The sequence below is a fragment of the Catellatospora sichuanensis genome (assembly GCF_007483665.1).
GTDB classification, from domain to species: Bacteria; Actinomycetota; Actinomycetes; order Mycobacteriales; family Micromonosporaceae; genus Catellatospora; species Catellatospora sichuanensis.
In genome coordinates, this window is record NZ_VIQO01000010.1 from 170,693 (window position 1) to 226,643 (window position 55,951).

Below are 55,951 nucleotides of genomic sequence, written 5' to 3' on the forward strand. Positions count from 1 at the left end.
ACACCTGCCGCATGCGCCCGCGCCACGGCTTTGATCAGCACGGACGAGTCGGCCGAGGGGGCCGACTCCGAGATCGAAATGATCTTCACGCCGCGCTTCACGGCCTCGTCGATGCCGATGGCGATGGCGTCGCCGCCGCCGTGACCCTTGGCCGTGGAGATCCGGATCGGCAGCACCTTCGCCTTCGGCGCCATGCCCAGCACGCCGTCCTTGTTGCCGGAACCGTGGCCGTGGGCCGCGACCAGGCCGGCCATGCCGCTGCCGTGGCCCTCGTCGTCGCCCCAGCCGTCGCCGTCGCCGCCGACGATCGTGTCGAAGCCCTTGAGCATGTTGCCGGTGAGGTCGGGGTGCTTGCCCTCCACGCCGCTGTCGATGACGGCGACGGTCACCCCTTCGCCCTGGCTGATCGCGTGCGCCTCGGCCACGCGGAGGAAGGGCAGATACCACTGGTCGTTGCGGTACCGGTCGGCGTGGGCGGGCGTGCCCACGCCGACCGTGGTGACGGCGGCGAGCAGGCTCACCGCCGCCAGACGTGCGGCCAACCTCATCGGGCGAGCCCGATCGCCGGTCCCGGGTCCACCGGGCCCGGCGCGTCCGGCGAGTCCAGCACCGGCGCGCCGCCGGAGTCCACGGCCCACATGGTGTCCGGATCGAAGTCGGGATCGTCCTCGTCACGTCGCCTGCCGGCGCCGGGCGCACCGCCCATGGGCGCGCCGAAGCCGTTGGTGCCGCGGCCGCTGACGGTGCCCGCCGCGCCGCGGCCGCCCACACCGCCGCCACCGGGGCCGCCGATCATGCCGCCGACCGGGTTGGTCCGCGCGCCCGCGGCACCGGCGCGAGCGCCCATGCCGCCGCCGCCGGGAGCGCCGCCGATGACGCCGCCCGCCGGCATCGCGCGGGGCGCGCCGGTGTTGGGCCCGAGGCCGCCGATGACCGGGTTGCCCGGGCCGGGCTTGCCGCCCATGCCGGGCAGGCCGGGGACCGGCGGCGGAGCGCCGATCACGCTGAGCGGCGGCGTGCCACCGAGCGGCGGCGTGCCGCCAGGGGTCACCGGGCCGGGCATGCCGGGCATCGTGGGCGTGGGCGCGGTGGGCGGGGGTGCCAGACCGGTCAGGTCGGGTCCGGTGGCCACCGGCACCGGGGTCAGCGTGGCACCCGTCACAGTCGGCATCGGAGCGACGGCCCCGCCGTAGGGCATCACCGGCGGGATCACCGGCGGCACCACGCCGCCGTAGTTGGTCTCGCCCTCGTCGCGGTGCCCGACCGGCGGAAGGTAGGGCCGCGGCGGCGCCATGCTGACCCGGACCAGGGACAGGTCCGCGGACAGCCCGCGCATCACGGTCCGGGCCTCGCTGAGCTTGCCCTGCAGGTACTTCTCCGGCGTCTGTCCACTCGGGAGCGCGACCGGCTCGCCCATGCGCACCGCGCGGTCGATGCGGTTGTAGTCGTCGCGGATCGGCTGGAGCTTGCGCTCTGCCTCGTAGAACGCGGCCGGGATGTCGCGGGAGTACTGGTGGTTCTGGGTGGACACGCGGGCCACGTCCTCGACGGCGGTGATCAGCTCGTCGAGTTTGGCCAGGTATGCCTTGGCGGCGTCGCTGGACTCCGGCGGCCACGCCTGCGCCAGCTTCTCCCGGTAGGTCTGCAGGCGGCTCTTGTGCAGGGAAGCGAGCTCGCCGGCGCGCTTCCAGCCGGACGCCTGGGTGTAGTGGGGATCCAGCTGGCGGCCCGCCGTCAGCTCCCACATCTGCTGCATCGACTTGTCGTACCAGTTGGTGCCGGCCGGTGCCCGGTCCTCGGGTGGGAGCGCCATCAGTAGTCCCCTCCGGTGTCGGTCGCGGTGCCGCCCGTCGGCGTGACCTGCGGGATCGTGGTCGTCGGCTGGGTCGTGCCAGGCGTCTGCGCGGTGGACGTCTGCGTCGTGCCGGGCGGCTGCGTGGTGCCGGGCACCTGCGCGGTCGTGGGCACCGACACGGTGAGGTTGCGGTTCACGTCCTGCGCCTTGGCCGCGCCGAGCGCGTCGGCCTCGCCGTACTTCTTGCTGATCTCGCGGGCCGCGGCGACGAACGCCAGCACCGCCTGGTCGTGCTTGAGCAGCGCATCGGAAGTCTGCACCAGCAGCTCGCGTTGCCAGCCCAGGCTCGAGCACAGCTCGATGAAGTCGGCGTGCGGGTCGGCGACCTTGACCGACATGTCCTTGAAAACCTCGTCCGCGTGCGGACGGTAGTCCTTGGTGTGCTCCGTCTCCAGCGCCTCGGCGAAGTCGACCAGGCTCTGCAGGTCCACGGCGAGGGAACCCTCGTCGTAACCCGTCATCGCGTTCGACTTGGTGTACCCGCTCTCGCGACCGTAGTCGCGCAGCCAGGCAGGCCCTTTGTCCTCTTCGGGCAGACCCATCTCGCACGCCCTCCCCAGGGGTTCCTCGTCCGCGATCGGCGGTGCCGCGGTCAACGACCAACGCGGTCCAGCATTGGCAGACTACCGAAATGGGGCAAGGATGCACACCGGGCTTCGGGCCGGGCTTGCCCGCAGGTCAGCGGGGAAGTCCCGAGCGCCGCCAAGCGCCCGGTCCGGCCGCGGTCACCGGCGGCAGACCGCTGCGCCACCACGCGGACACCTCCGCCGGGGGCGCGGGCGCCGCCGCGGGCCGTGCCGACAGCACCGCCACCAGGGCCGCGACCTCCTCGGCCGTCGGCGTGCCGCGTTCGATCCGGATCACCGGCTGCTCCGTCATGTCAACCCTCCCCGTTCGGCCTGGCCAGGCCGAACTCCCGATACACCCGTGACCAGAAGCCGTCGCGGACCCACAACCGTGCCTTCTCGAAGGGGCGCAGCGAGATGCCCAGCTCCTTCTCCGCCTCCACCAGCAGCTCCTTGTCGATGACCGTGGGCAGCAGCGGACCCGGCAGCAGCTCGCCGATGTTGTCACGGCCCCGGGTCAGGATCCACTTCTGGGCCACGTACTCGCCGATCTCGACGATCTCCAGGCGGTCCGGCGGCTGCGGGTGGGCGCGCCGCGCCGGGGGCACCGGGCGCGGCTCGGGAGGAGCCGAGACCTGCGCGGCGGGCAGCGCGATCGCGGGCCGCCCGGAGAACACCTCGGCGGGCGTGGGGGTGCGGATCCGCCCGGTCGCCGCGAAGTACGGCCGGACGAACTCCGCGTCCAGCGTGTACACCGTGTCGCTCTCCCACACCAGCCGCTCGGCCTGGTTGGTGCCGTACGGCGGCTCGACGCCCCACAGGTGCACCCGCACGCCGTAGCTCTGCGCCGCCTCGACCGCCGACAGCATGTCCTCGTCCCCGGCGACCAGCACCGCGTCGGTGACCGAGCGGTGCCGGGCCAGCGTCTCCAGGTCGCTGCGGATCTGCGCGTCCACGCCCTTCTGCTGGCCGCGCAGGTTCAGGTTGCCCAGCCGCAGCTTGACCTGTGCCATCTGCGCGATGACCCGCTGGTCGATGGTGGGCACCCGGTCGCGCGCCGCGTCGAACCAGTACAGCCGCAGCAGGTCGGCACCGAGGCAGCTCGCGGCCTGCCCCATGAGCGCGCGGATCATACGCTCGGCGTCCACTTTGAACTCCGAGCGGTTCGAGGTGCCGAGCAGCAGCTCACCGGAGGCCGCGTACAGGTAGCCCACATCCACCAGCACCGTGTACCGGCGTGGCAGCAGGTGACGATCGGCAGGCTCCTGCACGGTCATCCCGACATGGTTACACAGCGACCCGTCGACGTGAACGTTCTGCCACATGGCCGTCACTCATTGGTTAATAGACGCCGTCACAGCGGGATGTTCCCGTGCTTCTTGGGCGGCAGCGTCTCCCGCTTGGCGGCCAGCGTGCGCAGCCCCCGCACGATGTGCGCACGGGTCGCCGACGGCCGGATCACCGCGTCCACGTAACCGCGCTCGGCGGCCACGTACGGGTTGGCCAGGGCGTCCTCGTACTCGTTGATGAGTTCGGCGCGGCGGGTCACCGGGTCGTCGGCCGCGGCCAGCTCCGCTCGGTAGAGGATGTTGACCGCGCCCTGCGCGCCCATCACCGCGATCTGCGCCGTCGGCCACGCGAAGTTGAGGTCCGCGCCGAGGTGCTTGGAACCCATGACGTCGTACGCGCCGCCGTACGCCTTGCGGGTGATCACGGTGATCTTCGGGACGGTGGCCTCGGCGTACGCGTAGATGAGCTTGGCGCCGCGGCGGATGATGCCGTCCCACTCCTGGCTCGTGCCGGGCAGGAAGCCGGGCACGTCCACGAAGGTCAGCACGGGGATGTTGAACGCGTCACAGGTGCGCACGAAGCGCGCGGCCTTCTCCGACGCGGCGATGTCCAGGCAGCCCGCGAAGTGCATGGGCTGGTTGGCGACCACGCCGACCGGGCGGCCCTCGACCCGGCCGAAGCCGGTGAGGATGTTCTGCGCGTACAGCGGCTGCACCTCGAGGAACTCGCCGTCGTCGAGGATCGACTCCAGCACCGAGTGCATGTCGTAGGGCTGGTTGGCCGAGTCCGGGATCAGCGTGTCCAGCTCGGTGTCGGCGTCGCTCGTGGCGAGGTCCGCCGCGACCGGCCAGACCGGCGGGGCGTCCAGGTTGTTGCTCGGCAGGTACGCCAGCAGCGCCTTCACGTAGTCGACCGCGTCCTGCTCGTCACTGGCCAGGTAGTGCGCGTTGCCGCTCTTGGTGTTGTGGGTGCGCGCGCCGCCCAGCTCCTCCATGGCCACGTCCTCGCCGGTGACCGTCTTGATGACGTCCGGCCCCGTGATGAACATGTGCGAGGTCTGATCGACCATCACGGTGAAGTCGGTGACCGCGGGGGAGTACACCGCACCGCCCGCGCACGGCCCCATCACCAGCGAGATCTGCGGGATCACGCCGGAGGCTCGCACGTTGCGGAAGAAGATCTCCCCGTACAGCCCGAGCGAGACCACGCCCTCCTGGATCCGCGCGCCACCGGAGTCGTTGATCCCGACCACCGGGCACCCCGTCTTCATCGCCAGATCCATCACCTTGACGATCTTCTGGCCGAACACCTCGCCCAGCGACCCGCCGAACACGGTGAAGTCCTGCGCGAACACGCACACCGGCCGCCCGTCCACGGTCCCGTACCCGGTGACGACGCCATCGCCGTACGGCCGGTTGCGCTCCTGCCCGAACGCCGTCGACCGGTGCCGCGCCAGCTCGTCGAGCTCCACGAACGACCCCTCGTCGAGCAGCATCGCGATCCGCTCCCGAGCAGTCTTCTTGCCCCGCGCATGCTGCTTCTCCACCGCCCGCGCCGACCCGGCGTGCACGGCCTCCTCGACCCGCCGCTCGAAGTCCGCGAGCTTGCCCGCCGTCGTCCTGCCATCGACCCGGCCACTATCCGGCACCGTAGTAGTCACGCCCCGGACTCTATAACCCACCTGAACCCCCGTTCAGTCATCTACACCACACCGCCCCTTGCCGCGACGATCTTGCGCGGGCTGTGGGTACGACACACTCGTATCGGACGAATGGGTAGCAGTTCGCGCAAGATCGTCGTGATCATGCGTCGTTCGGGTCGTTCGGGTCGTTCGTTTCGTCCGGTTCGGGCGAATCGTTGAGATTGTTGTGACGATGTTCGGGGTGCTGCTGCTGGTAGGCGGCTTTACGGTGCTTGCCGTGGTGCGGCCGTGGCAGTCGGACGACCGCGACCGCGAGGAGGTCGACCCGCCCGCCAAGGGCGGGTTTCCGCCGGCCCGTCCGCGTCCCGGACCGCGGCGGGCCGCGACAGGGACCAGGGCCGCGGCGGTGACCAGGGCCGCGGCGGTGACCGGGGCGGCGGCGGTGACCGGGGCCGCGGTGGCGGGCGGTGTGCCGACGCCGAGCGGGGCCGTGGCGGTGGGCGGTACGGCCGCGCGCCGGCCCAAGCCGGTGCGCGGGGTCGGGGCCGCAGTGCCCGGCGCCGTGGCGGGCGGCTCCGTTCCGGGGGACGTGACCACCATGATCCCGCGGATCGCTCCGGCGCCGACCGCACCGGCCGGTACGCGGACCAGGGTCCTCGAGACACCGGTGGGGGTCGCGCCTTCGGCTCTGCGGGATCCGGTCGGGGGCTCGCCCTCGGCTCTGCCGGATCCGGCCGGGCCGTCGGGTCGCGGCGAGCGGGTGCCGGCCGGCAGGCCCAGCCCCGTGGTGCCGCTGAAGCCGCGTCCTGCCGCTCGGCGGGCCGAGCCCGGATCCGACCGGGTGCCGGTGCGCCATCACCGGGTGGAGAGCATCCAGCGCGGGCGGCGGGTGTCGACCGAGCCGGGGGACACCGAGATCGTGCTCCCGGAATGGCTCGGCCCGATGACCGTCCCCGACGACGCCACGCCGGTGCGCGCCCGCCACGCAGGCTGACCGGCGGCGGATACGCTCCTGCGGTGGACATGAGCAGGCTGCCGCTGGACCCGGCCCCCCTCGCGGCGCTGCCGCGCTGGCGCGTCGAGATGAGGGCGGAGACCGGCTCCACCAACGCCGACGCCGCCGTGGCTGCGCGGGAGGGCGCGGCGGAGGGCCTGGTCGTCACCGCCGAGTCACAGACGGCCGGGCGGGGCCGGCTCGGCCGCACCTGGGTGTCCCCGCCGCGCGCCGGGCTGGCCGTGTCCGTGCTGCTTCGCCCCGCGTCGGACGTCTCGGGCTGGGGCTGGCTTCCGCTGCTCGCCGGGGTCGCGCTGGCCGAGGCGGTGCGTGCGGTGACGGGCCTGGAGCCCGCCCTGAAGTGGCCCAACGACCTGCTGATCGGTGGGCGTAAGTGTGCGGGGCTGCTGGCCGAGGTGCCGGTGCCCGGCGCGGTGGTGATCGGCATCGGGCTGAACGTGAGTTTGGGGGCCGACGAACTGCCGGACACCCCGACCGGCCTGCCCGCGACCTCGCTGCTGCTGGCCGGCGCGGCCGAGGCCGACCGGACCGCACTGCTGGCGGCGCTGCTGGAGCGGCTGGGCGCGCACTATGACGTGTGGCAGGCGGCGGGCGGTGACCCGGACAAAAGCGGCTTGCGCGACGCGTACCTGCGGATGTGCGCGACCCTCGGACGGCAGGTGTCGGTGATCCTGCCCGGTGGCGCCACGGCCATGACCGGTGCGGCGGTGACGGTCGACTCCGACGGCCGTCTCGTCGTGCGGACCGCGACGGGCGATCACCCGGTCGCCGCCGGCGACGTCGTCCACCTGCGCTGACCCTCCGAAGTCGAGGTCTGGCAACGATTCGGGCCGAGCGCTCCGCCGCCCGGTGCGGGTCAACGGTTCGTGGTCAATCCTGCCGACCCTGCATCCGGAAACGGGATCTCGAACGTGAAGTTGTTGATGCGAGTATTCGCATCGACCTCACGGGAGGAAATCATGACCAACGGAAGACGCCGGGCGCTGCTCGGTATCGCCACGATGATGGCGGTGGGTGTCGGCACGCTCGCGACGCCGGCCGTGGCGAGCGCCGCCGAGGCGACGTCCGCGTCCGTGTCCATCGGCAGCCTCGTCCTGGAACCGACGGATCGCGGCTACGCGGGCACGCTCGCCACGACCGTGACGAACACCGGCACGGAGCCGGCCTGGCTGAGCATCTCCATCGTCGAGCCGGTCGCCAACTCCTGGCAGAAGATCGAGATCGACGATGTCTGCTTCTGGAACTGGAACGCGGACGGCCGCCGCACCATCACCTGCGGCATCGGGAGCCAACTCGCGCCGGGCGAGGAGCGCCGGGTCGACTCGACGTTCCGGGTGCTGAGCAAGACGCGCAAGTACGCGATGGAGGCGCTCGGCGGTGAGATCGGCGTCCTCCACAACGACGGGACCTCCGGTCCCACGACGCCGTTCTCCGCGCTGTTCCGCAGCACGACCGGCTCGGTGGCCGATCCGCGGCCGTTCGTGCAGGACACCCGGTCGAACATCACGCTGAAGGTCGGCAAGGCCCTGAAGCTGAAGAAGGACACCGACGGCCGGTTCCGCGGCCGCCTGCCGGTCACCGTGACCTGGCGCGGCAACGCCCCCCACCAGTACGTGCCGGTCGACCTGGTCGGCCTGCCGGACGGCGTATGGGCCGACGGCACGGACCCGGACGGCGGCATGCCGTGCTTCACCGGGTGCGCCGCTCCGGGTGGCGAGTTCATGCAGGGCGAGACCCGCACGTTCGACCTCATCGTGTCCGCCGCTGAGGACGCGGTCGTCGGCGACTACGGCACGATCACGGCGACGTCCGGCGTCAGCTGGGGTCCCGACTGGGAAACCACGCCCGACGTCGACCCCGCGGACAACACCCGCACCCTTACCTTCAAGATCGTCGCTTGACAGGCGGTTGACAGGCGGTTGACCAGGACGGGCACTCGGACCTCAGGCCGGGTGCCCGTCTCCTTGCCGCCCTGCGGCCGACCTCGGTGGACGGCGCGGAGCAGACCGGTTGCGGCGGAGGGCTGGTCGTCATCGCCGCGTCCGACCCGCACGTCCGGCCCGCTCGTCCGACCCGCTCGTCCGACCCGCACGTCCGGCCCGCTCGCGGCCGCTCGCCCGGCGAACAGACCGATTGCCGACGGAGCACCGATGGCGGATGGCCGGGCGTCGCCTCGTGGAACTACCCTGCTCGCGGACAATCGTGCGTTTGATCGCAGGCTGTAACGAGGAGGCACGGATGGCGTTCCCCGAGGACGTGTTGACCGCAGACGAGCGCGTGGTGCTCGACCTGCACCCCCATTGGAAGGCCATGATCCGGCCGGTGACGGTCCTGGTCCTGGCGGTGGCGGCGGTGATCACCGCCCTGCTCTTCGACCTCGACGCGATCCTGGTCTACATCGTGGCGGGCCTGGCCGTGGTGGCCGTGGCCTGGCTGACGTTCTGGCCCTGGCTGGTCTGGCGCACCACGCACTACGTGCTGACGAACGAGCGCGTGCTGCTGCAGACCGGTGTCTTCTCGCGGGACCGGCGGGACATCCCGCTGTCGCGGGTGAACGACCACGCGATGAGCCAGAAGTTCATCGAGCGGCTGCTCGGCTGCGGCACGCTGACCATCGAGTCGGCGGGCGAGCGCGGCCAGTCGGTGCTCAACGACATCCCGCACGTCGAGAAGGTGCAGACGACGCTGTACGAGCTGGTCGAGGCCGACCGGGACTCGCACTCCTTCAACGACAACGAGCGGCGGCCGGTCACCCCGGCGCAGCAGGCCAAGGTCGAAGAGACGCAGTGAGTCGGGCTACCGCTCTGGGCGCGGCTTCGCCCGCGTGAGCTCCTCGGCGAGCTCCGTGTCGGTGAACTCCGCGTCCAGGGCGGCCAGCTGCTCGGCGGCCCGGTGCTCGGCGGCGAACTCCGCCTCGAGCGGGGCGGTGAGCCGGGCGAAGTCGTCGGGGCGCACCTGCGCGGGCACCGGCACACCGGCCAGCGCGCTCGCGGCGGCCTCGGCGTCGACCAGCTCCTCGACACTGTCGACGTGCACGTGCGCCGGGCCGAAGTCGGCGTCGACGCCGCCGGCCGCGACGGCCACCTGGTTCGCGGGGGCGAACACGAAGGTGCGGTACGTGTAGAAGCGGAACAGCGTGCCGAGCACGAGGCCCAGGAACTTGGCCGCGTTGAGCGCCAGCAGGCCCTGCAGGCCCAGGGCGTACTTGGTGGCGCCCATGATGGCCAGTTCGATGGCGAGGCCCGCGATGTTGAACACCACGAACAGCATGAACTCGCGGCCCATGGCCTGGCTCATCCGGTCGCGGTAGGTCCAGTGCCGGTTCATCAGGTAGGACGTGACCATCGCCACGATGGTCGCCACGACGTTGGCCTTGAGCTCCCCCTTCGGGAAGATCGTCAGCACCAGAGCGTTCAGCACCACGAAGTTGACCACGGTGTTCACGCCGCCCACGATGGCGAACTTCAGGGCCTCGGGCCCCATCTTGCGCAGGCGTTCGGGCAGCAGGCGATCGAGCATCGTCAGGTCAAGGCGCACTGGGCCACCTTACGCGAGTCGGTGCGGACGGCTCGGTATCGCAACTCCGAATGCAAGCGAGCTCACCCCACCCGGGCGGGTGCGGGCGCCGCCGCAGCCGGCGCCCCGTTGAAGACGAAGCGGCGGTATGCCCAGAACCGGAAGACGCTGGCGATGCCGGTGCCGAACAGCATCTTGGCGACGTTGTCGGCGAGCCAGGTGTGGAAGACCCCGGGCCACATACCGCCCAGCACGTCGTGGCTCAGCCACACCACGGCGAGCGTGATGCCCAGGCCGACCAGATTGAAGAAGAAGTAGAGCAGGTATTCCCTGGTCAGGCTGGAGCGCTCGCGGTCACGCCAGGTCCAGTAGCGGTTGCCGAAGAACGCGCCGGTGGCGGCGACCACGGTCGAGATCGCCGCGGCGGCCAGCGGGCCGGTGGGCGACCGCAGCAGGTTGAACACGGCGAAGTCGACGATGTACGCGGCACCGCCGACGGCGCCGAACTTGCCCAGCTCGTGGATCAGGTGCCGGAACTGCGCGACGAGCCGCAGCGGCAGTGCTGAGGCGGGCGGCGCGGTCGGCGTCTCGGGGGTCACCCCGCGAGCCTACCGTGTCGCCGCGCCCGGACCCGCCGTGCGAACCGGCCCGGTGATCACCGCGAGCACGCCGACCTCCATCGGATCTCCGCCCATGCGCAGCTCGGCGATGCTGCCGGCGGGAGCCTTGCCGGACGCCCAGAGCACGTCCAGCCCGGGGGTGCGCCAGGGGCACAGGCCGGGCACGGTCCGGCAGGCCAGGGCCGCGGCACCGGCGTTGCGGCCGCCGCCGAGGTTGCCCGGCGCGCCCGCCGGGGAGCCGTCGATGAGCAGCTCGTCGCCGGTCAGCGCGAGGTCGCCGTCCCAGAGGGCGAGGCCCACCCGGACCGGTCCCGCGCCGCCCAGTCCGACCGTGGTGGCCGCGTCGCCGCGCCCGGTACGGGGGCCGAGGTAGACCGCGGCCTCGCCGCGGGGGGTGTCTCCGTGCTCGTACACCACCGCCAGCGTCCAGCCCGCGAACTGCTTCTTCCCGCGCGGCAGCCGCTCGGCCGGGGCGGCCAGCCACCAGTCCCCGCCGCCGCCCTTGCGGAGCAGCCTGGTCACGTCGGCGAAGCCCTGAGTGAGCGACGCACCCGACTCGGCGTGCCCGAACCGCACCTCCACCGGCTGCCAGGCCCCCTTCGGGCCGTGCAGCACGACCAGCGCGGGCAGCTCCGCCGCGGACGCGGCGACCACCAGCCCGGCCCAGCGCACCTTGGCGCGGTCCGGCAGCTCCAGCCGGGCTCCGCTGGCCGCCTTCTCCCCGGCGAGTTCCGTGATCGGCCCCTTCGGCCCGGCCGGCCCCTGCTCGTCCAGCAGGCCGTCGGGTGCGGCCGGTTCGCCGAACGCGGGCAGCAGTGGAGACATGTCCAGCACGTTGTTGTCCGTGCCGAGCAGGCACAGCGGGCGCGGGCGGCAGGACAGCAGGGTGCTGCCCGCCAGCGCGACGTCGACCCGGCCGCGGGCGGCGTGCCCGAGGCGCAGGCCGGACGGCGCGACGGGCACCCGGAACACGGTCGCGCTACGTCGCTGCCCGTACGTTGCGGCGACGCCGACCTCCTGGAAGCCGCTGACCGAGGCGTCGGCCAGCACGGGCAGCCGGGCCACCGACCGGGCGCCCTTCTTCCACCGCGGCCGGTCACAGGACGCGCCCGTGGCGGTCGCCTCGCACTGCCAGCCGTCCCCGGCCCCGGTCCCGGCCAGCCGCAGGCCCGCGGGCAGCGTCACGTCGATCCGCACCGCCCCGGGCGGCGCGGCGGCCCCGGCCGCCGGGGGCTCGCCAGGCTCAGCTTCCGCCGCCGAGAGCCCGGGCAGCCGATACGCGGCGGGCAGGAACCGGGCAGCGGCCGCCGGGGTCGCCATCGGGTCTTCGCCCTGCCGGTCGGCCGGTGCGTCGGTGGCGGCGTCCGGCACGGCAGCGCGGTCGTCGGCGGAGGCGCGCACCGGGATGGGCAGCGTTCCCGCGCGGCCCGCCGCCAGGTCGACCTCGGTGAACTCCGGAGCGGACACCTGGGCGTCCGGCTCGGCCGGGGGTGCCACGGGTGCGGGTGCCACGGGGGCCGGTGCCCCCACGGGTGGGGGTTTGGGCACGGTGACGGGCGCGGGCCGGGCCGGGGGCAGCGCGATCGCCGGGGCCTGCGTGGTGCGGCCGGGCGCCGACGGCGATGGCCGGGTCGTGGTCGCGGCAGGCGACGGCAGCGGGGGTACGAACACCGGCGGCGCGGCCGGCACCGGCACCGGGACCGGTGCGGCCCGCGACGGGGCGGCCGGTGGCGTGGGGGTGGCCGTCATCGCGACGAACACGGTGATCCCGGCGAGCGCCGCGATACCCACGCCGGTCCCGGCGACGATGCTCGCGCCGCCGTACCGGCTGATCAGGCGACCGGGCGCGGCCAGCAGCCACCGCCCACCGGCGATGACGAGCCCGGCCGCGGCGGCCAGCCGCCCGCCCAGCGTCTCCCAGACCTCCGGCCGCCACAGCACGAGCGCGCCCCAGGCGGTGGCCAGCCAGCCGCCGAGCGCGAGCTTGCCCGCGCCCGCCAGGTACGCGGGCGCGGCGGCCCCCAGTAACAGGGGGGCGATGACGCTGCGCAGGCCGGCGTTCTCCTCGGTCAGCTCGCGGTGCAGGCGGCGGCACTCGGCGCAGGTGGACAGGTGCTCGTCGACCTTGCCGCGGTCGCGTTTGGCCAGCGCGGCCCGCACGTATCCGGCCAGGTGCGAGCCGGTCCAGTGGCAGCGGGGGTTGCCGGTGAGCGCGATGTGTTCCTGCAGGTACATCTGGCGCAGCCGCTCCCGCGCTCGGTAGGCCAGCGCGGCGACGCCGTTCGGGGTGAGCCCGAGCAGCGGCGCGACCTGGGACGGGCTCTCGCCCTCCACCTCGGTGTGCCAGAGCACCGCCCGCCAGCGTTCGGGCAGCCGGTTGAAGGCGCGGGCCGCGTACGACGTCTCCAGCCGGGAGATGGTCGGGTCGTCGACGGGCTCCGCGGTCTCGTAGCGGGTGAGGTCGTCGGTGAGCTCGACGCGGCGCTCGCGCCGGGCCCGGTCGTAGCGGGTGTGCCGCATGGTGGTGAGCAGGTACGCCCGGAAGGCGGTGTCCGGCCCGCCGCCGTTGCGCAGCACCGTCAGCACCTTGGCGAAGGTGTCGGCGATCAGGTCGTCGGCGTCGGCGTGGTCGGTGCTGAGCACCCGCGCCAGCCGCCGTGCCGATTCGAGATGGCGTTCGTAGAGCAGCCCGAACGCGTCGGTGTCGCCGCCGCGGACGAGAGAGATGAGTTGTGGATCGCTCTGCGGGTCGGTGGACTGATCCTGGGCAGGGTAAAACGCACTGGTCACGGCCGCCTCCGGGGGGAATGTCACGGTTTCGCCGGCTGCTAGGGACGTTAGACCAATCACCCGATTTGCGGAATATGCGGAGCTCATGATGAAGTCGCGATAGCTGCGTTCGCCCGAGCCCGGAACGGGTAAGGGGAAGGAAGTGACCGGGCTCGCACGCGTCAGGGCCGTCGCGCGACGCGGACGCTGCTTGATCAAAAACGGGATTTGCGGAATCGTGCGCGATCGGCCGAAGAATCGTGCGCGATGAAGCACCCGGGCCGACGCTTGTGCACTTATTCACAAGGCGGGAAGGGTCTCAGGCAACAAACCGGGCTTACGCTGAGGCCACATCCCGGACGACTCGCGGCCACCTGGCCGTGGTCAGTCGTATCCGTCGGTCAAAGACGACCACGAGGAGAACTCCATGACCGCGCCGGCAGTCATCGCAGGGCTTGACCAGCATCCGACCTCGCACCCGAAGCTGCTCGCCTGGGTGCGCCAGATCGCAGAGCTCACCACACCGGACAGCGTCGTGTGGTGCGACGGCTCCGAGGACGAGTGGACGCGCCTCACCGCAGAACTCGTCACCGCGGGCAGCCTGGTCCGCCTGGACCCGGTCAAGCGGCCGAACTCCTTCTGGGCACGCACCGACCCGTCGGACGTGGCCCGGGTCGAGGAGCGCACCTTCATCTGCTCCGTGGACGAGGCCGACGCGGGCCCGACCAACAACTGGATGGCCCCGTCCGAGATGAAGCAGCTCATGACCGAGCTGTACCGGGGCTGCATGCGCGGCCGCACCATGTACGTCATCCCGTTCTGCATGGGCCCGCTCGACGCGGAGAACCCCATGTTCGGTGTCGAGATCACCGACTCGGCGTACGTCGTGGCCAGCATGCGCATCATGACCCGGATGGGCACCCAGGTGCTCGAGGCGATGGGTGAGACGGCGGACTTCGTGCCGGCGCTGCACTCGGTCGGCGCGCCGCTCGAGCCGGGCCAGGCCGACGTGCCGTGGCCGTGCTCGACGACCAAGTACATCTCCCACTTCCCGGAGAGCCGCGAGATCTGGTCGTTCGGCTCCGGCTACGGCGGCAACTCGCTGCTGGGCAAGAAGTGCTACTCGCTGCGCATCGCCAGTGTGATGGGCCGCGACGAGGGCTGGCTCGCCGAGCACATGCTGATCCTCAAGCTGACCAACCCGGCCGGCAAGGTGCACTACATCGCCGCGGCGTTCCCGTCGGCGTGCGGCAAGACCAACCTCGCCATGCTGGAGCCGACCATCCCCGGCTGGAAGGTCGAGACCCTGGGCGACGACATCGCCTGGATGCGGTTCGGCGAGGACGGCCGCCTGTACGCGGTGAACCCCGAGTACGGCCTGTTCGGCGTGGCGCCGGGCACCGACTGGAAGACCAACCCGAACGCGATGCGTACGCTCGCCGCCGGCAACTCGCTGTTCACCAACGTGGCCCGCACCGACGACAACGACATCTGGTGGGAGGGCATGGGCGAGCCCCCGGCCCACCTCACCGACTGGCACGGCAACGACTGGACCCCGGACTCCGACCAGGTCTCCAGCCACCCGAACTCGCGCTTCTGCACCCCGATCACGCAGTGCCCGATCCTGGCGCCGGAGTACGACGACCCGAAGGGCGTGCCGATCTCGGCGATCCTCTTCGGCGGTCGCCGCAAGACCACGATCCCGCTGGTCAGCCAGGCCCGCGACTGGGTGCACGGCGTCTTCCAGGGCGCGACGCTGTCGTCCGAGACCACCGCGGCCGCGGTCGGCCAGGTCGGCGTGGTGCGCCGCGACCCGATGGCGATGCTGCCGTTCATCGGCTACAACGCGGGCGACTACTTCCGCCACTGGATCGCCATGGGCAAGGGTGTCGACGGCAACGCCGACAAGCTGCCCTCGATCTTCTACGTCAACTGGTTCCGCCGCGGTGACGACGGCCGCTTCCTGTGGCCCGGATTCGGCGAGAACTCCCGCGTCCTCAAGTGGGTCGTCGAGCGCCTCGAAGGCGAGGCCGGCGCGGTCGAAACCCCCGTCGGCTTCGTCCCCCGCGTCGAGGACCTCGACCTCACCGGCCTCGACCAGCCCGCCGCCGACGTCGAACTCGCCCTCGAAGTCCGCCAGGACGAGTGGGCCGCCGAAATCCCCCAGATCACCGAGTGGTTCGACAAGTTCGGCGACAAGCTCCCCGCCGTCCTCTGGTCCGAGCTCGACGCCCTCAAAGCCCGCCTCAACGTCACCGAGTAACCCTCTGAGGCGACGATCTTGCGTGAACTGTGGGGATGACACACCTTAAACGGACGAATCCTCAACAGTTCGCGCAAGATCGTCACGATCTTGGCACAGTCACGCAGGCCCCCCGGCGGAGTCGGGGGGCCTGCGGGCATCATGGGGGTGTGCAGATCTCGGCTAGAGGCGACTATGCGGTCCGGGCCGCTCTGGAGCTGGCCAACGCGTACCCGGCCACCATCTCGGCACAGGCCCTCGCGGACGCTCAGAGCCTGCCGCGCAAGTTCCTCGAGGCGGTCCTCGCCGATCTGCGCCGCAGTGGGGTGATCCACGCTGTCCGGGGCGCCGACGGCGGCTACAGCCTCAGCTCGCCGCCCGCCGAGGTGACCATCGGCATGGTGCTCAGGGCCGTGGACGGGCCGCTGGCGGGTGTGCGCGGGCACCGCCCCGAGCAGACCAGCTACACCGGCACCTCCACCCATCTACCCCTGGTCTGGGTCGCCGTGCGGTCCGCCGTGCGCGGCGTCGTCGATGAGGTGACCCTCGCCCAGGCCGTGACCGGCCAGCTGCCGGAGGCCGTCCGAGATCTGACCACGGTCCCGGACGCCTGGCAGCCGCGCTGATCTGCGTCGGCGGCGTTAGGCTGCGCAGGATGAAACTCCGCGACCTCGTCTACTCCGTATATGAACGCCGCCTCACCCAGTTGCTGGCGGGCAAGCCGCGGCCCCGGCACGTCGGCGTCATGTGCGACGGCAACCGCCGCTGGGCGCGCGACATGGGCTACGTGGACCCCAACGACGGCCACCGGGTCGGCGCGGCGCGGATCAAGGAGCTGCTGCGCTGGTGCGACGAGGCCGGCATCGCGCACGTCACGCTGTACCTGCTGGCCACCGACAACCTGCGCCGCCCGGCCGCCGAGCTGGACCCGCTGCTGCAGATCATCGAGGACCTGAGCACCGAGCTGGCCGAGGACGGCAACCCCTGGCAGCTGCGCATGGTGGGCGCGCTCGACCTGCTGCCCGCCGACACGGCCGCCGCGCTGAAGGCGGCCCAGGAGCGCACCGCGGGCCGCCGCGACGGCGCCCACGTCAACATCGCGGTGGGCTACACCGGCCGCCGGGAGATCGCCGACGCGGTGCGCTCGCTGCTGCAGGAGCACGCGAAGGCGGGCGCGACCCTGGAGGAGGTGGCGGAGAAGCTCGACGTCGAGCACATCGCCGAGCACCTCTACACCCGCGGCCAGCCCGACCCGGATCTGATCATCAGGACCAGCGGGGAGCAGCGGCTGTCCGGCTTCCTGCTGTGGCAGTCGGCGCACTCGGAGTTCTACTTCTGCGAGCTGAACTGGCCGGACTTCCGGCACGTGGACTTCCTGCGCGCGCTGCGGGCCTACGCCGGCCGCCAGCGCCGCTTCGGCGCGTGAGGCTCAGGGTTTTCCACCCATAGCCCGAGTCCGATTCCTTCCCCTCTTCCACCTGCGCTCCCGTTGAAATTGTGACCTGTTTCACGATCCACGTGACGGACTTGGCACGTCGCCGGAAAACCCGGCAGGGTCCCTGACCAGCGCCTTCCTCCCCCCTGAGGCGCGGCAACCCCCTACGAAGGGACCGACTCGTGTCGACACCCCGTGACCCTCTGCTGGGCCGCCACCGTGAAATCCGACAGCGCAGCGGCCCGGCCCGGCTGCTGGCCGTCCACTCCCGAAAGATCGCGATCGGCGTGCTCTGCGCCGCCGTCCTCGGCGCGGTCGGTTACGGCCTCGCCGGGAACAACGCCCCCGCATCCGTCGCCGCCGACCTGGCCGCGGCCCGTGCGGCCGAGGCCGACGCCGCCAGCCGCGACTACAGCCGCCTCGACGCCACGCCGACGCCGAGCGCCAGCGCCACGCCGACGCCGAGCGTGAGCCCGACCCGGCTCGCGACGCCCAAGGCGCACCTGCCGTCCACGGTCAAGGCCACGCCCAAGCCGGCCGTCACCCGCACCGCCACGACGCCCACGCCGTCCTCCTGCAAGGGTTTCAGCGGCAACCAGCTGACCGCGTGCAAGCTGCTGCCCAGCTTCGGGTTCGCGTACAGCCAGATGAGCCCGCTGGTGAAGCTGTGGGACCACGAGAGCGGCTGGAACCACAAGGCCGAGAACTCCGGCTCCGGGGCGTACGGCATCCCGCAGGCGCTGCCCGGCAGCAAGATGGCGAAGTTCGGCGACGACTGGAAGACCAACCCCGCCACGCAGATCAAGTGGGGTCTGGACTACATCAAGAACCGGTACAAGACGCCCGCCGGCGCGTGGTCGCACTTCCAGGACGTCAGCTGGTACTAGGCACTCCGATCGCCGCTCGTTTCACGACTCGCAGTGACCCTGCGACTGCGTAACGCGAGCGGCGATCTCTTTCGGCATCCCCCGACCGGGTGATGCCAGGATCGGCGGATCGTCGGACAGATCGCGAAGACATGCTGGCCAAACGGGTTTCTTGCGGTTAGCGTGAGTCATGGTCGATGTCCCGATACGAACGTACGTACTCGACACCTCCGTGCTGCTGGCTGATCCGGCTGCGATCCGCCGCTTCTCCGAGCACAACGTCGTGCTGCCGCTCGTGGTCATCTCCGAGCTGGAGGGCAAGCGGCACCACCCGGAACTCGGCTGGTTCGCCAGGCAGTCGCTGCGGCTGCTCGACGACCTGCGGGTCAAGCACGGCAGGCTGGACGTGCCGCTGCCGGTGAACGACGCCGGCGGAACGCTGCGGGTGGAGCTCAACCACACGGATCCGCAGCTGCTGCCCAGTGGTTTCCGCAACGACACGAACGACGCCCGCATCCTGTCGGTGGCGCTCGGTCTCGCGGCGGACGGGCAGCAGGTGACCCTGGTCAGCAAGGACATGCCGCTGCGGGTCAAGGCCGCCGCGGTGGGCCTGGCGGCCGACGAGTACCGGCATGACCAGGCGGTGGATCCGACCTGGTCCGGGCTTGCGGAGGTGGACCTGTCGGACGCGGAGATGACCGCGCTGTATGCCGGGGACGGCATCGACCATGACGAGGCGGCGGGGCTGCCCGTCCATACGGGACTCATCCTGCACGCGGGCCGCGGTTCGGCGCTGGGGCGGGTGCACACGGACAAGACGGTGCGGCTGGTCCGCGGCGACCGCGAGGCGTTCGGGCTGCGCGGGCGTTCGGCGGAGCAGCGCATCGCGCTGGACCTGCTGCTCGACGACAGCATCGGCATCGTCTCGCTGGGCGGCCGGGCCGGCACCGGCAAGTCGGCGCTGGCCCTGTGCGCCGGGCTCGAGCAGGTGATGGAGCGGGGCAAGCACAAGAAGGTCATCGTGTTCCGCCCGCTGTACGCCGTCGGCGGCCAGGAGCTGGGCTATCTGCCGGGCAGCGAGGCGGAGAAGATGTCGCCGTGGGCGCAGGCGGTGTTCGACACCCTCGGCGCGCTGGTGCACGACAACGTGCGCGACGAGGTGCTGCACCGCGGCATGCTCGAGGTGCTGCCGCTGACCCACATCCGCGGCCGCAGCCTGCACGACGCGTTCGTCATCGTCGACGAGGCGCAGTCGCTGGAGCGCGGCGTGCTGCTCACCGTGCTGTCGCGCATCGGCTCCGGTTCGCGGGTGGTGCTCACCCACGACGTGGCGCAGCGGGACAACCTGCGGGTGGGCCGGCACGACGGCGTCACCGCGGTCATCGAGACCCTCAAGGGGCATCCGCTCTTCGCGCACGTGACCCTGACCCGGTCCGAGCGCTCCGCCATCGCCGAGGTGGTGACCGACCTCCTGGAGGAGTGAGTCCGTCCTGATTTGACACTCTATGGAGTGTGACCGGGGCCACAGTCGCCCAGCCGGGCGACGACAGGCCCCGGTCCACTGCGTCAGGGTGGCATCGAGCGCCCTTGCATCCGGGGTGTCCGGCGTGCCGTCCCCTCGGCCGCCGTGTGGCGTTCCGGTTGCCCGGCACGGCGCTTCCCCGGGACCGTCCAACCCCTGCACGCGGGACGGACCGGGGCCCCCGCCGCCGAGAGGATCTTCAGTGTCCCGGCAACGCCGCGCCCACCGACGGGCGCACCCCGCGACCGGCCGCTTGATCGTGCGCACGCTCGCCGTGCTGACCCTGCTCGGCGGGGTCGCCGGTGCGATGCGGCTCGACGAGACCGAGCAGTGGCAGGCCGACACTCTCACCTCGGGCCACCAGGCGCAGATCGTCGCGCAGGCCGAGTCGGCCGCGCTCACCCTGCAGCAGCACCAACTCCTCGCCGAGGCCAAGGACCGCGCCGCGGCCGAGGCCAAGGCCGCCGCGGCCCGCGCCGCCGCGGTGGAGAAGGAGGCCAGTCGCCGTGGCGCCACCCGCACCACGGTCAACTTCGGGCCCATCCCCAAGAGCTGCCAGGAGTTCAGCGGCAACCGCGCGATCGGGTGCGCGCTGGTGCTGGCCGCCGGGATGGACCTCACCCAGATGGCCTGCCTGAACAAGCTGTGGACCCGCGAGTCCGGCTGGAACCACAAGGCCCACAACAAGAGCTCCGGGGCGTACGGCATCCCGCAGTCACTGCCCGGCGACAAGATGGCCAAGTTCGGCGACGACTGGCAGACCAACCCCGCCACGCAGATCAAGTGGGGCCTGGACTACATCAAGAAGCGCTACAGCACCCCGTGCAAGGCCTGGCAGCACTCCGAGGACATCGGCTGGTACTGACCCGTCAGCCGGGTTCGGTGAGGCCGGCGCTGGTGTGTTCCTGGGCCAGCCGGCGCAGCGCGGTGAGCACCGCCTCGCCGAGCACGGTGCCGGTGACCACGCCCTCGACCATGGCGGCCCGGTCGCCGCGCGCCAGCACGAGGCCGACCTCCTGCACGGCCAGCCGCTCGGTGGCCTCGGCGTAGCCGTCGACCATCGCCAGCATGTCCTCCTGGCCGAGTTCGCGCAGCGCCGCTATGGCGTCGGCGAGCTGGTCCAGCGCGGCTGCGCGCTCGTGCACGAGCCAGCCCCGGTCGGCCACGATCCGGGCGGCCTCGGCGCGGGCCGCCTGCCAGCCCGATGTGCTGCGATCGGCGCGCGGCGAGCCCGCGACCGCCTCGTGCGCGGTGCCGAGCAGGTCGTGACCGGGCAGCTCGGCGTCGTCCACGGCCTGCAGCACCTGGCGCACCCCGGCCACGCTGAGGTTGCCGACATCGATCAGGGCCCGGATCAGGCGCAGCCGGCGCAGATGCGCGTCGCCGTATTCGGCCTGGTTGCGGCCCATCGCCCGGCCGGGCGGCAGCAGCCCCTCGCGCAGGTAGTACTTGACCGTGGGCAGCGACACGCCGCTGCCGCGGCTCAGCTCGGAAATCCTCATCGCGGTTGACGATACCCAATCGGATAGTGGATAGTGATGCTATCCACTAGGCAGAGGGGGAGTCATGCCAGCCGTGGTTCCGGGCCGCATGTCGGCCGACATCGAGGGCGATTTCGTGGTCTTCCTGATCGGCATGCGGTTCAACAAGCCCTGGAAGGTCCACAAGTGGTGGGGCGCGTTCACCGCGATGCCTCGCATGCTGCGGGTGCTCGCCCAGCGCCCGGAGCTCGGCCTGCTCGCGGCGGAGTACGCGATCACGCCGCGCGGCCCGCTGACCATCCAGTACTGGCGCAGCGTCGAGCAGTTGGAGGCGTTCGCGCGGGACGCCGCGCTGCCGCACCACCCGGCCTGGCGCGCCTTCAACAAGGTGGTCGGCGGCAACGGGGACGTGGGCATCTGGCACGAGACCTACCTGGTCAGCGCGGGCCGCTACGAGGTGCTCTACGGCAACATGCCACCCTTCGGCCTGGCTCGGGCGGGCGAGCACGTGCCGGTGGCGCGCAAGGGCGATACGGCCACGGTACGCCGGGGCGGTTCCGCAACATAAAGGATTAATCGCCCAAACAAGCTAATATCGGCATCACGTCGACCTCGGAGGATGCTGATGCGGGCTCTCGCGCTGTTCCTGTGCGTGACGGCGATGGCCGCGGGCGTGGCGGCGCCCGCCGCGGCCAGACCGGCGGATCCGCCGCACGTCGAGGTGATCGGCGGAGCACGCGCGGGCGCGGGCGAGTTCCCGTGGATGGTGCGGCTGAACAACGGCTGCGCCGGCACCCTGGTGCGCACCCAGTACGTACTGACCGCCGCGCACTGTGTGGGGCGCACCGGGTCCAACTCGTCGATCACGGTGACCGCGGGCGCCGCCGATCTCGGCTCGCGCAAGACGTTCCAGGTGCGCAGCAGCCAGGTGTGGCGGGCCCGCGGCTTCTCCGACGTGACCCGCGGTGACGACTGGGCCGTGATCCGGCTGTCCCGCGCCGTCGACGTGCCGGTGGTCGCCCTGCCCTCCGGCGGCGGGCTGGACAACGGCACGCTCACCGCGGTCGGCTGGGGCGCCACCCGGGAGGGCTCCCGTGCGCAGCAGCGATACCTGCGCAAGGTTCAGGTGCCATTCATCGGCGACGCCTCCTGCGGCAAGATCTACCGCTCGCACGGATACAGCTTCACCGACTCGGACATGATCTGCGCCGGCGACCTCAAGCGCGGCGGCAAGGACAGCTGCCAGGGCGACTCGGGCGGCCCGCTGCTGCGCCGCGACGGCGCGCGCTGGGTGCAGGTCGGCATCATCAGCTGGGGCGTGGGGTGCGGCCGCGCGGCCTACCCGGGTGTCTACACCCAGGTGTCCCACTTCGCCGCGGATATCAACGCGGCCATTGAGGAGAACGCCGCGCGCGGCTAGGTTCACCCCATGAGCGAACGAGTCAGATGGCTCGATCCGGTTCACCTCGTCGCCGGCGTCGGACGACGAGCGGCCGTGGGGCGGCCCGGAGCTCATGTCATCGACGAGCGTTGCGAGGAGCAGTGTGAGCGACCGGAGTGAGCGAACCATGGGCCCCCGCACCGCCGCCGACGAGCGAAGCGAGGAGCAGGCGTGAGCGAGCGTAGCGAGGTCGATGTCGCGATCATCGGGGCGGGCCCGACCGGTCTGTTCGCGGCGTACTACGCCGGGTTCCGGGGGCTGAGCACGCTGGTCGTCGACGCGCTGCCGGAGGCGGGCGGGCAGGTCACCGCCATGTATCCGGAGAAGATGATTTTCGACGTGGCCGGCTTCCCCGCGGTGCGCGGGCGCGAGCTCATCGCGAACCTGGTGGCGCAGGCGGGCGCGTTCTCGCCGACGTACCGGCTGGGCGTGCAGGCCGCCGCGCTGACCTATGCGGAGGGCATCCCGGTCCTCGGGCTCGGCGACGGCACCGAGGTGCGCTGCGGCGCGGTGCTGATCACCGGCGGCCTGGGCTCGTTCACCCCGCGTCCACTGCCCGCCGCGGCCGGCTTCACCGGCGCCGGCATCATCTTCTTCGTGCCGGACCCGACGATGCTCGCGGGCAAGCACGTGGTGATCGTGGGTGGCGGCGACTCGGCGTTCGACTGGGCGCTGGCGCTGGCCGGGGTCGCCGCGAGCGTCACCCTGGTGCACCGGCGCGACAAGTTCCGGGCCCACGCCGCGACCGTGGCACGGGTGAAGGCACTGCCGGTGCGCATCGAGGTCAACAGCCAGCTCACCAAGATTATCGGCGGCGGCCAGGTGGAGTCCGTCGAGCTGAACGGCACCGAGGAGATCCCCGCCGACGTCGTGGTCGCCGCGCTCGGCTTCACCGCCGACCTGGGACCGCTGGCGATGTGGGGCCTGGCCCTGGACAAGCGGCACATCACCGTCGACTCCACGATGGCCACCAACCTGCCGCGCATCTTCGCCGCGGGCGACATCGTGGAGTACCCGGGCAAGGTGCGGCTCATCGCGACCGGCTTCGGCGAGGCCGCCACGGCCGTCAACAACGCGGCGATCGTGATCGACCCTGCGGCGCACCTGTTCCCCGGCCACTCCTCCGAGGACGTCGTCTGACCTCGGCCACCGGCCACGCGTCGCGATGATCGCCCGACTTGCCAGGCAGGTGTGCGTATCTTGGGCGCGGTTACGCCCAGGTGCCCGGCAAGTCGGACGATCGTGGAGGTCAGACGAGCTGGAACGCGCGGAGTTCGTCCAGGGTGGGCGGGTCGGCGCCGGGGCGGGTGCAGGTGAGCGCTGCCGCGTCGCACATGTGGCGCAGCATCAGCCGCAGCGTCTCCGGCGCCAGCTCGCGGCCGAGCTGGTCACCCAGCCGTCCGGCGGTGTGCAGCCAGGCCAGCAGCGCGCCCATCGCGGTGTCGCCCGCGCCGATGGAGTCGATCATCGAGATGGCGGGGGCGGCGACGGTCACCTCCTCGGTCGCGGTCAGCGCCACCGCGCCCGCGTCGCCGTGCGTCAGCACCAGCAGTCGCGGGCCGGCGGCCAGCCAGCGGCGAGCGGTCTCCATCGGTGGCACGTGCGGGTACGCGTGGGTCAGGTCGCCCTCGCTGGCGCGTACCAGGTGGGCCAGCTCGACCAGGCGCTCCAGCCGGACCAGGGAGTCCGGGCGGGCCAGCGCGACGCCGCGCACGTTCGGGTCGAAAGTGATCGTGCACCGGTCGCGGTGCCGCAGCGCCCAGCGCTCCAGCGTGTCCGCGCCCGGCGGCAGGAACGCGGCCAGCGAGCCGATGTGGATGGTGCTGCCGTCGGGCAGCTCGGGCAGCTCGCGCTCACGCCAGCCGAAGTCGGCGGCCCCGGCCAGCCAGAAGTCGTACAGCGCCTCGCCGTCGTCGCCGACCGTGGCCAGTGCCAGCGCCGACGGCTGGGACGTGGCGACCAGGTACTGGGTGTCCACGCCCGACGAGGTGAGCCGCTGGCGGAACGCATTGCCGAAGGAGTCGCGGCCGACCCGCGCCGCCATCGCCACGGGCGCGCCGAGCCGGGCCGCCGCGATGGCGGTGTTGGCGGGGCCGCCACCGAGGGCGGCGCGCAGCAGGGCTTCCCCGGCGGGGACGAGGTCGACTACTTGTTCTCCGGCTACCACGATCACCCGGATAGTGTGGCCGCCGCGCGACGGCCGGGCAATGCCGCACCCGTCACCGCAGACCGACGTACCCCGCCATCACGCGCAGCTGGTGGTCGAAGAACGACCGGCGGCTGTCCTCGATCATGTTCTGGAACCGGCCGAACAGCTCGAAGGTGACCACGCCGAACAGCTGGATCCAGGCGGTGATCCCGCGGGCCAGCAGCTCGCGCGGCACGGTCGGGCAGACCAGTGCGGCGATGCGGTCCAGCTCGGCGGACAGGTCGGCGGGCAGCGGCAGCCCGCCCCCCGCCGCCGGGAACCGGTTCGTCCCGGAGTTCGTGGCCGACGTGGCCGGACTCGTGTCCGGTGCGCGTCCGGCGGGCGGGGCGGTCAGCACGCCGGCGGCCACACCGTCGGCGAGCAGGGTGAGGATCAGGTTCGTGGTGCGGGCGGCCGGGCCGACGGTCGTCTCCGGGGCCTTGTAGCCGGGCACCGGCGAGCCGTAGATCAGGGCGTACTCGGCCGGGTTGGCCAGGGCCCAGTCCCGGATGCCGTGTCCCGTCGCGAGCCACCGGCCGATCAGGTCGGCGCGGTCCACGGCCGCCTCGGCGGTCTCGGCCGCCGCGCCCAGCTCGTCGTAGCAGTCGATGATCAGCGCGGTGAGCAGGTCGTCGCGGCTGGGGAAGTAGCGGTAGACCGCCGACGAGACCATGCCCAGCTCCCGGGCCACCGCGCGCAGTGACAGGTTGGCGCCCTCGGTGGCGAGTTGCCGTCGCGCGATGGCCTTGATCTCGCTGGTCAGCTCATCGCGTACGCGGGCGCGGATGTTCTTGGCGGTCATGTCGAGAGCATAGCAACAAAACGAGAGCACTGCTCTTGACAGTCGCGAGGAGAAGGGTGTTGACTGGTCTCAACAGAGAGCGGTGCTCTCGAAACGAATCAGAGATCTGGGGAGACTGAGATGCATGTGATCGTCGGCGCGGGACCTGTCGGCTCCGCCACCGCACTGCTGCTGGCCGAGCGCGGCGAGCAGGTCCGGATCGTCACCCGCCGGGGCACCGGGCCGGCGGCGCCCGGCATCGAGCTGGTCGCCGCCGACGCCGCCGACCCGGCCCGGCTCGCCGGACTGACCGAAGGTGCGACCGCCCTCTACAACTGCGCGAACCCGGCATACCACCGCTGGCTGACCGACTGGCCGCCGCTGGCCGGGGCACTGCTGCACGCCGCGGAGGCGTCCGGTGCGGTGCTGGTGACCATGAGCAACCTGTACGGCTACGGTCCCGTCACCGGCCCGATCACCCACCACACCCCGCTCGCCGCCACCCACCCGAAGCTGGCGATGCGCGTGCGCATGTGGGAGGACGCGCTGGCCGCGCACCGGGCCGGACGGCTGCGGGCAACCGAGGCCAGGGCGAGCGACTTCGCCGGTCCGGGGTCCTACGGGGTGCTCAACGAGACCGCGCTGTCGCGCACCGCGAAGGGCCGCACCGCGTACGTCATCGGCGACCCGGACGCCCCGCACAGCTGGACCGCCATCGCCGACGTGGCCCGCACCCTGGTCGCGCTCGCCGGCGACGAGCGGGCCTGGGGCCAGGCATGGCTGGTGCCCACCGCGCCCCCCATCTCCATCCGCCAGGCGGCCCGGCGCGCGAACGAGCTGATCGGCCTGCCCGTGGCCAAGGTGAGCCGCGTGCCGTACCCGGTGCTGTGGGCCGCCGGTCTGTTCTCGACCATGCTGAAGGAGATGCGGACCACGCACTACCAGTTCGCCGCGCCGTTCGTCGTGGACAGCTCGCACACCGAGCAGGTCTTCGGCCTCAAGCCGACGCCGCTGGACGACACCCTCGCCGAGACCGCGGCGACATACCGCGACGCCTGAGCGGCGACAGGCAGACATGCCGGCGATCGGCCAGGTGATGCGCCTGGCCGCGCCGTCAGCGGGCGATCGCCGCAGCCAGCCCGGTCAGGTCGGCGCCCTGGCCGATCAACAGCGTGGTGGTGTTGCCCGCGGACCGGGCCAGCGCGGTCTGTCCGTCCGGCGCGCGGAAGCGCTGCCATGTGACGGAGCCCACCACGGTCTCGCCGTCGGCCTGGGCCTTGCCGTCCAGCTCGTCCTTGACCAGCGCGTCCAGCGCGGTGCGGGACTGCACCAGCCGCGCCCCGTTGTTGTCCGGGTCGAGGTAGCCGATGCGCAGCACGCCCGGCTCCCACTTGGCGGTCACGGTCTGCCAGCCGTCCGGGGCGGCCATCGGCAGCGGGGCGAACGAGGCCCGCCCGGCGCTCGCGATCGCGTTCGCCGGATCCACCGTCACCGCGGTGTCCCAGCCGTAGAACAGCCGGTAGCCCAGCACCAGGAGCAGCACCGGGATCAGCAGCACGCCGAGGGACAGGGCCATGTCCTTCGGGGTGCGGCCACCCGACGCCGGCACGGACGTCTGCTCGCTATCCACGGTCTCCACGGTGCTCACCCCACCATCTTGACCGATGTCACAGGTCACACCGGCACGAGGTCACCGTATGCAACATCCCGAACGTACGTTCAGCCCGGGGCATGACAGGATCACTTCAGCCGATCGTAGGAGGAGCAGCATGGCGACCCGTACTCCGCAGGATCTCGACCGGAACCTCGCGCTGGATCTCGTCCGGGTGACCGAGGCGGCGGCCATGGCCGCGGGCCGCTGGGTCGGCCGGGGCGACAAGGAGGGCGGCGACGGCGCGGCCGTCGACGCCATGCGCAAGCTGATCAACTCGCTGCCCATGTCCGGCACCGTGGTCATCGGCGAGGGCGAGAAGGACAACGCCCCGATGCTGTTCAACGGCGAGCGGGTCGGCGACGGCACCGGGCCTGAGGTCGACGTCGCGGTCGACCCGATCGACGGCACCACGCTGATGAGCAAGGGCATGCCGAACGCGCTGGCCGTGCTGGCCGTCGCCGAGCGCGGCGCGATGTTCGACCCGAGCGCCGTCTTCTACATGGAGAAGCTGGTCGTGGGCGCCGAGGCGGCCGACGTCATCGACATCACCGCCGGCTGGACCGAGAACCTGCGCCGCATCGCCAAGGCCAAGCGGGTGCGCGTGTCCGACCTGACCGTCTGCATCCTGGACCGGCCCCGCCACGCCGACCTGATCCGCGAGGTACGCGACGCGGGCGCCCGGATCAACTTCATCTCCGACGGCGACATCGCCGGCGCCATCTACGCCGCACGTGACCAGTCCGACGTCGACGTGCTGATGGGCATCGGCGGCACGCCCGAGGGCATCACCGCCGCGTGCGCGCTCAAGTGCCTCGGCGGTGCCATGCAGGCCCGGCTGTGGCCGCAGGACGCGGCCGAGCGCGAGCGGGCCATCGCCGCCGGGCACGACCTGGACCGCGTGCTCACCACCGACGACCTGGTCACCGGCGAGAACGTGTTCTTCGTGGCCACCGGTGTCACCTCCGGCGACCTGCTGCGCGGCGTGCGCTACCGGGACAACGGCGCGTACACCCAGTCGATCGTCATGCGGTCGAAGTCGGGCACCATCCGCGTCATCGACTCGTACCACCGCCTGGAGAAGCTCGCCGGCTACTCGGTGGTCGACTTCGCGTGATCCGCACCGCTGAGGCCCGGCTGTGAGCGTCGACTCCGGCCGGGCCGCCGGCGTGGCGCTGGCCGTGCTCGGCGGCAGCTGCCTGGCCCTGCAGTCGCGCATCAACGGCGAGCTGGGCCACCGCCTCGGCGACGGCATCGCGGCCGCCACGGTCTCGTTCGGCGTCGGACTGGTCGTGCTGCTGCTCGCGCTGCCATGGATGCACCGCAACACCCGCCGCATCATCGATGCGCTGCGCTCCGGGCAATTGCGCTGGTGGCAGTGCATCGGCGGGGCGTGCGGCGCGTTTCTGGTCACCACCCAGGGGCTCACCGTGCCCTGGCTGGGTGTCTCGATCTTCATCGTGGCCCTGGTCGCCGGGCAGTCCGCGTCCAGCCTCGCCATGGACCGGCTCGGCGTCGGGCCCGGCGGCAAACGCCTGATCACCCGGAACCGGGCCGTCGGGGCGGTGCTGTGTGTGGTGGCGGTGATCGTCGCGGTCGGCGGCAGCTTCGGCGACCCGCGCTCGCTCGGCTTCGCCGCGCTGCCGCTGCTGGCCGGCATCGGCGTGGCCTGGCAGCAGGGCGTCAACGGGCGGGTGGCGCTGGCCGCGACCTCCCCGTGGCCCGCGACTCTGCTGAACTTCGCGGTGGGCACGGTCGCGCTGCTGGTCGCGCTGGGCGTCGAGTCGGCGGTGCGCGGCGGCGGTCCACCCGGCGCGTTCCCCGCCGTCCCCTGGCTCTACGTCGGCGGCCCGCTCGGCATCGTCTTCATCGCGATCTCGGCGGCCGTGGTGCACCGGATCGGCGTACTGCTGCTCGGCCTCGGCATGATCGCAGGCCAGATCCTCGGCGCGCTCGCCATCGACGCCGCCGTCCCCGGCCCCGCCGGCCGCCCCGACCTCCTCACCATCACCGGCGCCGCCCTCACCCTCCTCGCCGTCCGCATCGCCACCCGCGGCTAGTCCGGGATCATTTCGCCGCGGGTGTGGTGGCTGTCCTGACCCCCGCTGTCCGGCGTGCCGGTGCGGTCTCGCACCAAGGTCACCCGACTTGCCAGGCAACCGGGCGAAAGCGCGGTCAAGATACGCACAGGTGCCTGGCAAGTTGGATGATCAAGGGCCGTCGCGCTGCACGCGCCCGGAGGATCAGGAGGAGGCGGCGTCGAGTTTGGCTTTGGCGCCGTCGAGCCAGCGCTGGCAGACGGCGGCCAGGTGTTCGCCGCGCTCCCAGAGGGCGAGGGACTCCTCCAGGGTGCCGCCGCCGGACTCCAGCTTCTGCACCACTTCGGCGAGCTCGCCGCGGGCCTGCTCGTAGGACAGCTCCGGCGCCGGGGCCTCGTCGCGCTTGCCCTTGTCGTCGGCCACGGCCTCGCTGCGCTTGCTCATGCCTTCTCCTCGTTGGTCGTGGTCGTGGTCGTGGTCGTGGTCGTGGTCACGGTGGCGGCCAGCTCGCCCTCGGCGAGGCGGACCCGCAGGGTGTCACCGGCCGTCACCTCGGATGCGTCGCGCACCACGTGGCCGTCAGCGCGCTGCACAATGGCGTACCCCCTGGTCAGGGTGGCCGCGGGGGACAGGGCGCGCAGGCGGGCCAGGGTGTGCGTGAGGTCGCCCTCGGCCCGGTGCACCCGGTGGGTCAACGCCCGCGCCGCCCGGTCGCGCAGCGCGGCCACGTCGCTCGCCCTGGTCTCGATCATCTGGTACGGCTTCGCCAGCGCGGGCCTGCTGCGCAGGCTGTCGAGGCGCTGCTGCTCGCGCTCGACACGGTGCCGCATCGCCCGGGTGACCCGTCCCCGTGCCTGCCCGATCAGGCGAATCTCGTCACCCAGATCGGGGACCACCCGCTTGGCCGCGTCCGTCGGCGTCGACGCGCGCACGTCGGCCACCCAGTCGACGAGCGGTGTGTCGGGCTCGTGCCCGATCGCGGAGATCACCGGAGTGCGGCAGGCGAACACCGCCCGGCACAGCGCCTCGTCGCTGAACGGCAGCAGGTCCTCCACCGCACCGCCGCCGCGGGCCATGATGATCACGTCCACGCTCTCGTCGGCGTCCAGTGACTGCAGCGCTCCGATGATCGACGGGACCGCGGTGGGCCCCTGCACGGTGACGTTGACCACTCGGAAGTCCACGGCCGGCCAGCGGCGGCGCGCGTTGGTGAGCACATCGCGCTCGGCGGCGCTGGCCCGTGCCGTGATCAGGCCGATGCGGCGGGGCAGGAACGGCAGCCGCCGCTTGCGCCGCGGGTCGAACAGCCCCTCGGCCTGCAGCAGCTTCTTCAGCTGCTCCAGGCGGGCCAGCAGCTCGCCCACGCCCACCTGGCGGATCTCGTCGGCGCGCAGGCTCAGCGTGCCGCGCTGGGCGAACCACTCCGGCTTGGCGTGCAGGACCACCCGGGCACCTTCGCTGAGCTGTGGCGCGCCGCTGTCGAGCACGTCACGGCTGGCGGTGACGGTGAGACTGAGATCGGCGGACGGGTCGCGCAGGGTGAGGAACACCGTGGCGGAGCCGGGCCGCCGGGAGAGCTGCGCCACCTGCCCGTCCACCCAGATCCAGCCGAGTCGGCCGATCCAGGCGCTGATCTTCTGGCTGACCACTCTTACGGGCCACGGCTGCTCCGCCGAGCTCTGCTCCGTCACAGGGCTCACCATAGGCCGACGGTACGATGGTCGGGTGATCGAGACTCCTCGCAAGCGTGTCCTGCTGGCCAAGCCCCGTGGTTACTGCGCCGGTGTCGACCGCGCCGTGCAGACCGTGGAGGAGGCGCTGAAGCTCTACGGCGCCCCCATCTACGTGCGCAAGGAGATCGTGCACAACAAGCACGTCGTCACCACCCTGCAGGCCAAGGGCGCCATCTTCGTCGAGGAGAACGAGGAGGTCCCCGAGGGCTCCACGGTGATCTTCTCGGCCCACGGTGTCGCGCCGGTGGTGCACGACCAGGCGCGCGAGCGCAACCTCAAGGCCATCGACGCCACCTGCCCGCTGGTGACCAAGGTCCACCACGAGGCGAAGCGCTTCGCCGCGGAGGACTACGACATCCTGCTCATCGGCCACGAGGGCCACGAGGAGGTCATCGGCACGTCCGGCGAGGCTCCCGAGCACATCCAGCTCGTCGACGGCCCCGGCGGCGTGGACGCGGTGACCGTGCGCGACCCGAGCAAGGTCGTCTGGCTGTCGCAGACCACGCTCAGCGTCGACGAGACCATGGAGACCGTGGCCCGGCTGAAGGAGAAGCTGCCGCTGCTGCAGTCGCCGCCCAGCGACGACATCTGCTACGCCACGCAGAACCGCCAGCAGGTGATGAAGCAGATCGCGCCCGAGTGCGACGTGATCCTGGTGGTCGGCTCCCGCAACTCGTCGAACTCGGTCCGCATGGTCGAGGTCGCCGTCAACGCCGGCGCCCGGCAGGGCCACCTGATCGACTTCGCTCACGAGATCGACCCGGCCTGGCTGGACGGCGCGACCACGGTCGGCCTGTCCTCCGGCGCGAGCGTGCCCGAGGAGCTGGTCGCCGAGGTGCTGGTCCGCCTCGCCGAGCTGGGCTTCGCCGACGTCGAGGAGGTCGTCACGGTGCAGGAGCGCCTGATCTTCTCGCTGCCCCAGGAACTCAAGCGCGACATGAAAGCCGCCGCCGCCTCCTGATCGAAAGGAAGGGCACCTTCACAACGCTCAGCGTTGTAGAAGGTGCCCTTCTTGACGTCAGGCGGACTAGTTGCAGGGGTTGCCGTCGTCGTCCCAGCCGACTTTGTCGTGGCCGAAGACGGTGGAGCGGTCGCTCATGGCGATGGTCTGCGGGAGGACGGTGCTGCCGCGGCCGTAGTACCAGGATCCGGCGCACTCGTGCACGGCGAGCTTCGTGGTCCACGTCAGGTGGGTCGCGTCCAGGTACGACACGCCGGAGTCGTACAGGTACAGCCGCTCCGGATCCGGACCGGGCACGTACACGACCCACCACACCCGTCGGCGCTGGCCGCAGAACTGCGGCGGACTGCCGTCGTTCCCGTCGGCCATGAAGGTGATCGTCCAGTCGCGCTTCGGCGTGGTCGCGTTGATCGACGAGTTGGGCGAGCACGCGGGTGACGGGACGCCCGCCGGCTTCGGCGAGGTACGGGGCGAGGACTTCGGCCGCGGGGTGGGCGTGGCGGCCCTCGCCGGGGTCGGCGAAGTGCTCGGTGACGTGCTCGGCTCAGCCGGGGGCGACCCGGCCGGGGCGGCGGTGGTCTCGGCCGGGCCGGTGGCGTCGGGGGTGGTGAATGCGGCAGCGGCAGGCGGGGCCTCGGTGGCTGCGGTGTCGCCGAGCCAACGGGGCACCAGCACCACGCCCAGCAGCAGCGCCACGGCCACTCCGGCCGCCGAGAGCACGACGGCCAGGGTGCGGCGGCGGCTCGCCGGTGGTGGTTCGAAGGACGGTTCGGTCATGGTGGGCACCCCCGCGTCGATGTGAGGCACCGAGCGTAGGTTCGGCCGGCACATGAGTGGATCAACCGATGTGCTGATCCACCTGCCGCGAATGGTTCTTTCCCCGTCGCACCTGTGCGAGGTGAGGCGCGGCGCCGCAAGCCGACCATGGGGCATCCCGGCGGCCCGGTGTCAGAAGCAGGCGCTTCCGCTGCCGTTGGTGCCGAGCCTGCTGCCGGCGAATGCGGCGTCTCGCGCGCTGTCTTCGATCGTGGCGGGGATCTCGACCTCGCCGCGCCCGTAATACCAGGCCCCGGCGCAGTCCTCGACCGCGATCGTCGCCGACCAGGTCAGCCGGTCCTTGTCCAGATACTGCGAGCCTGAGTGGGCCAGGCGCAGCACCCCGGCCTCGGCGTCCAGGGTGTAGCTGGCCCACCACACGAGTCTGCGCGTGCCGCAGAACTCCAGCTGCCCCTCGGTCTGGCGGGCCTGGAACTCGACCACACCGTTGGCGTCGGGGACGACCGCGCCGACGCTGACCATCACCTGGCAGGGCGGTGACGGGGAGGGCGAGGGGGACACCGCCGGCCTGGTCGCGGGCGGGTTGCCCGGACGCGGCGACGCACCGGGCCGGGTCGGTGTTGGGGTCGGTCTCGCCCGGGAGGCGCTGGGCCCGGGGCTCGGTGTCGCGGTCGTGCCGCTCGGGGTCGGCACGGGATCCTCGGTGGCGGACGGATCGGGCCAGGGGATGTCGGCCGCGGCGCTCGCGGACACCTCCGGTGCGGCGGTGCCGCCGGCGGGTTCGGCGGGCCATCGCATCACCACCACGATCGCCGCCACCAGCACGGCCGCCGCACCGGCGGCCACCAGGGACCGGGTACGGCGCGGGCTGCGCGACGGCGCGAGGGAGTGCGAGCGCGCACGCCGCGGCTTGGCGGGGTCCGCGCGCGAATGGGACGGCTTGGCAGAGTCCGCGCGGGAGCGCGGCACCGTGATCTCCCAGCCCGTGCACAGCTGCGCGAACAGGGCGGCAGGATCCTGCCCCGGCAGCGCCGTGGCCAGGTGCTCCAGCGCCTCGTCCCACTGCGCGGCGGGGATCGTGGTCGCGCCGAGCGCGACGTACTCGTGCGAGGGCACGTCGGCCAGCAGCAGCACCACCGTCCGGCGGGTGGCCGGGTCGAGCATGGCGAGCGCGGCCACCATCGCGGGGCCGAACTCGTCGCCACTGGGCCGTGCCGTGCCGAGCCACCGCTCGTCGATGCGCTGCCAGGCCTCCTGGCGGGCCCAGCGGATGGGGTCCTCCTGCCGCTCCAGCCTGGTCCAGCGGCTGCCCGCCAGGCTGAACACCTCCTGGGCGATCTCGGCCGCGGCAGCACGGTCACCGGTGTACGCGTAGATCTCGGCGGCGATCCGGGGCTGCCAGATCTGCTGGAATTCCCGGTAGTCGGACGACGTCACGAACGGCTCCTCGGTAGGCACGGCGCACCGAGCCTAGATGCGATCGGCCATACGCGGACCCTCCAAAGTGGTGATTTACGCCTCCGACAGGCATTCCGCCGCCCGGGTCCGCCGCGGCGCACGAGGTCGCGCCGCGGCGGCGTGCGGTCAGGCCGTGACGAACTCCGCGAGGTGCTGGGCCTGCGCCAGGCGGCTCGGCTCGTGCACGTACATCATGTGGCCGGCCTCGTAGTACCGGAACTCGATGTTGCCGCGCAGCTCGGCGGGGATCTCCAGGTGCGCGAAGGTGTGCTCGGCGGCGTAGTAGGGCGTCGCGCCGTCGTGGTAGCCGCATGCCACCTGCACCCGCAGGTGCGGGTTGGCGCGCATCGCGGCGGCGAGTTTGTCGGCCACGTTGACGTGCTGCCCCTCGAACTCCTTGAACGACCACGGCATGACGTCCCCGGTGAGGGTCTTGTACGGCAGGTCGTTGCGGTAGCCGAGGTCGGTCCGCAGGTACTGGTTGACCGCCGCGGTGTACGGCCCCATGATCGCGTCCATGGACGGGTCGCTGGACCAGTGCTCGCGCCCGTAGTCGGCGTCCCAGCCCAGGAAGCGCCCGTCGAGGCGGCCCACCGTGCGGCGGCGCGAGCGCAGCAGCTCGGTGAAGAAACGCACGTGCTCGGGGCGCAGGTCGACCCGGTCCAGGTAGTCGGGATCCAGGCCGGTGAGCCGGGCCAGCGCGCCGATCGCCGCGGTGCGCTCGGCGTCGGACAGCCGCGCGCCGCGGGCCAGCGCCCACGGATAGGTCCGGTCGGCGAACTCCTCCGCCTCGGCCAGCACCTCGCCGAGCGGCCGGTCGCCGTGCAGGCCGTGATAGTGCGCGATCGCCGCGTACGTCGGCAGGAACAGCGGGTACGCCATGTCGAGGTGCGGGTGGAACTCCAGCGTGCCGATGTTGAGCACGCTGGAGATCAGCATCAGGCCGTTGAGCCACATGCCGTGCCGGTCCTGCAGGTGGTGGGCGAGCGCGGCGGCGCGCAGCGTGCCGTACGACTCGCCGCACAGGTACTTCGGCGACGTCCACCGCCCGTGCCGGGACGTCCACAGCCGGATCAGCTCGCCGACGCTCTCCACGTCGCCGGTGAAGCCGTGGTGCTCCTTGCTCTTGCCGCCCTTGACCGCGCGGGAGTAACCGGTCGACACGGGGTCGATGAAGACCAGGTCGGCGTGGCGCAGCAGGGTCTCGGTGTTGTCGGCCAGCCCGTACGGCGGGGGCGTCAGCGCGCCCGCGTCGCCCATCACGACCCGGCGCGGCCCGAGCACACCCAGGTGCAGCCACACGCTGGACGACCCGGGGCCGCCGTTGAAGGCGAACACGACCGGCCGGGTGGCCGGGTCGGCGCCGTCCAGCGTGTACGCGACCACGAACATCTCGGCCTTGGCCTGGTGTCCGTCGAACGCGTCGTCGGTGTGCGACTCGGCGCGCACCACGATCCGGCCCGCGGTGGCGGTGTAGCGGAGCCCGGCGACCTCGTGATGGGTGACGCTGAGCTCGTCGGCGGGCTCGGCGGCCGGGGTGGGAGCGCCGTTGTTCTTCTGCTCGTCTGCCATGGCGACAGACCCTACTGCGGCGTGGCCGGTGTCAGACGGCCCGTCGCAGCCCGATCCCGGTGCCGGGCTCCAGCCGGTAGCCGAAGCCGTGCACCGTGGCGAGGCCCGTGCCGTGCTCGCCGAGCTTGGCGCGCACCCGGCGGACGTGCACGTCCACGGTGCGCTCGCCGCTGAACTCGTGCCCCCAGACCGCTCGCATCAGCTGCAACCGGGTGAACGCCGCGCCGGTGTGGCGTACCAGGAAGAACAGCAGCTCGAACTCGCGGCGGGTGAACCGCACCGGTGCGCCGTGCACGGTGACGGTGCGGCTCGTCGTGTCGATCAGCACGGCGTTCTCCGGCCGCGGCGCCGGTGCCGGCAGCTCGGGCGGGGCGATCTCGCCGTCCCAGACCGTGTCGCGCAGCGGTTCCGCGTCGGCCAGCGCGTGCACCAGACGGGTCGCGGCGGTCGCCGCGTCGGGGCCGGTCAGCTTGAGGGTCAGCGTGACGGTGAGCGGTTCGTCGCCGCCGGCCGGGTCGGCGGCGGAGCGGCGGACGGTCGAGAGCACGTCGGTGTACGCGGGCTCGGTGAGCATGACTGTCATGTCGGAACTCCTGGTCGTTACGGGTCGGGTGGGCAGGTGTGCGAATGCCCGGCGACATCGGAACGTTCGCGGCACGGGACCCTCCACGAGCGACTCAGCAATTACCTGGACAGCGTAACTCGATAACTCCTATCGGGCTAGTAGGAAATACGTGAGCCCGCGTGAGTCCGGTCTCAGCGGTGTGCCGACTCGTGCTCCAGCAGCCACCGCTTCACGTCGAGGCCCCAGCGGTAACCGCCCAGGCTGCCGTCGGTGCGCAGTACCCGGTGGCACGGCACGATCAGCGCGATCTGATTGCGGGCGCAGCCCTGGGCCGCCGCGCGCACCGCCGCCGGGCGGCCGGTCAGCTCGGCCAGCCGGGTGTACGAGACCGGCCCGTCCAGCGTGCGCAGCATGTCCCAGCACTGCTCCAGGTAGACCGTGCCGTGCTGGTTCACCGCGATGCCGTCCAGGGCGGCCACGTCGCCGTCGAAGTAGGCGCGCACCGCGGCCACCGCCGATGCCGGCACCTCGCCGGGCGTCGCCCACTCGGGCGGCAGGCTGCTGTCGAAGGCGGCCGCGGTGACGGCCGTGCCGTCGCCGGTCATCGTGAACGGGCCGGCCGGGGTGTCAATGGTGATCATGATGCTCTCCAGAGTCGGATCTGCGCGTACGAGCGCCAAGGCCGCCAGCGTTCGGCGTGCCGGGCCAGGTCCGCGGGGTCGTCGGGCAGGCCGAGCGCCTTCGCGCCGCGGCGGGTGCCCAGGTCGGTGGTCAGAAGTACGTCGGGGTCGCCCAGCGCACGCAGGGCGATGTAGTCGGCGGTCCACGGCCCCACGCCGGGCAGCGCCAGCAGCGCCTCCCGCGTCGCGGCCCGGTCGCTGCCCGCGTCGAGCCGCAGCCCGTCGCGCACCGCCTCGGCGACCGCGCGCAGGGTGCGCCGCCGCGACGCCGGCATCGAGAACGCCTCGTCGGGCAGCAACAGCAGCTGCTCCGGGGTGGGGAAGACGCTGGTGGGCAGCCCTGGCCGGTCCGCCGTCCCGGCTGCGGGCGGGCAGAGCCGGGCCAGCACGGTACGCGCGCCCGCCACGCTGATCTGCTGGCCGACCACGGCGCGCACCGCCATCTCGAACCCGTCGACGCTGCGCGGCAGCCGCACCCCCGGTTCGGCGGCGACGACCGCGGCCAGCGCGGGATCGGCGGCCAGCGCCGCGTCCACGGCGGCCGGGTCGGCGTCGAGGTCCAGCAGGCGGCGGCACCGCGCGACCGCGGGCGTCAGGTCCCGCATGTCCGACAACCGCAGCTCGGCCTCGATGAAACCGGAGCCCGCGCCTGTCCCGTCGTCGCGTGCTGCGCCGGTGCCGGGCCACAGGGTGACCGTCGCCGGGCCGTGCGGCAGGCGCAGGGAGCGGGTGTACCGGCCGTCGGTGTAGCTGTCGACGCCGGTGATCGTGCGCGCGCCGAGGAAGCCGAACAGGGCTTCGGTATGCAGCGGCGCGCGGTAGCTCAGTCGCAGCGGCACCACCCCGTCGACCGGGGTGTCCGCCCGCCGCAGCGTCGACGGCGCGCAGCCGTACACCTCACGGAACGTGTCGTTGAACTGCCGGATGCTGCCGAATCCCGCGGCGAACGCGATCTCCGACAGCCCCAGCCCGGTCTTCGTGATCAGCGTCTTCGCCGTCTGTGCCCGCTGCGTCCGGGCCAGTGCCAGCGGCCCCGCCCCGAGTTCCTCACTGAGCAGCCGATTCAAATGCCGCTCGGTATACCCGAGCCGCGACGCCAGCTCCGGCACCCCGCCCCGATCCACCACCCCGTCCCCGATCAGGCGCACCGCCCGCGCCGTCACATCAGCCCGGCTGTCCCACAACGGCGACCCCGGCACCGCGTCCGGCGCACACCGCCGACACGCCCGGAACCCGTTCCGCGCCGCAGCCGCCGCACTGGGGAAATACTTCACGTTCTCCGACTTGGGCGTCCGCGCCGGACAAGACGGCCGACAATAGATCCCCGTCGAAGTGACCCCGAACCAGAACCGCCCGTCGAACCGAGAATCCCGACTGCTCACCGCCCGGTAATAACTCTCCACACCCCCACCCTGCCCGCCGCCCACCCCGCCCCGCTAGCGGAAATCGGACCTCACCCTGTCCGGCGACGATCTTGCGTGAACTGTGGGTACGACACGCCTATAACGGGCAAAAGGGCAACAGTTCTTGCAAGATCGTCGCGATCTCGGCGATCGGGGTCACGGGGAGAGGGCGGGGAGGAGGGAGGGGAGGGGTGGGTCAGTAAGCTTTGGTGTCGTGAGCCTCAGCATCGGCATCGTCGGCCTGCCCAACGTCGGCAAGAGCACCCTGTTCAACGCGCTGACCCGCAACAACGTGCTCGCGGCGAACTACCCGTTCGCCACGATCGAGCCCAACGTCGGCGTCGTCGGGCTGCCCGACCAGCGGCTGGACAAGCTCGCCGAGATCTTCTCCTCGCAGCGCATCCTGCCCGCCCCGGTGAGCTTCACCGACATCGCGGGCCTGGTCAAGGGCGCCTCGAAGGGCCAGGGCAAGGGCAACGCGTTCCTCGCCAACATCCGCGACTGTGACGCCATCTGCCAGGTCGTGCGCGCCTTCAGCGACCCGAACGTGGTGCACGTCGACGGCAAGGTCTCGCCGAAGGACGACATCGAGACCATCAACACCGAGCTGATGCTCGCCGACCTGCAGACCATCGAGAAGGCGCTGCCTCGGCTGGAGAAAGAGGTCAGGGTCCGCAAGGACCGGGCCGGCATCGTCGCCGCCGCGAAGGCCGCCCACGCCGTGCTGGACAGCGGCACGACGCTGTTCGCGGGCGCGGCCAAGGCAGGCATCGACCTCGCCGAGCTGCGCGAGCTGCACCTGATGACCGCCAAGCCGTTCCTGTACGTCTTCAACGTCGACGAGGCCGAGCTGCACAACGCCGAGTTCCTCGACGAGCTGAGGGCCCTGGTCGCCCCGGCCGAGGCCGTCTTCATGGACGCGAAGATCGAGTCCGAGCTGATCGACCTGTCGCCCGAGGACGCGGCCGAGATGCTGGAGTCGATCGGGCAGTCCGAGCCCGGCCTCAACCAGCTGATCCGCGTCGGGTTCGGCACGCTCGGCCTGCAGACCTACCTCACCGCGGGCCCGAAGGAGGCGCGCGCCTGGACCGTCCCGGTCGGCGCGACCGCCCCCGAGGCGGCCGGTGTCATCCACACCGACTTCCAGCGCGGCTTCATCAAGGCCGAGATCGTGGCGTACGACGACCTCGTCGAGCACGGATCCATGGCGGCGGCGAAGGCGGCCGGCAAGGTCCGCATGGAGGGCAAGGAGTACGTCATGTCCGACGGCGACGTCGTGGAGTTCCGCTTCAACGTGTAGCTGAGTCCGTGGGCCCGGCCACGACTTGGTCGAGCTCGCGACGAGGGGTCACGAGATCCGTGGGCGGCGGAGTGTGCAGGCCGGCGATGTGGGGGCGCGACGCGACGAGGCCGAAGTCAATCAACGCGCGGGTTTGGGTGTCGGCCAGCTCATAGAGCTTCTCCACCACGATCCGAAGCTCCGTCACGTCCGGCTTGTACCTGTATTCGGCGATGTAAGCGGCGATGGCGCTCCGCCGCGGCCCGTCGAGCCGAGGGTGCCCCTCCCACGGGTTTCCGGCCTTGACCTTGTTGCAGGGTTCGCAAGCCGGGACGATGTTGCCCCAGGCGTGCAGACCGACCGCGGTGCGATTGATCGGCACCACGTGTTCCGCCACCAGCGCCGCCGCGTCGCCGCAGTAGGCGCAGGAGTTGCCGAAACGGGACAGCAGTGAAGTAGGCATGCTTCCGAAGAGCGGGAGGCCCCGGTTCTGGTCGTACTGGCGCCCCGCTTGTTCAAGGAACAAACGCACGACCCGGTTCGGTACATCGGAGTAGCTGCGAAGCGCCATGTGTCATGGGTACCACCGCTTGCGCCTCGATGGTCGCCTGCCCGCGTCGCCCGTACCGAAACGGTGAACGTCGGCGGTGCTTCCTTCGTCCAGACCGCCGGGCTCGCAGCTATGCGGCACGCTGCTGGTTCTCCCACGGCTTCGGGATGGCCTCAAGTCGTGCTGTCTGCGCCAGGTAACGACGGACTGCCACTTCGTCGCCACGCTCGCGAGCGGTGTCAGTCCAACCTTGGATTTCCGCCACCCACCGCTCATGCTCGGCACGGGTCGCCTCATCGATCGCTCGGATCACGTCCATGCTCAGCCTCCCAACCGCTCGTCGAGCTGACCCAACGCATGCCCGTTGGCTTCGATTCTGGCCCGGTGAAAGGGTCCGCCGTGACGACACGCAACGAGGGCTCGGCACGCGGAGCTGTCCTACGCCCGCCACAGCTGGGGCTCGTGCCACGTGCCCTCGGCTGACGGGGCAGCTCTCCGCAGGTCGAGCGGGGGGGCCACGCGGCTCGGTTCCCGCTGACGCTCACGAAGAAGCGCAGCGGAGCAGTTAGGTGGAGCACGCGGGGCGGCGAGCGCGGCGACGCTCGCCTAACGTGACCGCCATGCACGTTCTGTGTACACGGGGAATTCGGCGGTTGGAAGAGGTGCACGAGTGAGCGCCCAGCGGTCGGTTCTGGCGGACGAGGGCGAGGCCGAGGGTTCTGCCGGGACGGCACAGCCGCTGGTGCCCAGCCAGGCCCGGCCTGCCGTCCGATCCGACGACGGCAGCGTCGCCAGGCCGGGCCGACCCGCCCGGATCTGGTCGTACGCCTGGCTGCCGCTGCTCGCCTACCTGCTCGGCCACCTGCTGCACGGCGCTGCCGCGTACTGGTTCGGGTTCGACTGGCTGAGCACCGACTCGCGTATCCGCTGGGACGGCGGCATCTATCTCGGCATCGCGGAGACGGGTTACAGCGCGGGCCCGTGCGCGCAGGTCTATCCGGCCGGCCCCAACCCCGACGGCCTCTGCGGCAACGCCGGCTGGTTCCCACTGCTGCCGTACCTGGTGCTGGCCCTGATGAAAGCAGGCCTGGGCTCGGCGACCGCCGGTGTCCTCATCGTCGAGGCGTGCGCGCTGGGCCTGCTGGTCGCCCTGTCGCGGCTGCTCGACCCGGCCCGCACCGCGGTCAAGGTCGCCTGCCTGGCGGTCGCGGCACTGCTGCCCAGCGGCGTGTACTTCCACGCGACCTTCCCGATGTCGCTGGCGGTGCTGCTGATCCTGGTGACGTTCCTGCTGCTGGTACGCGGTCGCTGGGTGCTCGCCGGGCTGACCGGCATGGTCGCCGCGACGGCGTACCCGCTGGCCGTGCTGCTGGCCCCGGCGGCGGTGGTGTTCCTGCTGATCCCGCCCGGCAGGTGGGCCCGGCGCAGACTCGCGATCGCCGCGTACGTGGGCGGCCTGACCGGCACCGGGGTGCTCGCCGTCTTCGGGGTGATGCACCTGGCCACCGGCAGGTACGACGCCTACCTGGCCATCCAGTCCAGCAACTACGGCCACGGGGTGCACAACCCGATCACGACGTTCCTGACCTTGCTCGAATGGCAGCCGGCCACGGTCTCCGCCGAGCTGCTGTTCAGTACCGGGCTGGTGCTGTTCGCGGCGGTGGCGCTGGCGGCCGCCGCGGTGCGTCGACAGGCGACTGCGCTGGACTGGACACTCGGCGCGGTGTACGGCCCGCTGCTGCTGATCGCGCCGCTGGTCGTCGGAGCCGGTCAGGCCCAGTTCCGGTCGCATACGCTGCTGCTGCCGGTGGTGCTGCTGCTGCGGCACCTGCGCTGGCCGGTGGCGGCGGGGCTGGCTGCCCTTGGGTCGCCGCTGGCGTTCCTGATGACGGGGCTGTTCCTGACGCGGGCGCTGGTGTGAGCGGCCTTGTCAGCCCTGCCGGTTACGCAGGACGTAGCGCAGGAAGCCGCTGTGCGGGGTGTAGCGGTCGTAGAGGGCCCGCGCCCGGTAGTTGTTCTCGCGGGTGCTCCAGTACAGCGTCGCCCAGCCCCGGTCTCTGGTCTGTGCCCACAGCCAGTCGATCAGCGCCGCGCCGGTGCCGCGGGCGCGGGCAGCCGGGTCGACGTACAGGTCCTGGAGGTAGCAGGACAGGGTGAGCGCTGAGGTGTTCTCGTGCAGCAGATAGTGGGCGATCCCGACGACCTTGCCGTCGGCCTCCGCGACGATCGCGTGCACGGGCACGGTGTCGTCGAAGATGCGGGCCCAGAGGTGGCGGGTGATCGCCTCGGCGGGTTCGCGTTCGTAGAAGCGGGTGTAGCCGTCCCACAGCTCGCGCCAGCGGCTCTCGTCGGCGAGTGTGACGGGCCGGACGGCGAGGTTCATCGCGGGTCCTCCGCTGGCGTGGCCGGACGTCCTGACGTGATCTCGGCGAGCAGCCGCGAGGCGTCGGCCAGGCGGCGCTCGTGCAGGGCGTCACCGGGGCGGCCGAGGTCCGAGAACCGTTCGGCCGCCTCGCGCGCAAGGTCCACGGCCTGCTCGTCGCCCTGCCGGTGCCCGGCGTACGCCGCCGTGTAGCAGGCCAGCGCGATGCCTTCGCCGCCTGGGAGGATCTTCTCCTGGTCCAGCCGGCGGAACGTCTCCAGCGCGGTCCGCGCGGCGACGCGGCCGTCGAGCCCGCTGTCCGTCTGGGCCAGGGCGAGCGCCGTATAGGCAAAGCCGCTGCCCGCCTGCATGTACGGCACCGGCTCCGGCGGAGCGATCGAGGCGAGGTGCACCGCACGCGTGGCCATGGTGAGCGCGGCCGGGGTGTCGCCGGTCCGGCGCAGCACCATGCTGGTGTTCGCGGCGAACAGTGCGCGGACGGTGAGCGCTTGGTCGGCGTGGTCCGCCGCGTCACCGGTCAAGACTGCCTGCCGCAGGTGCGCGAGCGCCCGCTCGTCGTGGCCGAGCCTGGCCAGCGTGCGGCCGAGCACATAGAGGACCTGTGCGTGCCGCAGGTCGTTCGGATGGAGCCGGGCGCTGAGTTCCGCGGCCTCGGTGGCGGCGGCGAGGGCGGCGTCGGTGTGCCCGGCGACCAGCGCTTCGCTGGCGTAGTGGCCGAGCACGCCGACGAGCACCGTCGCACGGGCCGGTGTGGAGCGCCTGTGCCGTAGCCGGGCGATCTCCCTGGCCAGTCGCGTGAGGCCCGCGTCGGTGCGGCCGCTCTCGATGAGCTTGGCCGCACGCTCGACGCGCCGGGTGTGCCTGCGGTGGGCCGAGCGGGGCAGCAGCGCGAGGATGGCGAAGAGCACCAGCAGGAGGAGGCACAGCAGGCCTGGTCCCATGAAGAAGAGCTCGAAGAGATCCGCGCCGGAGGGCATGGGCGCTGAGCCTAGCTGTCCGGGCGGGAGGGCGGTGCCCCGTGTGGCGGTGCGGTGCGGTGTGCGGGGTCGTTACTGGTTGAGTGACTGGTAGGCGGCCTCGACGCGGGCGGCCATGCCGATCTCGGCGGAGGTGAGTGCACCGTTGTCGCCGGCGCAGAGCTGGATCTGGGTGCGGCCGTCGAGGCGGCGGATGTGGGGGCGTACGCCGAAGGTGTCCGCCGCGACCGAGATGCGCTCGGTCAGCACGGCGTGTTCGGTGTCGTCGAGGGGGAGGGTGCGTTTGAGGCAGTCGCCCTCGTGCACCCATCCGGTGAGCTGGGAAAGTGCGTCGCTGATGTAGTCGCGTCGTCGGCCCCGTTTCCAGACCGCGCTCATCCGCACCTCCGATACCTCCCACGCGGTGATATCGGCTTGTGGCCGAATCTTGTCCGCACCGACACTTCGGTGAGACCTATCCTGCCCTCTATCGCGGCGTGTGTCCACGCGAACAAAACCGACTTCCTGCACTTCACGGGACGCTGTGTGCAGCGCGGACTCGCTTGGTGACACCGCGTTCACCACGAACCCGGTTTGTCTGGCACGCTGTCCGCCGTGCCTAATTTCTCCTCCGAGATCCGAGTCATCGTCGGTGCTGCCATCATCGCCGATGGGCGGGTGCTGGCCTGTGAGCGTTCCGAACCGGCCGAGGTGGCCGGACGGTGGGAGTTTCCTGGCGGAAAGGTGGAGCCGGGTGAAACGGAGCATGACGCGCTCGTGCGCGAATGCGAGGAGGAGCTGGGTGTGCTCGTCGAGGTCGGCGAGCGCGTCGGCCAGGACGTGATGCTCGGGCACGGCCGCGCCGTGCTCAAGGTGTACACCGCTCGCCTGGTCAGGGGCGTGCCGCAGCTGATCGAGCACGCGGAGTTCCGCTGGCTGGCCGCGCACGAACTGCACACCGTCCAGTGGCTTCCCGCCGACGCCCCCATCGTGGCGGCCCTCCCGAAGTTCATGGGCGACGGCGCCTAACCCCACCCCCCACCCCCCAAGGTCGCGACGATCTTGCGCGGACTGTGGGTATGACACGGGTGAAACGGTCATATCCATAACAGCTCACGCAAGATCGTCGCGATCTTCGCTTTGAGCGGGGTTCAGGGAGGGGTGAGGAGGGGGCGGAGGGTGGTGAGGATACGGGCGGGGTGGCGGTAGAGGTCGGCGTCGGTGAAGTGGCGCATGTGCCAGCCCTGGGTGGCGAGCCGGTTGCCGCGGTGGCGGTCGTGGCGGATCCGGTCGCGGGTGAGGCGGGAGGAGCCGTCGTACTCGATGCCGACCTTGAGTTCTTCGTAGCCCCATGTCGAGGCGGATGTGGCCGACCTGGAGCTGTGGTTCGGGGTGGGGGAGCCCGCCGTCGATGATGACGAGGCGTAATTGGCTCTCCTGGCGGCACTCCGCGCAATAGACGCCACGCCAGGGCCGGTGCAGATCACCACGGCGGTACGCGGTCCGCAGCACCTGCGTCGACGCCCCCGCCGCACGCAACTGCCGAAGCGTTCCAGGAACAGACATGCCCCGCAGGCTGCCGCCGACCCAGCCTCAACTCCACCGCCCCCACCCCACGCCTGTGGACAACCCCACCCTTGTGGACAACCCCCGCCCTACCCCGCCCCTGTGCTACGGCCCCACGCAAGATCGCGACGATCTTGCGTGAACTGTTGAGGGTATGACCGATTTGCACGTGTCATACCCGCAGTCCACGCAAGATCGTCGCGATCTTGGTGGTGCGAGGGGGTTAGCGCTCGGGGTGGTAGTAGTTCAGGGTGTTGGGGTTGATCGGGAAGGTGATGTCGTCGCCGAAGGGGGAGGCGGCGGCGGCACGGTCGGAGAGCATTTCGTTCAGGTTTACGTGGCCTGCGGCGTTGACCTCGGCGGGCTGAGGGGGCCGGGTTTCGCGGCCGAAGTCGACCGGGGCCTGGCCGTCGGCGACCGTCACGGGGCCGGCGTGCACGGTGGGGCCGGCGGGCACGGTGGCGGCCAGCTGGTCACGGCGGAGAATCTTGCGTCCGAATACCACCAGCGGATCATACCGACGGTCCACGACCCGTTCCTTCATGGGGATGATGGCGTTGTCGGTGATCTTGATGTGCTCGGGGCAGACCTCGGTGCAGCACTTGGTGATGTTGCAGTAGCCCAGGCCCTGGGACTGCTGCGCGATCTCCTTGCGGTCGTGCCGGGCGTCGAGCGGGTGCATGTCCAGCTCGGCGGCGCGGATGAACAGGCGCGGGCCGGAGAAGGCCGGCTTGTTCTCGTCGTGGTCGCGTACGACGTGGCAGGTGTTCTGGCAGAGGAAGCACTCGATGCACTTGCGGAACTCCTGCGAGCGCTCCACGTCGATCTGCTGCATCCGGTACTCGCCGGGGGCCAGGTCGGCGGGCGGCGCGAACGCGGGCATCTCCTGTGCCTTCTGGTAGTTGAAGGACACGTCGGTGACCAGGTCGCGGATGACCGGAAAGGTCCGCAGCGGGGTGACCGTGATGGTCTCGTCCTCCTCGAAGGTGGACATCCGGGTCATGCATCCGAGGCGGGGCATGCCGTTGATCTCCATCGAGCACGAGCCGCACTTGCCGGCTTTGCAGTTCCAGCGGCAGGCCAGGTCGGGCTCCTGGGTGGCCTGCAGCCGGTGGATGACGTCGAGCACGACCTCGCCCTCGTTGACCTCGACCTTGTAGTCGTTGAGCTGGCCACCTGCGGCGTCGCCACGCCAGACCTTGAATTGCCGGACTGTCACGACAGCTCCTTGTCGGTCATGTACTTGGCCAGCTCGGACTTGTCGAACAGGGCGAGCAGGTCGGGGGTCATCGTGGGGATCGGCTGGTGGGTGAGGTCCACGTCGCCGTCGGGGGTGAGCGAGCAGACCAGGTTGACCTGCCGCCACTTCGAGTCCATCTTCGGGAAGTCCTCGCGGGTGTGGCCGCCGCGCGACTCCTCGCGCTCCAGCGCCGCCTTCGCGGTGCACTCCGACACGACCAGCATGTTGCGCAGGTCGAGGGCGAGGTGCCAGCCCGGGTTGTAGCGGCGGCCGCCGGCCGCGCCGACCTTGCGGATGCGCTCGCGCAGCTCGGCCAGGCGGGACAGCGACTCCTGCAGTTCGCCCTTGCGGCGGATGATGCCGACCAGGTCGCCCATCACATCCTGAAGATCACTCTGCAGGGTGTACGGGTTCTCCCCGCCGTCACGCGCCAGCGGCGTGAGTGCCTCCTCGACCGCCGCGGCGACCTGCTTGTCGTCGACCTTGGGCCGCTTGGGGCCGAGGGTGTCGGTGTAGCCGGCCGCGTACTCGCCCGCGCGCTTGCCGAAGACCAGCAGGTCGGACAGGGAGTTGCCGCCGAGCCGGTTGGAGCCGTGCATACCGCCGGAGACCTCGCCGGCCGCGTACAGGCCGAGCACGCCCGCGGACGCGGTGTCCGGGTCGACCTCGACGCCGCCCATCACGTAGTGGCAGGTCGGGCCGACCTCCATGGGCTGCGTCGTGATGTCCACGTCGGCCAGTTCCTTGAACTGGTGGTACATGGACGGCAGCTTCTTGAGGATCTCCGCGGCGGGGCGGCGCGAGGCGATGTCGAGGTAGACGCCGCCGGCCTTGGTGCCGCGACCGGCCTTGACCTCGGAGTTGATGGCGCGGGCCACCTCGTCGCGGGGCAGCAGCTCGGGGGGACGCCGGTTGTTGTCCGGGTCGGTGTACCAGCGGTCGCCCTCTTCGGGAGTCTCCGCGTACTGCTTGCGGAACACGTCCGGGACGTACTCGAACATGAAGCGCTTGCCCTCGGAGTTCTTGAGGACGCCGCCGTCGCCGCGCACCGACTCGGTGACCAGGATGCCCCGCACCGACGGCGGCCACACCATGCCGGTCGGGTGGAACTGCAGGAACTCCATGTTGATCAGCTTCGCCCCGGCGCGCAGCGCCAGCGCGTGGCCGTCACCCGTGTACTCCCACGAGTTCGAGGTGACCTTGTAGGAGCGGCCGACGCCGCCGGTGGCCAGCACCACGGCGGGCGCCTCGAACAGCACGAACTCGCCGGACTCGCGGTGGTAGCCGAACGCGCCCGCGATGCGCTTGTCGCCGCCGGTCTCGTCGAGCAACAGCTCGGTGATGGTGCACTCGGCGAACACGCGCAGCCGCGCCTGGTAGTCGCCGTGCTGGACCTTGTCCTCCTGCTGCAGCGACACGATCTTCTGCTGCAGGGTGCGGATCAGCTCCAGACCGGTGCGGTCGCCGACGTGGGCCAGTCGCGGGTACTCGTGGCCGCCGAAGTTGCGCTGCGAGATCTTGCCGTCCTTGGTCCGGTCGAAGAGCGCGCCGTACGTCTCCAGCTCCCAGATCCGCTCCGGCGCCTCCTTGGCGTGCAGCTCGGCCATCCGGTAGTTGTTCAGGAACTTGCCGCCGCGCATGGTGTCGCGGAAGTGGACCATCCAGTTGTCGTTCGAGTTGACGTTGCCCATCGCGGCCGCCGCGCCGCCCTCGGCCATGACCGTGTGGGCCTTGCCGAACAGCGACTTCGAGATGATGGCGACCTTCTTGCCGGCGAGGCGGGCCTCGATCGCGGCGCGCAGACCCGCGCCGCCGGCGCCGATCACGACGACGTCGTACCAGTGCTTCTCAATGTTGATCATTTTTGTGCCACCTATCCCGGCTCAGCCGATGAACCGCAGGTCGGACCACCAGCCGGCGGCGAGACCCATGATGTAGAAGTCGGTGAGCGCCAGCGTCGCCAGCGTGATCCAGGCCAGTCCCATGTGCCGGGTGTTCAGCACCGAGACCCAGGTCCAGATCTTGTAGCGCACCGGGTGCTTGGAGAAGTGCTTGAGCCGGCCGCCGACGATGTGCCGGCAGGAGTGGCAGGAGGCGGTGTACGCCCACAGCATGATCACGTTGATCCACAGGATCACGTTGCCCAGGCCGAACCCGAAGCCGCTCGGGGAGTGCATGGCCAGCACGGCGTCCCAGGTGTTGATGAGCGAGATCAGCACGGCGGCGTAGAAGGCGTAGCGGTGCGCGTTCTGGAAGATCAGCGGGAAGCGGGTCTCGCCGGAGTACTTGGCGTGCCCGTCCGGCACCGCGCAGGCCGGCGGCGACAGCCAGAACGACCGGTAGTACGCCTTGCGGTAGTAGTAGCAGGTCAGCCGGAAGAGCAGCAGGAACGGCAGGGACAGCGCCGCGAACGGGATCAGCGGGTTGTCCGGGATGAACCGTCCGAACTCGGCGGCGGCCGGGTAGCAGCCCTTCGAGACGCAGGGGGAGTAGAACGGGGTCAGGTAGTGGTACGCGTCGACCCAGTACAACTTCTGCATGAACACCCGGAACGTCGCGTAGGCGACCCAGGCGGTGAGACCAATGACCGTCAGCACCGGTGCGAGCCACCAGCGGTCGGTGCGCAACGTCTTGGCCTCGATCGCGGCGCGCGGTTTCGCGCCGGCCGGCCTCGTTGCCGTCGTCGTCATCTTCGTCGCTCCCTGAGGTACGCAGTCGTGGGAACACGTGCGTGGATCAATCACGGACACGTTACGCCGAAAGATGTCGATCATGTGACTCGGGACACTGTGATGTGTCGCATCGCGGCCTTGCCGGGCCCGCTCACCAGCGGTGACACCCATTGCCGAGCCCTTTTCGCGACCTGCCGCACCGCGCGGGCACGGTGCATGTGAAACGGCTGCTCGTTTCGGGACGCTCAAGCGTCCCGAAACGAGCAGCCGTTTTCCGCACCATGTGCCATCGGCGGACCTGGACGGTGGCCGTGCTGCGCCCGGTCCGGCCGGGACGGCGCGGCGGATCAGCCGCTGGCGTTGCCGGTGATGTTCCAGGAGGCCAGGTGCAGGGCCGGGGCGGTCCACGCGCCGAGGAACACCCGCGACGGCTGAGGCACCGCATCCGCGCCCACGCCGAGCACCGCGCCCGGCCCCAGGGCCTGCGGATAGAGCTGGGTGAAGCGCATGTTGCGCACCGGCCGGGTGACCTCGCCGCCCTCGATCAGCCAGACGCCGTTGCGGGTCAGGCCGGTGAGTGCCAGCGTGCGCGGGTCGAGCACCCGGGTGTACCAGAGGTCGGTGATCAGCAGACCGCGTTCGACCCGCGAGGTCATCTCCTCGGCGCTGCTGCCGCCCGGCGCGAAGCCGAGGTTGTTGAGCATCGGGCCCCAGGCCGCGCTGCCCGCGTGGCCGGTGGAGGCGGCCCCGGACACCGCGGCGGTGCGCCGGTCGTGCGCCAGCGCCGTGGTGATCCCCTTCTCCACCAGCGCGAGCCGGGTACGCGGGGTGCCCTCGCCGTCGAACGGCTCACGCGGGTCGTCGTACAGGCTGATCGCCTCGTCGAACTGCGCCGCGCCCAGCTCGGCGAACGAGCGCCGTTCCTGCACCGCCTTGGCGTTGAAGCCGAACAGGGCGAAGTTGGTGAGCAGGTCCGCCACGGCCTCCGGTTCGAGGATCACCTCGTACCGGCCCGGTGGCAACTCCACCGGGTCGGCCTGTGACCGGGCCTTGGCCGCGGCGCGGGTGCCCAGCGCCGCACCGTCCAGGTCGGACAGGCGCACGCTGGAGCGGCGGGCCACCCCGTCCGCACCGGCGTCACGCGCGATGCCGTCCAGCTCCGCGGTCGTGGCCTGCGCGGACAGCGACTGACCCGCGGAGTTGCGGTACGCCCCGGACCAGTGGCCGGTCTGGCAGTAGCCGGCCGTCTCCAGGCCGCCCGCCGCGTCGACGAAGTCCCGCACCCGCGCTGCCCGGTCGTCGGGGGAGGCGTTCCGGGTCGCTTCGTCCACCACGCCGGACAGGGCGAGCGGCGACGGCGGGGCCAGGCCGGGCCAGCCCGGATCGCGGGGGGCCGAGCGAACCGCGGCGGCGGTCCGCGCCACCAGCGAGGTCAGCCCTTCCGGGCCGGTCAGCGTGGTGGTCGTGGTGACCGTACGGCCGTCGAGGTGGGCGCGCAGCCGCACGGTGACGGTGTCCTCGGCGACGTTCTGGTGGATGCGCGAGTTCGCGAACCGGGTCAGCGCCCGGTGCACCGCGTCCGCGGTGACGTCCACCTCGGCCCCGGGCAGTGCCCGCACCGCGAGCTCGAGCACCTGCTCAGCAGTGGTGGTGACACTCATGCCCGCACCCCCACTCGCACGTTCTGGAAGCGGGCCGGGGCGGACGGGTGGCCGGTGTGGCCGACCTGCGTCGGCTGGCCCTTGCCGCAGTTCGGCGTGCCCCAGTATTCGATCTCGCTGGACAGCATGTCCATCGACTGCCAGAACTTCGGCCCGATCCCGGTGTACGTGGGATTGCGCAGCATCCGGCCCTTCTTCCCGTTCTTCACCTCGTACGCGATCTCGCAGCCGAACTGGAAGTTGAGCCGCTTGTCGTCGATGGACCAGGAACGGTTGTTCTCCATGAACACGCCGTCGTCGGTCTCGGCGATGATCTGCTCCAGGGTGTGCGGGCCGGGTTCCAGCCCGACGTTGGTCATCCGCACCATGGGCAGCCGGGCCCAGCCGTCGGCCCGTACGCTGCCGCCGTAGTCGAGCCCGGCCAGGGCCGCCGAGTCGCGCCCGGCCAGCACGCCGACCCATACCCCGTCCTTGACGGCGTAGCGCTTGGCCGCGGGGGTGCCCTCGTCGTCGAAGCCGAAGCTGCCCAGCGCGCCGGGCAGGGTCGGGTCGATGGTGATGTTCATCAGCTCCGAGCCGTAGCGCAGCGAGCCAAGCTGGGACAGGTCCAGCCAGGAGGTGCCGGCGAAGGCGGCCTCCCAGCCGAGGATCCGGTCCAGCTCGATGGCGTGCCCGACGGACTCGTGGATCTGCAGGAACAGCTGCTCGCCGCCGAGGATCAGCGCGGTCTCGCCGCTCGGGCATGTGGGCGCGGACAGCAGTGCCCGCGACTCGTCGGCCAGGCGCGGCGCGTGGGCGAGCAGGTCCAGGCCCTGCACGAGTTCCCAGCCGCGGGTGCCGTACTGGCCGCGGGCGGCGGGGTAGGAGCGCACCTGCGTCTCGCCCTCGCCGATCGCGGTGGCCTGGATGCCCGCCCCGCACTCGCGTACGTGCTGGTCGATGCGGTGGCCTTCGCTGGAGACGAACCACTTGCGGGTGTCCCAGACCTGGTACACCCCGGTGGCCTGGTCCGCGCCGTGCTCGACCATGGTCTTGGTGGCGTGCGTGAGCAGGTCACCCTTGTCGGACAGCGGCACGGCGAGCGGGTCGATCAGGCATTCGCTGGCCCAGGTCGCGGTGCTGGCCGTCGTCGGGACCAGGTCGACGCCCGGCCCGGCGACCCGGGCGCTGGCCTTGGCGATGGCCGTGGCGCGGGCGCCGGCCAGCCGGGCCGCGCTGTCGGACAGGTCCGGTACTGCGTAGAAGCCCCAGCTGGAGCCGACGAGTGCGCGTACGCCGAGGCCGGCGGACTCGTCCGAGTTCAGGTCCTCGACCTCGCCGTTGCGGGCCTCCATGGACTCGTATCGCTTGTGCATCACCCGCGCGTCGGCGTAACGCGCGCCCGCGTCCAGGGCCGCCGCCACCGCCGCCTCCGCGACGTCGAAAAAGCTCATGATCGCCACCCTAGTCCGAGAGCGACCGGTCCGACGCCCCTGCGTCGTGATCGCCCGGATCGCCGCGATGCGCACTGTTCACCGGATCCGCGTCGATCGACCTGCGCACACGCTGCCCGCACGGTCCGCGTCGATCGTCGGCCTTGCCTGGCAATCAGGCGAATCATGAGCACTCTTCGGCGCATGTGCCAGGCAATTCGGGCGATCGGAAGGGGGGCGTTAGCCAGTTGTTACGTAGCGCGTCTGTTGCCGACACGCCGGGGTCCGTTACCTTTTGGCCGACGAGTATGAAAGTTTTCTTCATCGGCAGGGACGGGAGCGGCAATGACGCACGATGCTGCAAGCCCCCCGTATCTGCAGGTCGACGACCTGCGGGTGCGCTTCAGCACCGCGGACGGCGAGGTCCGCGCGGTGGACGGGGTGAGCTTCGGCCTCCAGAGAGGGCGGACGCTCGGCATCGTCGGCGAGTCCGGCTCAGGCAAGAGCGTGACGAGTTTAGCGGTGATGGGGCTGCACGATCCGGCCCGCACCCGGATCACCGGCGCGATCAAGCTGGGCGGCCGGGACCTGGTCGGGCTGTCCGACGGCGAGATGCGCAAGCTGCGCGGCCGGGACGTCGCCATGATCTTCCAGGACCCGCTGTCCGCGCTGCACCCGTTCTACACGGTCGGCCGGCAGCTGGTGGAGGGATACCGCACGCACCATGCCGGCGCGTCGAAGGCGCAGGCCAGGCAGCGCGCGCTGGACATGCTCGACCGGGTGGGCATCCCGCAACCGGACCGGCGCTTCAGCCAGTACCCGCACGAGTTCTCCGGTGGCATGCGCCAGCGCGTGATGATCGCGATGTCGCTGATGAACGACCCGGCGCTGCTCATCGCCGACGAGCCGACCACGGCGCTCGACGTGACCGTGCAGGCGCAGATCCTCGACCTGCTCGCCGACCTGCAGCGCGAGTTCCACAGCGCGATCATCCTGATCACCCATGACCTGGGCGTGGTCAGCCAGGTCGCCGACGAGGTCCTGGTCATGTACGGCGGCCGGGCCGTCGAGCACGGCACGGTGGCGCAGGTGATGCGCGGCCCGCAGCACCCGTACACGTGGGGCCTGCTGGCCAGCATCCCGAGCCTGCACGGCGACCCGGAGGTCGACCTCAAGCCGATCAAGGGCAACCCGCCGAGTCTCATCAACGTGCCGAGCGGCTGCGCGTTCCACCCCCGCTGCGCGTACGCGATGAAGCCCGAGCCCTGCGCGGCGCAGGTGCCGCAGCTGCTCGCGGTGCAGGCCGACGGGCACCGAGTGGCCTGCCACCTGCCCGAGCCGCAGCGCATCAGCACCTATACCGACGAGATCGCGCACGTGGGGGTGGCCCAGTGAGTGAAGCCTTGCTGAGGGTGCGGGGGCTGACCAAGCACTTCGCGGTACGCCAGGGCGCGACCGGGGCGAAGGCCTCGGTGCGCGCCGTCGACGGGCTCGACTTCGACGTGCACGCGGGCGAGACGCTGGGCCTGGTCGGGGAGTCGGGCTGCGGCAAGACCACCACCGGCCGGATGCTGGTACGCCTGCTGGAGCCGACCGCCGGCAGCATCGAGTTCCAGGGGCGCGACATCACCACGCTGGGCCGCCGGGCGATGCGCCCGCTGCGGCAGGACCTGCAGATCATCTTCCAGGACCCGTACTCGTCGCTGAACCCGAGGCACACCGTCGGCAAGATCGTGGCGATGCCGCTGGAGGTCAACGGAATCAAGCCGGCGGGCGGCGTGAAGCAGCGGGTGCAGGAGCTGCTGGAGCTGGTCGGGCTCAACCCCGAGCACTACAACCGCTTCCCGCACGAGTTCTCCGGAGGCCAGCGCCAGCGCATCGGCATCGCGCGGGCGCTCGCGCTGCGCCCAAAGCTCATCGTCGCCGACGAGCCGGTCTCGGCGTTGGACGTGTCGATCCAGGCGCAGGTGGTGAACCTGCTGCGGGACCTGCAGCGGGAGCTGGACCTCGCCTTCGTGTTCATCGCGCACGACCTGGCGATCGTGCGCCATTTCAGCCGCCGGGTCGCCGTGATGTACCTGGGCAAGGTCGTCGAGATCGGCGACCGGGCCGACATCTACGAGCGGCCGCGGCACCCGTACACCCGGGCACTGCTGTCGGCGGTGCCGGACGTGGCCGCGTTCGGCGAGCAGCGGCAGCGGATCCGGCTCACCGGCGACGTGCCGACCCCGCTGAACCCGCCGTCCGGCTGCCGGTTCCGTACCCGCTGCTGGAAGGCCCAGGACGTGTGCGCGACCGAGGAGCCGCCGCTGGTCGCCCGCGAAGGCAGCGCGCAGCAGGTGGCCTGCCACTTCCCGGAAGCGGTCGGCGTCGTGAACGAGCACGTGAGCGAGGTGGCAGCATGAGCGAACGTCGTGAGCGAATCATGAACGTCCTCGATGCCGCCGACGAGCGCCGCGAGGAGAAGGCATGAGCCTGTCGCAGATCGGGACGGACGCCGCGGGCGTCGACGCGACCGCGGTGCCGGTCGCGCCGCAGCCCGGCATGGTGGGCCGCTCTCCCGGCCGGCTGGCCTGGGCCCGGCTGCGGGCCAACCGCACCGCGATGGTCAGCGGCTGGATCATGCTGTTCTTCATCGTGCTCGGACTGGCCGCGCCACTGATCGAGCTGCTGTACGGCATCAGCCCGTTCGAGCAGTTCCAGGACAAGATCGCCAACAACAGCCTGCCGCTGGGTTACTTCGGCGGCGTCTCCGGCGAGCACTGGTTCGGCCTGGAGCCGCAGCTGGGCCGGGACATCTTCATCCGGCTGGTGTACGGCCTGCGCACCTCGCTGTTCATCGCGACCTCGGCCGCGCTGCTGACCACGGCGCTCGGCATCGTGCTGGGCATCGTCTCCGGCTACCTGGGCGGCTGGATCGACGGGGTGATCAGCTGGGTCATCGACTTCGCGCTGGCGCTGCCGTTCCTCATCTTCGCGCTGGCGATCATGCCGACGGTGACCGCGCGCTTCTACGGGCCGCGTGACGAGATCCCGGTGCCGTTCCGGATCGGGGTGATGATCTTCCTGTTCGCGCTGTTCGGCTGGACCGGCACGGCCCGGCTGGTACGCGGTCAGGTGATCTCGCTGCGCGAGCGGGAGTTCGTCGAGGCGGCCCGCGCCAGCGGCGCCGGCCTGTTCCACATCCTGTTCCGCCAGCTGCTGCCCAACCTGTGGGCGCCGATCCTGGTGTCGTTCTCGCTGGCGGTGCCGGGCTACATCACCGGCGAGGCGGCGCTGTCCTTCCTGGGCATCGGCGTCGTCGACCCGACCCCGGACTTCGGCGTGATGATCAACAAGAGCCTGAGCTACGCGCAGACCGATCCGGCCTACCTCATCTTCCCGGGCGTGGTGATCTTCCTGCTGGTGCTGGCGTTCAACCTGTTCGGCGACGGCCTGCGCGACGCGCTCGACCCCAAGTCGTCCCGGTAGGAGGCACGAGATGCTGCGATTCCTGATCAAGCGCCTGCTGCTCGGCACGCTGACGATGTTCGCCGTCAGCCTGGTCGCCTTCGGCATGTTCTTCATGCTGCCCCGCGACGCCGTGGCCACCATGTGCGTGAAGAACTGCAACCCCGAGCGGCTGGAGCGGGTGCGTGTCGAACTGGGACTGAAGGATCCGCTGATCGACCAGTACACCGGCTACATGAAGGGCATCTTCGTGGGCCGGGACCTGGGCAGCGCGCAGGGCGGCTTCTGCGATGCGCCGTGCCTGGGCTACTCGTACACCAGCAGCGAGGAGGTCTCCGACATCTTCGCCCGGGTCCTCCCGGTGACCTTGAGCATCGTCATCCCGGCGTCGGTGCTGTGGCTGGGGCTGGGCATCGGCCTGGGCATGATCTCGGCGCTGCGGCGCGGCACCGTCTTCGACCGGCTGGCCATCGGCTTCTCGCTGACCGGCGCGTCCATGCAGCTCTACTTCGTGGGCGGCATGCTGATGATCATCTTCGTGTACACGCTGAAGATCCTGCCGGTGCCGCACTACACCTCGCTGTGGGACGACCCGCTGGACTGGGCGAGCGGGCTGGTGCTGGCCTGGGTGGCGCTGGCCTTCCTGTTCTCCGCGGTCTACGCCCGGCTGTCGCGGGCGCAGATGCTGGAGACCCTCGCCGAGGACTTCGTGCG

Annotated in this window: 56 protein-coding genes (2 of these 56 cut by a window edge); 24 read left to right on the top strand and 32 right to left on the bottom strand. The window is 71.3% G+C overall.

Going from position 1 to position 55,951, the window contains the following annotated elements; genetic code table 11:
• The 6 genes from FLL47_RS20780 to FLL47_RS20805 all read right to left on the bottom strand — a co-directional run.
• On the bottom strand, positions 1-548 hold the beginning of the coding sequence (locus FLL47_RS20780; protein ID WP_144122200.1) for a S8 family peptidase. 601 nt of this gene lie to the left of the window's left edge; the window shows 548 of its 1,149 coding nt (coding positions 1-548); its start codon is at positions 546-548; its stop codon lies beyond the left edge, outside the window.
• The gene (locus FLL47_RS44775; RefSeq protein ID WP_144122201.1) at positions 545-1,813 is read right to left on the bottom strand and encodes a hypothetical protein; all 1,269 of its coding nucleotides are present in this window, start codon (positions 1,811-1,813) and stop codon (positions 545-547) included. The genes FLL47_RS20780 and FLL47_RS44775 overlap by 4 nt, the downstream gene beginning before the upstream one ends.
• On the bottom strand, positions 1,813-2,397 hold the full coding sequence (locus FLL47_RS20790; RefSeq protein WP_144122202.1) for a hypothetical protein: 585 nt from the start codon (positions 2,395-2,397) through the stop codon (positions 1,813-1,815). The genes FLL47_RS44775 and FLL47_RS20790 overlap by 1 nt, the downstream gene beginning before the upstream one ends.
• Before the next feature lie 136 nt (positions 2,398-2,533).
• A complete protein-coding gene (locus FLL47_RS20795) occupies positions 2,534-2,734 on the bottom strand; it encodes an acyl-CoA carboxylase subunit epsilon (RefSeq protein WP_144122203.1) in 201 nt (66 codons plus the stop codon).
• Position 2,735: 1 nt separating this feature from the next.
• On the bottom strand, positions 2,736-3,698 hold the full coding sequence (locus FLL47_RS20800; protein ID WP_144122204.1) for an NYN domain-containing protein: 963 nt from the start codon (positions 3,696-3,698) through the stop codon (positions 2,736-2,738).
• Positions 3,699-3,775: 77 nt separating this feature from the next.
• Complete coding sequence (locus FLL47_RS20805; protein ID WP_144122377.1) at positions 3,776-5,359, bottom strand: acyl-CoA carboxylase subunit beta; 1,584 nt, start codon at positions 5,357-5,359, stop codon at positions 3,776-3,778.
• Between the two features lie 226 nt (positions 5,360-5,585).
• Between FLL47_RS20805 and FLL47_RS20810 the strand changes: the two genes are divergently transcribed.
• The 4 genes from FLL47_RS20810 (at position 5,586) to FLL47_RS20825 (ending at position 9,158) form a co-directional block, all read left to right on the top strand.
• Positions 5,586-6,347 (top strand): hypothetical protein, encoded by a 762-nt coding sequence (locus FLL47_RS20810; protein WP_144122205.1) that lies wholly within the window; start codon positions 5,586-5,588, stop codon positions 6,345-6,347.
• 29 nt (positions 6,348-6,376) lie between these two features.
• A complete protein-coding gene (locus tag FLL47_RS20815) occupies positions 6,377-7,165 on the top strand; it encodes a biotin--[acetyl-CoA-carboxylase] ligase (protein ID WP_144122378.1) in 789 nt (262 codons plus the stop codon).
• Positions 7,166-7,327: 162 nt separating this feature from the next.
• Complete coding sequence (locus FLL47_RS20820; protein ID WP_144122206.1) at positions 7,328-8,269, top strand: hypothetical protein; 942 nt, start codon at positions 7,328-7,330, stop codon at positions 8,267-8,269.
• Between the two features lie 337 nt (positions 8,270-8,606).
• Entirely contained in the window at positions 8,607-9,158 is a 552-nt protein-coding gene (locus tag FLL47_RS20825) for a PH domain-containing protein (RefSeq protein ID WP_144122207.1), read from the top strand.
• Positions 9,159-9,164: 6 nt separating this feature from the next.
• On the opposite strand, the gene FLL47_RS20830 is transcribed toward FLL47_RS20825, so the two are convergent.
• The 3 genes from FLL47_RS20830 to FLL47_RS20840 form a co-directional block, all read right to left on the bottom strand.
• Positions 9,165-9,887, bottom strand: a complete 723-nt coding sequence (locus FLL47_RS20830; protein WP_144122379.1) for a GtrA family protein — start codon at positions 9,885-9,887, stop codon at positions 9,165-9,167.
• 80 nt (positions 9,888-9,967) lie between these two features.
• Positions 9,968-10,483 (bottom strand): GtrA family protein, encoded by a 516-nt coding sequence (locus FLL47_RS20835; protein ID WP_144122208.1) that lies wholly within the window; start codon positions 10,481-10,483, stop codon positions 9,968-9,970.
• 9 nt (positions 10,484-10,492) lie between these two features.
• The gene (locus FLL47_RS20840; RefSeq protein ID WP_186315812.1) at positions 10,493-13,294 is read right to left on the bottom strand and encodes a sigma-70 family RNA polymerase sigma factor; all 2,802 of its coding nucleotides are present in this window, start codon (positions 13,292-13,294) and stop codon (positions 10,493-10,495) included.
• Positions 13,295-13,700: 406 nt separating this feature from the next.
• On the opposite strand from FLL47_RS20840, the gene FLL47_RS20845 reads away from it, so the two are divergent.
• From FLL47_RS20845 to FLL47_RS20870, 6 genes are all read left to right on the top strand, one after another.
• Positions 13,701-15,536 carry a phosphoenolpyruvate carboxykinase (GTP) gene (locus FLL47_RS20845; RefSeq protein WP_144122210.1) on the top strand — a complete coding sequence of 612 codons (1,836 nt, stop codon included), beginning with the start codon at positions 13,701-13,703 and terminating at the stop codon, positions 15,534-15,536.
• A gap of 149 nt (positions 15,537-15,685) precedes the next feature.
• A complete protein-coding gene (locus FLL47_RS20850) occupies positions 15,686-16,141 on the top strand; it encodes an RrF2 family transcriptional regulator (RefSeq protein WP_144122211.1) in 456 nt (151 codons plus the stop codon).
• 29 nt (positions 16,142-16,170) lie between these two features.
• On the top strand, positions 16,171-16,941 hold the full coding sequence (locus tag FLL47_RS20855) for an isoprenyl transferase (RefSeq protein WP_144122212.1): 771 nt from the start codon (positions 16,171-16,173) through the stop codon (positions 16,939-16,941).
• Between the two features lie 191 nt (positions 16,942-17,132).
• Positions 17,133-17,837, top strand: coding sequence for an aggregation-promoting factor C-terminal-like domain-containing protein (locus FLL47_RS44145; RefSeq protein ID WP_246158312.1), 705 nt, complete (start codon positions 17,133-17,135; stop codon positions 17,835-17,837).
• A 169-nt stretch (positions 17,838-18,006) separates the two neighbouring features.
• Positions 18,007-19,299, top strand: coding sequence for an RNA 5'-3' helicase PhoH2 (gene phoH2, locus FLL47_RS20865; protein WP_144122213.1), 1,293 nt, complete (start codon positions 18,007-18,009; stop codon positions 19,297-19,299).
• A gap of 241 nt (positions 19,300-19,540) precedes the next feature.
• Positions 19,541-20,203 (top strand): aggregation-promoting factor C-terminal-like domain-containing protein, encoded by a 663-nt coding sequence (locus FLL47_RS20870; protein WP_246158325.1) that lies wholly within the window; start codon positions 19,541-19,543, stop codon positions 20,201-20,203.
• A 4-nt stretch (positions 20,204-20,207) separates the two neighbouring features.
• On the opposite strand, the gene FLL47_RS20875 is transcribed toward FLL47_RS20870, so the two are convergent.
• A complete protein-coding gene (locus tag FLL47_RS20875; RefSeq protein WP_144122214.1) occupies positions 20,208-20,840 on the bottom strand; it encodes a MerR family transcriptional regulator in 633 nt (210 codons plus the stop codon).
• A 64-nt stretch (positions 20,841-20,904) separates the two neighbouring features.
• Here FLL47_RS20875 and FLL47_RS20880 point away from each other — a divergent pair, with 64 nt between their 5' ends.
• From FLL47_RS20880 to FLL47_RS20890, 3 genes are all read left to right on the top strand, one after another.
• Positions 20,905-21,387, top strand: coding sequence for a DUF4188 domain-containing protein (locus FLL47_RS20880; RefSeq protein ID WP_144122215.1), 483 nt, complete (start codon positions 20,905-20,907; stop codon positions 21,385-21,387).
• 57 nt (positions 21,388-21,444) lie between these two features.
• Entirely contained in the window at positions 21,445-22,239 is a 795-nt protein-coding gene (locus tag FLL47_RS20885; protein ID WP_144122216.1) for a S1 family serine peptidase, read from the top strand.
• A gap of 192 nt (positions 22,240-22,431) precedes the next feature.
• Positions 22,432-23,400, top strand: a complete 969-nt coding sequence (locus FLL47_RS20890) for an NAD(P)/FAD-dependent oxidoreductase (RefSeq protein ID WP_144122217.1) — start codon at positions 22,432-22,434, stop codon at positions 23,398-23,400.
• 109 nt (positions 23,401-23,509) lie between these two features.
• Here FLL47_RS20890 and FLL47_RS20895 read toward each other — a convergent pair whose 3' ends face one another.
• Positions 23,510-24,433 (bottom strand): carbohydrate kinase family protein, encoded by a 924-nt coding sequence (locus tag FLL47_RS20895; RefSeq protein ID WP_186315813.1) that lies wholly within the window; start codon positions 24,431-24,433, stop codon positions 23,510-23,512.
• Positions 24,434-24,479: 46 nt separating this feature from the next.
• Complete coding sequence (locus FLL47_RS20900; protein ID WP_144122219.1) at positions 24,480-25,250, bottom strand: TetR/AcrR family transcriptional regulator; 771 nt, start codon at positions 25,248-25,250, stop codon at positions 24,480-24,482.
• 120 nt (positions 25,251-25,370) lie between these two features.
• Between FLL47_RS20900 and FLL47_RS20905 the strand changes: the two genes are divergently transcribed.
• Entirely contained in the window at positions 25,371-26,288 is a 918-nt protein-coding gene (locus FLL47_RS20905; protein ID WP_144122220.1) for an NAD-dependent epimerase/dehydratase family protein, read from the top strand.
• A 55-nt stretch (positions 26,289-26,343) separates the two neighbouring features.
• Here the strand turns inward: FLL47_RS20905 and FLL47_RS20910 are convergent, their stop codons facing one another.
• Positions 26,344-26,877, bottom strand: coding sequence for a DUF4245 family protein (locus FLL47_RS20910; protein ID WP_144122221.1), 534 nt, complete (start codon positions 26,875-26,877; stop codon positions 26,344-26,346).
• A gap of 121 nt (positions 26,878-26,998) precedes the next feature.
• Here FLL47_RS20910 and glpX point away from each other — a divergent pair, with 121 nt between their 5' ends.
• Positions 26,999-27,997 (top strand): class II fructose-bisphosphatase, encoded by a 999-nt coding sequence (gene glpX, locus FLL47_RS20915; RefSeq protein WP_144122222.1) that lies wholly within the window; start codon positions 26,999-27,001, stop codon positions 27,995-27,997.
• Between the two features lie 22 nt (positions 27,998-28,019).
• Entirely contained in the window at positions 28,020-28,940 is a 921-nt protein-coding gene (locus FLL47_RS20920) for a DMT family transporter (RefSeq protein ID WP_246158328.1), read from the top strand.
• A gap of 183 nt (positions 28,941-29,123) precedes the next feature.
• On the opposite strand, the gene FLL47_RS20925 is transcribed toward FLL47_RS20920, so the two are convergent.
• Together FLL47_RS20925 and xseA are read right to left on the bottom strand one after the other, a co-directional pair.
• Positions 29,124-29,363 (bottom strand): exodeoxyribonuclease VII small subunit, encoded by a 240-nt coding sequence (locus FLL47_RS20925; protein ID WP_144122223.1) that lies wholly within the window; start codon positions 29,361-29,363, stop codon positions 29,124-29,126.
• Entirely contained in the window at positions 29,360-30,610 is a 1,251-nt protein-coding gene (gene xseA, locus FLL47_RS20930; RefSeq protein WP_246158339.1) for an exodeoxyribonuclease VII large subunit, read from the bottom strand. Before xseA ends, FLL47_RS20925 begins: the two co-directional genes overlap by 4 nt.
• Before the next feature lie 10 nt (positions 30,611-30,620).
• Between xseA and FLL47_RS20935 the strand changes: the two genes are divergently transcribed.
• Positions 30,621-31,613: a 4-hydroxy-3-methylbut-2-enyl diphosphate reductase gene (locus tag FLL47_RS20935; RefSeq protein ID WP_425457744.1), complete on the top strand. Its 993-nt coding sequence runs from the start codon at positions 30,621-30,623 to the stop codon at positions 31,611-31,613.
• Between the two features lie 66 nt (positions 31,614-31,679).
• Here FLL47_RS20935 and FLL47_RS20940 read toward each other — a convergent pair whose 3' ends face one another.
• From FLL47_RS20940 to FLL47_RS20965, 6 genes are all read right to left on the bottom strand, one after another.
• Positions 31,680-32,390 (bottom strand): hypothetical protein, encoded by a 711-nt coding sequence (locus FLL47_RS20940; protein ID WP_144122225.1) that lies wholly within the window; start codon positions 32,388-32,390, stop codon positions 31,680-31,682.
• A 171-nt stretch (positions 32,391-32,561) separates the two neighbouring features.
• A complete protein-coding gene (locus FLL47_RS20945; protein ID WP_144122226.1) occupies positions 32,562-33,827 on the bottom strand; it encodes a hypothetical protein in 1,266 nt (421 codons plus the stop codon).
• Positions 33,828-33,974: 147 nt separating this feature from the next.
• The gene (locus tag FLL47_RS20950; RefSeq protein WP_144122227.1) at positions 33,975-35,420 is read right to left on the bottom strand and encodes a S10 family peptidase; all 1,446 of its coding nucleotides are present in this window, start codon (positions 35,418-35,420) and stop codon (positions 33,975-33,977) included.
• Between the two features lie 31 nt (positions 35,421-35,451).
• Entirely contained in the window at positions 35,452-36,003 is a 552-nt protein-coding gene (locus tag FLL47_RS44780) for a winged helix-turn-helix domain-containing protein (protein ID WP_222106126.1), read from the bottom strand.
• Between the two features lie 173 nt (positions 36,004-36,176).
• Positions 36,177-36,626: a methylated-DNA--[protein]-cysteine S-methyltransferase gene (locus FLL47_RS20960; RefSeq protein ID WP_144122228.1), complete on the bottom strand. Its 450-nt coding sequence runs from the start codon at positions 36,624-36,626 to the stop codon at positions 36,177-36,179.
• Positions 36,623-38,068, bottom strand: coding sequence for a DNA-3-methyladenine glycosylase 2 family protein (locus FLL47_RS20965; RefSeq protein WP_144122229.1), 1,446 nt, complete (start codon positions 38,066-38,068; stop codon positions 36,623-36,625). The genes FLL47_RS20960 and FLL47_RS20965 overlap by 4 nt, the downstream gene beginning before the upstream one ends.
• A 214-nt stretch (positions 38,069-38,282) precedes the next feature.
• Here FLL47_RS20965 and ychF point away from each other — a divergent pair, with 214 nt between their 5' ends.
• Complete coding sequence (ychF, locus tag FLL47_RS20970; protein ID WP_144122230.1) at positions 38,283-39,368, top strand: redox-regulated ATPase YchF; 1,086 nt, start codon at positions 38,283-38,285, stop codon at positions 39,366-39,368.
• Here ychF and FLL47_RS20975 read toward each other — a convergent pair.
• On the bottom strand, positions 39,358-39,918 hold the full coding sequence (locus FLL47_RS20975; RefSeq protein ID WP_144122231.1) for an HNH endonuclease: 561 nt from the start codon (positions 39,916-39,918) through the stop codon (positions 39,358-39,360). The genes ychF and FLL47_RS20975 overlap by 11 nt on opposite strands.
• A 109-nt stretch (positions 39,919-40,027) precedes the next feature.
• Positions 40,028-40,216 carry a hypothetical protein gene (locus FLL47_RS20980; RefSeq protein WP_144122232.1) on the bottom strand — a complete coding sequence of 63 codons (189 nt, stop codon included), beginning with the start codon at positions 40,214-40,216 and terminating at the stop codon, positions 40,028-40,030.
• Between the two features lie 351 nt (positions 40,217-40,567).
• Here FLL47_RS20980 and FLL47_RS20985 point away from each other — a divergent pair, with 351 nt between their 5' ends.
• Complete coding sequence (locus FLL47_RS20985; RefSeq protein WP_144122233.1) at positions 40,568-41,818, top strand: hypothetical protein; 1,251 nt, start codon at positions 40,568-40,570, stop codon at positions 41,816-41,818.
• Between the two features lie 9 nt (positions 41,819-41,827).
• On the opposite strand, the gene FLL47_RS20990 is transcribed toward FLL47_RS20985, so the two are convergent.
• The 3 genes from FLL47_RS20990 to FLL47_RS21000 form a co-directional block, all read right to left on the bottom strand.
• Positions 41,828-42,280 (bottom strand): GNAT family N-acetyltransferase, encoded by a 453-nt coding sequence (locus tag FLL47_RS20990; protein ID WP_144122234.1) that lies wholly within the window; start codon positions 42,278-42,280, stop codon positions 41,828-41,830.
• On the bottom strand, positions 42,277-43,257 hold the full coding sequence (locus FLL47_RS20995; protein WP_144122235.1) for a hypothetical protein: 981 nt from the start codon (positions 43,255-43,257) through the stop codon (positions 42,277-42,279). The genes FLL47_RS20990 and FLL47_RS20995 overlap by 4 nt, the downstream gene beginning before the upstream one ends.
• 72 nt (positions 43,258-43,329) lie before the next feature.
• The gene (locus tag FLL47_RS21000) at positions 43,330-43,635 is read right to left on the bottom strand and encodes a 4a-hydroxytetrahydrobiopterin dehydratase (protein ID WP_144122236.1); all 306 of its coding nucleotides are present in this window, start codon (positions 43,633-43,635) and stop codon (positions 43,330-43,332) included.
• A 216-nt stretch (positions 43,636-43,851) separates the two neighbouring features.
• Here FLL47_RS21000 and FLL47_RS21005 point away from each other — a divergent pair, with 216 nt between their 5' ends.
• Complete coding sequence (locus FLL47_RS21005; RefSeq protein ID WP_144122237.1) at positions 43,852-44,265, top strand: (deoxy)nucleoside triphosphate pyrophosphohydrolase; 414 nt, start codon at positions 43,852-43,854, stop codon at positions 44,263-44,265.
• 122 nt (positions 44,266-44,387) lie between these two features.
• Here FLL47_RS21005 and FLL47_RS21010 read toward each other — a convergent pair whose 3' ends face one another.
• From FLL47_RS21010 to FLL47_RS21035, 6 genes are all read right to left on the bottom strand, one after another.
• Entirely contained in the window at positions 44,388-44,702 is a 315-nt protein-coding gene (locus tag FLL47_RS21010) for a hypothetical protein (RefSeq protein WP_186315815.1), read from the bottom strand.
• Positions 44,703-45,025: 323 nt separating this feature from the next.
• Positions 45,026-46,021: a succinate dehydrogenase/fumarate reductase iron-sulfur subunit gene (locus FLL47_RS21015; RefSeq protein ID WP_144122238.1), complete on the bottom strand. Its 996-nt coding sequence runs from the start codon at positions 46,019-46,021 to the stop codon at positions 45,026-45,028.
• Positions 46,018-47,904, bottom strand: coding sequence for a fumarate reductase/succinate dehydrogenase flavoprotein subunit (locus FLL47_RS21020; protein ID WP_144122239.1), 1,887 nt, complete (start codon positions 47,902-47,904; stop codon positions 46,018-46,020). The genes FLL47_RS21015 and FLL47_RS21020 overlap by 4 nt, the downstream gene beginning before the upstream one ends.
• Before the next feature lie 21 nt (positions 47,905-47,925).
• Positions 47,926-48,732: a hypothetical protein gene (locus FLL47_RS21025; protein ID WP_144122240.1), complete on the bottom strand. Its 807-nt coding sequence runs from the start codon at positions 48,730-48,732 to the stop codon at positions 47,926-47,928.
• Between the two features lie 329 nt (positions 48,733-49,061).
• Positions 49,062-50,375, bottom strand: a complete 1,314-nt coding sequence (locus FLL47_RS21030) for a TldD/PmbA family protein (protein WP_144122241.1) — start codon at positions 50,373-50,375, stop codon at positions 49,062-49,064.
• The gene (locus FLL47_RS21035) at positions 50,372-51,808 is read right to left on the bottom strand and encodes a TldD/PmbA family protein (RefSeq protein WP_144122242.1); all 1,437 of its coding nucleotides are present in this window, start codon (positions 51,806-51,808) and stop codon (positions 50,372-50,374) included. The genes FLL47_RS21030 and FLL47_RS21035 overlap by 4 nt, the downstream gene beginning before the upstream one ends.
• A 324-nt stretch (positions 51,809-52,132) precedes the next feature.
• On the opposite strand from FLL47_RS21035, the gene FLL47_RS21040 reads away from it, so the two are divergent.
• The 4 genes from FLL47_RS21040 to FLL47_RS21055 form a co-directional block, all read left to right on the top strand.
• Positions 52,133-53,182 carry an ABC transporter ATP-binding protein gene (locus FLL47_RS21040; RefSeq protein ID WP_144122243.1) on the top strand — a complete coding sequence of 350 codons (1,050 nt, stop codon included), beginning with the start codon at positions 52,133-52,135 and terminating at the stop codon, positions 53,180-53,182.
• Complete coding sequence (locus FLL47_RS21045; protein WP_186315816.1) at positions 53,179-54,192, top strand: ABC transporter ATP-binding protein; 1,014 nt, start codon at positions 53,179-53,181, stop codon at positions 54,190-54,192. The genes FLL47_RS21040 and FLL47_RS21045 overlap by 4 nt, the downstream gene beginning before the upstream one ends.
• 64 nt (positions 54,193-54,256) lie before the next feature.
• Positions 54,257-55,258 (top strand): ABC transporter permease, encoded by a 1,002-nt coding sequence (locus tag FLL47_RS21050; protein ID WP_144122244.1) that lies wholly within the window; start codon positions 54,257-54,259, stop codon positions 55,256-55,258.
• Between the two features lie 10 nt (positions 55,259-55,268).
• A protein-coding gene (locus tag FLL47_RS21055; RefSeq protein WP_144122245.1) for an ABC transporter permease crosses the window boundary here: on the top strand, positions 55,269-55,951 show its 5' portion. It continues 304 nt past the right edge of the window; only the first 683 of its 987 coding nucleotides appear in the window; it begins with the start codon at positions 55,269-55,271; its stop codon lies off the right edge, out of view.

Bases quoted from the DNA above. Each gene is read 5' to 3' on its own strand.
- FLL47_RS20975 (WP_144122231.1), bottom strand. From the start codon at position 39,918: ATGGCGCTTCGCAGCTACTCCGATGTACCGAACCGGGTCGTGCGTTTG.
- FLL47_RS20855 (WP_144122212.1), top strand. From the start codon at position 16,171: ATGAAACTCCGCGACCTCGTCTACTCCGTATATGAACGCCGCCTCACC.
- FLL47_RS20800 (WP_144122204.1), bottom strand. From the start codon at position 3,698: ATGACCGTGCAGGAGCCTGCCGATCGTCACCTGCTGCCACGCCGGTAC.
- FLL47_RS20810 (WP_144122205.1), top strand. From the start codon at position 5,586: ATGTTCGGGGTGCTGCTGCTGGTAGGCGGCTTTACGGTGCTTGCCGTG.
- FLL47_RS20905 (WP_144122220.1), top strand. From the start codon at position 25,371: ATGCATGTGATCGTCGGCGCGGGACCTGTCGGCTCCGCCACCGCACTG.
- FLL47_RS20950 (WP_144122227.1), bottom strand. From the start codon at position 35,420: ATGGCAGACGAGCAGAAGAACAACGGCGCTCCCACCCCGGCCGCCGAG.
- FLL47_RS20820 (WP_144122206.1), top strand. From the start codon at position 7,328: ATGACCAACGGAAGACGCCGGGCGCTGCTCGGTATCGCCACGATGATG.
- FLL47_RS20825 (WP_144122207.1), top strand. From the start codon at position 8,607: ATGGCGTTCCCCGAGGACGTGTTGACCGCAGACGAGCGCGTGGTGCTC.
- FLL47_RS20925 (WP_144122223.1), bottom strand. From the start codon at position 29,363: ATGAGCAAGCGCAGCGAGGCCGTGGCCGACGACAAGGGCAAGCGCGAC.
- FLL47_RS20990 (WP_144122234.1), bottom strand. From the start codon at position 42,280: ATGAACCTCGCCGTCCGGCCCGTCACACTCGCCGACGAGAGCCGCTGG.
- glpX (WP_144122222.1), top strand. From the start codon at position 26,999: ATGGCGACCCGTACTCCGCAGGATCTCGACCGGAACCTCGCGCTGGAT.
- FLL47_RS21030 (WP_144122241.1), bottom strand. From the start codon at position 50,375: ATGAGTGTCACCACCACTGCTGAGCAGGTGCTCGAGCTCGCGGTGCGG.
- FLL47_RS20815 (WP_144122378.1), top strand. From the start codon at position 6,377: ATGAGCAGGCTGCCGCTGGACCCGGCCCCCCTCGCGGCGCTGCCGCGC.
- FLL47_RS20795 (WP_144122203.1), bottom strand. From the start codon at position 2,734: ATGACGGAGCAGCCGGTGATCCGGATCGAACGCGGCACGCCGACGGCC.
- FLL47_RS20885 (WP_144122216.1), top strand. From the start codon at position 21,445: ATGCGGGCTCTCGCGCTGTTCCTGTGCGTGACGGCGATGGCCGCGGGC.
- FLL47_RS21035 (WP_144122242.1), bottom strand. From the start codon at position 51,808: ATGAGCTTTTTCGACGTCGCGGAGGCGGCGGTGGCGGCGGCCCTGGAC.
- FLL47_RS21000 (WP_144122236.1), bottom strand. From the start codon at position 43,635: ATGAGCGCGGTCTGGAAACGGGGCCGACGACGCGACTACATCAGCGAC.
- FLL47_RS20875 (WP_144122214.1), bottom strand. From the start codon at position 20,840: ATGAGGATTTCCGAGCTGAGCCGCGGCAGCGGCGTGTCGCTGCCCACG.
- FLL47_RS21025 (WP_144122240.1), bottom strand. From the start codon at position 48,732: ATGACGACGACGGCAACGAGGCCGGCCGGCGCGAAACCGCGCGCCGCG.
- FLL47_RS44780 (WP_222106126.1), bottom strand. From the start codon at position 36,003: ATGACAGTCATGCTCACCGAGCCCGCGTACACCGACGTGCTCTCGACC.
- FLL47_RS20995 (WP_144122235.1), bottom strand. From the start codon at position 43,257: ATGCCCTCCGGCGCGGATCTCTTCGAGCTCTTCTTCATGGGACCAGGC.
- FLL47_RS21050 (WP_144122244.1), top strand. From the start codon at position 54,257: ATGAGCCTGTCGCAGATCGGGACGGACGCCGCGGGCGTCGACGCGACC.
- FLL47_RS21020 (WP_144122239.1), bottom strand. From the start codon at position 47,904: ATGATCAACATTGAGAAGCACTGGTACGACGTCGTCGTGATCGGCGCC.
- FLL47_RS20980 (WP_144122232.1), bottom strand. From the start codon at position 40,216: ATGGACGTGATCCGAGCGATCGATGAGGCGACCCGTGCCGAGCATGAG.
- FLL47_RS20880 (WP_144122215.1), top strand. From the start codon at position 20,905: ATGCCAGCCGTGGTTCCGGGCCGCATGTCGGCCGACATCGAGGGCGAT.
- FLL47_RS20845 (WP_144122210.1), top strand. From the start codon at position 13,701: ATGACCGCGCCGGCAGTCATCGCAGGGCTTGACCAGCATCCGACCTCG.
- FLL47_RS21040 (WP_144122243.1), top strand. From the start codon at position 52,133: ATGACGCACGATGCTGCAAGCCCCCCGTATCTGCAGGTCGACGACCTG.
- FLL47_RS44775 (WP_144122201.1), bottom strand. From the start codon at position 1,813: ATGGCGCTCCCACCCGAGGACCGGGCACCGGCCGGCACCAACTGGTAC.
- phoH2 (WP_144122213.1), top strand. From the start codon at position 18,007: ATGGTCGATGTCCCGATACGAACGTACGTACTCGACACCTCCGTGCTG.
- FLL47_RS20790 (WP_144122202.1), bottom strand. From the start codon at position 2,397: ATGGGTCTGCCCGAAGAGGACAAAGGGCCTGCCTGGCTGCGCGACTAC.
- FLL47_RS20900 (WP_144122219.1), bottom strand. From the start codon at position 25,250: ATGACCGCCAAGAACATCCGCGCCCGCGTACGCGATGAGCTGACCAGC.
- FLL47_RS20830 (WP_144122379.1), bottom strand. From the start codon at position 9,887: ATGCTCGATCGCCTGCTGCCCGAACGCCTGCGCAAGATGGGGCCCGAG.
- FLL47_RS20960 (WP_144122228.1), bottom strand. From the start codon at position 36,626: ATGATCACCATTGACACCCCGGCCGGCCCGTTCACGATGACCGGCGAC.
- FLL47_RS20940 (WP_144122225.1), bottom strand. From the start codon at position 32,390: ATGACCGAACCGTCCTTCGAACCACCACCGGCGAGCCGCCGCCGCACC.